This window comes from Rhodopseudomonas palustris, assembly GCF_003591005.1.
Classification (GTDB): domain Bacteria; phylum Pseudomonadota; class Alphaproteobacteria; order Rhizobiales; family Xanthobacteraceae; genus Rhodopseudomonas; species Rhodopseudomonas palustris_K.
Window position 1 is genome coordinate 1 of sequence record NZ_QYYD01000008.1, and the last position, 56,379, is coordinate 56,379.

Genomic DNA, 56,379 nt, shown 5'->3' on the forward strand with positions numbered 1-56,379 from the left:
GAGGGGTGGGGTGAGGGGCGCTCTCCGCGAGTCGCAGCCGCTCGGCTGTGCGGAGACGCCCCCTCACCCGCCCGGCTTCGCCGGTCGACCTCTCCCCGCACGCGGGGGGAGGTTAGGCCGTGCTCGGGGCTTACGCCTGCGCAGCCAACTACATATGTCCGACTTCGTCCGGCACATCGTAAAACGTCGGGTGCCGATAGATTTTGCTTTCCGCCGGCTCGAACAGCATGCCGGATTCGGCGGGGTCGCTCGCCGTGATGGCGCTCGACGGCACCACCCAGATCGACAGGCCTTCGCTGCGGCGGGTGTAGACGTCGCGGGCGGCCTGCACCGCCAGCGTGGCGTCGGACGCATGCAACGAGCCGACGTGCTTGTGCGCAAGGCCGTTGCGGCTGCGGATGAAGACTTCCCACAGCTGCGTGTTCGGCGTGGTCATAAGTCGCTCCCTCCTGATCTCCCTCTCCCCGCTTGCGGGGAGAGGGTCGGGGTGAGGGGGCGTCTCCGCGTGTATCAACCGCTCGGCCGCGCCGAGTAGCCCCCTCACCCGCCCGGCTTCGCCGGTCGACCTCTCCCCGCGCGCGGGGAGAGGTTACAAATTGAACGCGGCGCTAAGCCGCCATCTTGCTCTTGCGCTTGTCGGCATAGGCGGCCGCAGCTTCGCGCACCCACGCGCCCTCCTCGTGTGCCTTGAGGCGGGCGGCGAGGCGGTCGCGGTTGCACGGGCCGTTGCCGGCGAGCACCTGCTTGAATTCGTCCCAGTCGATCGTGCCGTAGTCCCAATGCCCGGTCGCTTCGTTATATTTCAACTCCGCGTCTGGCGGCGTCAGGCCGAGATAATGCGCTTGCGGCACGGTGGCATCGACGAATTTCTGGCGCAGCTCGTCGTTGGAGAAGCGCTTGATCTTCCACATCGTCGAGGTGTCGCTGTGCTGGCTGGCGCCGTCCGGCGGACCGAACATCATCAGGCACGGCCACCACCAGCGGTTCAGCGCGTCCTGCGCCATCGCCTTCTGCTCGGCCGAGCCCTTGGCCAGCGTCAGCATGATCTCGTAGCCCTGGCGCTGGTGGAACGACTCCTCCTTGCAGACCCGGATCATCGCCCGCGCATAGGGGCCGTAGGAGCAGCGGCACAGCGGGATCTGGTTCATGATCGCGGCGCCGTCGACCAGCCAGCCGATCGCGCCGATATCCGCCCAGGTCAGCGTCGGGTAGTTGAAGATCGACGAGTACTTGGCCTTGCCGCTGAGCAGCTGATCGACCAGCTCCTCGCGCGAACTGCCGAGCGTCTCGGCCGCGGCGTAGAGATACAGGCCATGGCCGCATTCGTCCTGCACCTTGGCGAGCAGCGCCGCCTTGCGGCGCAGCGTCGGCGCGCGGGTGATCCAGTTGCCTTCCGGCAGCATGCCGACGATCTCGGAATGGGCGTGCTGCGAGATCTGCCGGGTCAGCGTCTTGCGATACGCGGCCGGCATCCAGTCGTTGGGCTCAATGCGCTGCTCGGCGTCGATCCGCTGCTGGAACCGCGCGGCGCGGCCGGCATCCTCGAGGTTACGATCCTCGGCTTCGGTGGTGTTGAGCGCCTGCGTGTACATGGCGTTTCCTCGCTGGCGAGCCTGCAGCCCGGCCTTGGTGGAAATATAATTGACCAATTGGACGGTCAATGCAAGTGTCGGAACCGGATCATCCGCATCGCGTGCCGGCGCGCTGCGTCGACCGCAATTTTACCAAGGACATTGCCCGCATGGCTCGCACGCGAGCGACCGACTACGATCAGAAACGCCTCGGCATCCTGGCGCGTTCCGCGAAATTGTTCGCCGAGCACGGCTACACCGGCACCTCGATCACCATGATCGCGGATGCGTGCGGTGTCTCCAAGGCGCTGATGTATCACTACTACCGCTCCAAGGACGCGGTGCTGTTCGACCTGCTCGCCGATCATCTGCAGCATCTGGTCGGCGTGGTTGAAGAAGCGACACGGCAAGCCGAGCCAAGCGAGCGCTTATTTGCGATCGCGGCGGCATTGCTCGAGGCCTATCGCGGCGCCGACGCCGAACATCAGGTGCAGATCTCCAGCCTGAAACTATTGCCGGCCGAGCAGCAGGACGAGCTCAAGGCGCTGGAGCGCCGCCTCGTCGTGCTGATGTCGGATGCGATCGCCGCCGCGATCCCGGCGGCGGCCGCCAAGCCGCAGCTGCTGAAACCGCTGACGATGTCGCTGTTCGGCATGCTGAACTGGCACTATCTGTGGTTCCGCGACGGCAAGGGCCTGTCGCGCGAAGCCTACGCACAGATGGCAACCACGCTGATGATCGCCGGCGCCGAACAGGCGATCGCGGCGGTGGATACGTCTGATGCAAAACCGGCTCGAACGCCGCGGAAGAAGACCGAAGCGCGCATCGCGCTGGCGCGGCGGGCGTGAGGCGCAGCAGCGCAATGTGCCGATTGCGCGCGGCGATCGTAGATTAGACGCCAAGTACAAACTCAGCGTTCGTCATTCCGGGGCGCTCGCTCTTGCGAGCGAACCCGGAATCCCGACGTTATATGGCGCCGAGGTTCCGGGTTCGCTGACTTCGTCAGCGCCGCGGAACGACTCGCGGAGGGGTGGGTCTCTCACGGAGGGGCCGAGCGAGAACAACAGCCTGAGAAGGCGGTCCTCCCAAAAAAATAGGCCCGCGTGAGCGGGCCTGAGGACGTGGCGACGTTCAGTTGCGGTCGGCTCAGGCCGACTTGCTGAAGGTCTTGCTCAGATTGTCCTGCGCGGACTTGGCGGAGTCGGCGGCGAGTCGGCTGAAATATTCGGTGGCCGACTTGGCGCGCGCGACCAGCACTTCGCCGTGCGAGCGAACCAGATCCGACTGGATCTGCACCGCTTCGTTGATCGACTTCGCCGACGCGAGCTTGTCGATGCCGGTGAAGAACGCCTGGGCGTCGTGGTGGATCGCCTGCTGGATGTTGCGGCTGATCCGCGCCGCTTCGCTGACCGAATTGGCAACCGCCTCTTCGAGCGTCGCAGTCAGCTTCTCGGAGCCGGCGTGCAAATCGGCAGCCTTTTCCTTCGCAGTGCCGGCGGCGCGCTTGACGAAGTCGCGGGTCGCTTCCGGAACTTCCAGGTTCTGGAAATTCTTGAACGCGTCAGAAACCGGCGCAAACGCCTGCTTGACCTGATCGAACGCAGCGTCGTTGGTCTGGTGAGTGTCAGTCATCGGGTGTCTCCATCCTCGTGTGAGCTATGGTCTTGCCCCGTCCGGCAACGGCCCGGGCCCCCCATTATATAACATCGCCCATGGTGCATTGCAACACGAATGCTGCAACGCACCATTCCTTTTGGAACCAATCATTGGCTGAAGAAAGGAGCGCCGTGTTGAGCCGAGCCCACCGACAGTCGCGGCTTACTTCGCCTTGGCCGGCTTGGCGCCCGGCGTCCCGCTTGCCTGCTCGATCGATGCCGTAAGCTGGTCGATCCTGGCCTCGGCCGCAGCCAAACGAGCCTCGAGAGCGTCCATTTGGGCGCGCGTCGGCAGGTTCAGGCCGGCGAGATACTGCTCGACCATTGTGCCGAACTGCTTCTGCGCTTCGGCGGTGGCGCCGCTCACCTGCCCGACCGCCTTGGCAATCTCGGGTTGGGCCATCGCCTGACTGGCCAGTGTGGTGAAACCCTTGCTCATCTCCCCGAGCATCGCCTGCCAGGCTGCCGCCGGGTCGTTGTCCTTGTCGGCCATCTACTTTCGCTCCTTCGGCAGCGTGCTGCCGAGGCCGGTCATACTGACAAACATTTCCTGGAAGCGCTCCGCAAGCTTCGGATCGAAGGTGAACCAGCTCTGCAGCAACGCTTCCGGCGATACCTTGTCGATATTCGACAGCATCTGCTGCTGCAGCTTGTCCATCACGGCGTTCTGCATCGGCTGCACATTGGGCAGGCCGAAGAAGGCCCGTGCTTCATCGGGGGTGCAATCGATCTCGACGTTGACTTTCATAGCCGCTCCAGACTTTTGGCAGGAAGGCGTATCGCCCTTGCGAATCGTTGTTCGCTGTAACGATGCCTCCGTAGGAGGTCCAAGTGACGCCCCCGCGGAGCATCCTGAACATGCGGCAGTATCGCCGCGTCGGCAGGTGCGATGCAAGCAATCCGGAGCGAAGCCGCCTCAACCAAATCGTTCGAGCGCAAACGGTTTGGGATCCGCGAACGGTTCTGCGCCGGTCATCATCTCGGCCAGCAGCCGCCCCGTTACCGGGCCGAGCGTCAGACCGTGATGCTGATGGCCGAAATCGAACCACAAGCCGACGTGGCGCGGCGCCTTGCCGATCACCGGCAGCATGTCGGGCAGGCACGGCCGCGCCCCCATCCACGGCTGCGGCTCGATCGCCTCGCCGAGCGGAAACAGATCGCGCGCCAGCGCACGCGCGCGCGTCACCTGCACCGGCGTCGGCGGCGCGTCGCGGCGCGCGAACTCGGCGCCGGTGGTGAGACGGATGCCGCGGTTCATCGGCGCCAGCAAATAACCGCGATCGGCGTCGAGCACCGGATGTTGCAACACCGCGTTGCCGCGCGATGTGAAGTGCTGGTGATAGCCACGCTTGAAGCCGAGCGGGATGCGATAGCCCAGCGGCCTGAACACCAGATCCGCCCACGGCCCGAGCGTCACCACGACTTCGCGAGCAGATACCACGCCGTCGTCGGTGGTGATGTGCCAGCCGCCGCTCTGCTGCCGCAGCGTCAGCGCATCGCCGCGCAGGAAGCGGCCATCCTTGCGGGCGAACAACGCCGCATAGGCCTTCACCAGCGCCCCGGGATCGGGGATGAAGCCGGGCTCGAGCCAGTGGATGGCGCCGGCAAAATTGCCCATCAGATTCGGCTCGCGTGCCGCAAGCGCCGCGTTGTCCAGCACATCGGCGGTGACGCCGAAGCGCTTGACGCCGTCGAGTTCGGCGACGTTTTTGCCGAACGATGCCTCGGTGCGGAACAGCTTGATCCAGCCGGTCTTGCGCAGCAGCTCCGGCACCCCGGCCTCATCGATCAGCGCCTCGTGCTCGGCGAGGCTCTGCCGGATCAGCGGCAGCGCCGCCTTGGCGATGCGCGCGGCGGACTCCGGCGATGACGCCATGAAATAGCGCAGCAGCCACGGCCCGAACTCCGGCAGGCCCGACAGATGATAATGCACGTCGGCCGAGCGGTTCAACGCATAGCGCAGCAGATGGCCGAGATCGCGCGGAAACAGATAGGGCTGCACCGAGGCGACCTCGATCAGCCCGGCATTGCCGTAGCTGGTCTCGTCGCCGGCGGCGGCATTGCGGTCGACCAGCACCACGTCGCGGCCGCGCTGCTGCAGATGCAACGCCGCGCTGACGCCGACAATGCCGGCGCCCAGCACCAGAACATCAGTCTCGTGTTTCATGCTGCACCAGCTAAGCAGATCGCGCAGGTTTCGCAAACCGCTGACGGCGCTGGAGCTCGCAGATTTGGAGGCGTGCGACGATCGACCCCGGCCTCTCCGTCATTGCGAGGAGCGCAGCGACGATGCAATCCAAGCCCCGGGTGTGACGCTGGATTGCTTCGCTTCGCTCGCAATGACGAAAGAGGCTGTGGATGCAGAAAAGGCGTGGATTGCCGGGACAAGCCCGGCCATGACGAGAAGATGTTGAGTGGCTCGCCTCAGGTCGCCTTCAGCGACGGTGAGGCGTGCTCGAGGTCGTACTCTTCGATCTGTTTGGCGCGGTCGGTTTCGGCGGCGGCGCGGTGGTCGGTGCCGATCGCGACGTAGACCGCCGGCAGCACGAACAGCGTGAACAGCGTTCCGATCATCATGCCGGAGACGACGACGAGGCCGATCGAGAACCGGCTGGCGGCGCCGGCGCCCGAGGCGGTGAGCAGCGGCAACAGGCCGGTGACCATCGCGGCCGTCGTCATCAGAATCGGCCGCAGCCGCACCCGCGCCGCCTGCTCGATCGCAGTGCGCTTGTCGAGCGCCTCCTTGATCTGCAGTTCGCGCGCGAACTCGACCATCAGGATGCCGTGCTTGCTGATCAGGCCGACCAGCGTCAGCAGACCGACCTGGGTGTAGATGTTGATCGTGGCCACGCCGAAGAACAGCGGGATCAGCGCGCCGCAGATCGCCATCGGCACCGTGATCATGATCACCAGCGGGTCGCGCAGCGACTCGAACTGTGCCGCCAGCACCAGGAAAATGATGATCAGCGCGAAGCCGAAGGTGATGGCGAGCTGGTTGCCCTCCTGCACATATTGCCGCGCGTCGGCCAGATAGTCGTGGCCGAAGCCGGTCGGCAAGTTCTTGGACTGCTTCTCCAGGAAGTCCACCGCCTGCCCCACGGTGACGCCCGGCATCGGCACCGCCTGGAAGGTGGCGGAGTTGAGCTGGTTGTAGTGCGACAGCGCGTTCGGGTCGGTGGCGGTCTCGATCGACACCAGCGTCGCCAATGGGATCTGCTGACCGGACGCACTCGCCACATAGTATCCTTCGATCGACTGTGGCGTCAGCCGGTCGGCCCGCGGCACTTGCGGGATGACCTGATAGGACCGGCCTTCGAGGTTGAAGCGGTTGACGTAGTTGCCGCCGAGCAGCGTCGCCAGCGTGGAACCGAGGCGCTGCATGTTGACGCCGAGGTCGCTCGCCTTGGTGCGGTCGATGGTGACGCGCACCACCGGCTGGTTGAAGTCGAGGTCGCTGTCGGCGACGATGAACAGGCCGCTCTTGCGCGCCGCATCCTTCAGCTTGACCATCTCCTCGTAGACCGCGCGGAAACCGGCGGTGGAGTTGATCACCATCTGGATCGGCAGGCCGCCCGGTCCGCCGGGCAACGGCGGCAGATTGAAGGCGAAGGCGTTGACGCCCTCGATCTTGCTGAGCTCGGCCTGCACCAGCGGCTTCAGCTGCATCGCGCTGCGCTTCCGCTCGTCCCACGGCTTCAGCAGCATGCCGGCGATGCCGTTGTTCGGGCCCGAGGTGCCGTTCAGGATGAAGCGCAGATCGGTCTCGGGAAAGCTGGCATAGGCCTTGTCGAGCTTCTCGCCGTAGTAGTTCGAGTAATCGATGTTGGCGTATTTCGGCCCCTTGGTCACGGCGAACACGATGCCCTGATCCTCTTCGGGCGCCAGCTCCTTCGACGTATTCATGTACATGAAGCCGACCAGGCCAAGGATCACCACAGCGAACAGGCCGGTGATCGGCCGGTAGTCGAGCGAGCGGTCGAGTTGCCGGCCGTACCAGCGCGTGGTCGCGCCGAACACCTGATCCACTTTGCGGGCGAACCAGCCCTGGCTCTCCTGGTGCTTGAGCAGCACCGAGCACATCATCGGCGACAGCGTCAGCGCGATGACGCCCGAGACGATCACCGCACCCGCGAGCGTGAAGGCGAACTCCCGGAACAGCGCGCCAGTGAGGCCGCCGAGGAAGCCGATCGGGGCGTACACCGCCGCCAGCGTGATCGTCATCGAGATGACAGGCCCCACGATCTCTCGGGCACCGATCAGCGAGGCCTGGACCGGACTCTTGCCCTCCTCCAGATGTCGATGGATGTTTTCCACCACCACGATGGCGTCGTCGACCACAAGGCCGATCGCCAGCACCATCGCCAGCAGCGTCAAGAGGTTGATGGAGAAGCCGAGCGCCAGCATCGCAGTGCAGACGCCGATCAGCGACAGCGGGATCGTCACCACCGGGATGATCACCGACCGGAACGAGGCGAGGAACAGGAAGATCACCACGATGACGATGCCGACCGCCTCGATCAGCGTCGCCTCCACCTCGTCGATCGAGGAGCGGATGAACTTGGTCGAATCGTAGGCGACCTTCATCTTCATCGACGGCGGCAGATTGCGCTCGATCTCGGGGAACAGCGCGCGGACGCCGGTGACGATGTTGAGCGGGTTGCCCTGCGGCGTCGCCTGTACGCCGATGAAGATCGCGCGCTCGCCGGAGAACGCGACACTGCTGTCCGTACTCTGCGCGGCCAGCTCGACCGTGGCGACATCCTCCAGCCGGACGAAGCCGCCGTCCTGCGCCTTGACGATCATGCGCTTGAACTGATCGACATTCTGCAGGTCGGTGTTCGTGGTGATGTTGGAGACCGTGAGATAGCCCTTGGTCTGGCCCGCCGCCGCCTGGAAGTTGTTGGCGGCGATCGCCGCCGAGATGTCGGACGGCGACACGTTGCGTCCGGCCATGCGTAACGGATCGAGCCAGATCCGCATCGCGAACGTCTGGCCACCGAGAATGTCCGCCGACGCCACGCCGTCGACGGTCGACAGCACCGGCTGCACCACACGCGTCAGATAGTCGGAGATCGCCGATCCGGACAATTCGTTGCTGGAGAAGCCGAGATACATCACGGCCGTGGTCTGGCCGGTGGATTTGACGATCACCGGGTCATTGGCTTCGCGCGGGATCAGGTATTTGACCGAATTGACCTTAGCCAAAACCTCGGTGAGCGCTTGATTGGGGTCGAAGTTGAGCTTGACGTAGACGGTGATCAGGCTCTGGCCCAGGGTCGAGGACGAGGTGATGTAGTCGACGCCTTCGGCCGAGGCGACCGCCTGCTCCAGCGGGGTGGTGATGAAGCCCTGCATCAGGTCCGGAGACGCGCCGGGATACGCCGTGGTGATCGTCACCACGGTGTTCGACAGCTTGGGATATTGCCGGATCGGCAGCGTCATCGCTGCGCGGAAGCCGATCAGCAGAATCAGCATGCTGACCACAACCGACAGCACCGGGCGTTTGATGAAGATATCGGTGATGACCATACGGACGCTCCGTGACGCATGCTCCGGGCGGCTGGCGCCGGGGCTGCGGTGCGATCAGTCGGCCCTGGGGCGCTCGTCGCCCACGGGCCTTGCGAAAGAACCGGGCGGCGCGGCGCGCCGACCCGGAGGCTCGATCAGTAGCGCGGCGGCGTCGCCGGCTGCGGCGGTGGCGGATCGGTCGAGATCGTGACCGCGGCGCCGGATTGCAGCTTGAGCTGGCCGACCGCGACGACGCGGTCACCCGGCTTGATGCCGCTCTGGATCACGGCACGTCCGTTGATCCGCTCGCCGGTGCGCACGAAGGTTCGCACCGCCTTGAGGTTGGTCTTGCCGTCCTCCGCCTTCTCCTCCTGGATCAGGTAGACGGAGTCGCCGTACAGCGTGTAGTCGACCGCGGTTTCCGGCACGGTGATCACCGCCGGCTTGTCCGGCAGCACCACGGTGGTGGTGGCGAACATGCCGGGCTTGAGCACGTGCCCGGGGTTGTCCAGTGTCGCCTGCACCCGGATGTTGCGGGTATCAGACGAGATCTGCGGCTCGATGGTGGTGATCTTGCCGTCGAAATTGCGGCCCGGGTAAGCATCGACGCGAATGCGCACCGCCTGCCCGACCGCCAGCGTGCCGGAGTCTTTTTCCGTCACGGTGAAGTTGGCAAACACCTGCGACAGGTTGGTCAGCGTCACGATCTGGGTGCCGGCGGTGAGGTACTGACCGACTTCGACACGGCGGACGCCGAGCACGCCGTCGAACGGCGCGCGTACCAGCTTCTGCGAGATCACCGCCTGGGTCCGGGCGATACCCGCATTGGCCTGATCGAACGCGGCCTGAGCCTGATCGACCGTCGCCTGCGGGCCGAATTGGCGCGCGGCGAGTTGCTTGGCGCGGTCGAGCGACAGCTCCGCGACCTTGGCCTGGGCGCGGTAGTTGGCGAGGTCCGCCTGCTCCGGCGCGTCGTAGAGCTGCAGCAGCTTGGCGCCGGATACCACCTCCGAACCTGCGGTGAACAGGATCTCAGTGATGCGGCCGGACACGTCGGAGGTGACGTTGACCTGATGCACGGCGGCGAGATCGCCGACCGCGGTGAGCAGATTCGGCACAACCTCGGACTTCGCCTCGGCGACCGTCACCGTGATCGGCGGCGGTTTGTTGTTGGCAAAGAACTGCGCGATCATGTGGTTGCGGAAGGCGTTGAAGCCGACCAGGCCGCCGACCAGCAGCGCCAGCAGCAGCCCGACGATGATGAACCATCGGATCATGCGCGCCGGCCGGGGGCGCGGCTTCTCGGGGGCCGACCGCGCCGCGGGCGGGGTTTCTGTGGCAACCGTCATCGTGTGTACTCTCTGTCGTTTTCCGCGCGCGTCGGACCGGGCGAAAGCTCGCGATCCAGATGCTCAGCAATTACGGCTTCGTGTAGTCCAATTCCACGTAAAATAAACTCGCAGGTCTGGCGCTCGAGATCGGGAGCGTTCCCGTAGCTCAGGCACGGCACCGCCGGCAATCGGGCCAACGCCATCATCAGCACGGTCTGATGCGCCAGCCAGAACAGGTTCATCGGGTCCCGCCCGACCCTCGAGGCATCCCCAACCGCCACCGCGCGATCGAGCGAAGCGGTAAATTGCGGCTCCATCAGGCCAGCGACCTTGTCGAACACCAGCCGGGCGAATTCGCCGTCGTCGAGCTGACTGGTGATCAGCAGCCGCAGCCGCTGCTCCTCCTCCTGATCCGGCTCGTCCGAAACATGCAGGAAATGTGCGACGAGATTTCGAATGAGAACGACGAGGGTCTCGGTCGAGGCCGGCAGATCCAGCAAATGCGCCAGCGCCGGGTCGGCCTCGCATTCGTCGGCGAGAATCTCAGCGTACAGCGCAGATTTGCTCGGAAAATGCTTGAACAGCAACCCTTCCGAGATCGACGCCGCAGTGGCGACGCTCTTGGTCGTGGTCCCGGCAAAGCCGTTTCGGGCAAAGCATCGCTTGGCGGCGCCAAGGATCAATTCCCGGCGCAGATCGCGCGTCATCCGCAATGAACTCATGTTGTGAGTAGGCACTCACCTGGCCGAATGTCAATCGGATATGCCGCGCCGCACTGGAACGTGAGCGATTGTCCGATCATCGTGGCAGACAAGTCATACCCCAGGAGCGCACCGTCCGGCGTAGGCTCGAGCGCGGTATCCACTTCGGGCGAGAAAAGCTCTAAGAAGGCACAAAAAAGAGAGCACGATGGAAACGACCTCGAGCGAGCTGGCCGCGGCGTTCGAACTCGAACGGCTGACGCCGGAGTTCTACGCCGACCCCTACCCCACCTATCAGGCGCTGCGTACGCATCAGCCGGTGAAACGGCTGGCGAACGGCGGCTATTTCCTGACGCGCTACGACGATCTGGTCGCGGTGTACAAGAACACCACGCTGTTCTCGTCGGACAAGCAGCGCGAATTCGCCCCGAAATATGGCCAGTCGCTGCTGTTCGAGCACCACACCACCAGCCTGGTGTTCAACGACCCGCCGTCGCACACGCGTGTCCGGCGGCTGATCATCGGCGCGCTGACGCCGCGCGCGATCGCCGGCATGGAGCCGGAGCTGATCGCGCTGGTCGACCGGCTGCTGGAGGCCATGGCGGCCAAAAGCGAGGTCGATTTGATCGAGGACTTCGCCGCCGCGATCCCGATCGAGGTGATCGGCAATCTGCTCGGTGTGCCGCATGACGAGCGCGGCCCGCTGCGCGACTGGTCGCTGGCGATCCTCGGCGCGCTGGAGCCGGTGGTCAGCCCCGAGGCCTTCACCCGCGGCAACGACGCGGTGCGCGACTTCCTGGCCTATCTCGAAACGCTGATCGCCCGGCGCCGGGCCTCCCCTGGCGATCCGGAGCGCGACGTGCTGACACGGCTGATCCAGGGCGACAGCAGCGGGGAGCAGCTGTCCCCCAAGGAGCTGCTGCACAATTGCATCTTCCTGCTCAACGCCGGACACGAAACCACCACCAACCTGATCGGCAACGGACTGGTGACGCTGGACGCCAACCCGATCGAAAAGCAGCGGCTGATCGCCGATCCGGGACTGACCCGCACCGCGGTCGAGGAAGTGCTGCGCTACGAAAGCTCCAATCAGCTCGGCAACCGCATCACCACGGCCGAGGCCACGATCGGCGGCGTCACCATGCCGGCCAACACATCGCTGACGCTATGTATCGGCGCCGCCAATCGCGACCCGGCGCAGTTTCCCGATCCCGACCGGTTCGACGCCGGGCGGACGCCGAACCGCCACCTCGCCTTCGCCACCGGCCCGCACCAATGCGCCGGCATGGCGCTCGCCCGGCTCGAGGGTGCGATCGCGCTGCGTCGCTTCCTGGCGCGCTTTCCGGGCTACACGATCAGTGGCACGCCGGCGCGCGGCGGCCGGGTACGGTTCCGCGGCTATCTGCGGGTGCCGTGCCGGCTGGCGTGAGCCGGCAGATCAACGCAGCATCTGCACCAGCAGGGTCGGGATGTGGCAGGAGCCGCTGCGCACGGTGGCGACCCGGGTGCCGGGCTTGCGGCCGGCGCGCGGCTCGGTGACCGTGACGCCTGCTTGGACCAGCCGGGCGCGGGCGGCGTCGAGGTCATCGACCCGCCAGCTGATCCCCCACAGCTTGTCGTGCTCGGCATCGGAGCCGGCCACTGGACGGTGTACGACCTCGAGGGTGTGATCGCCGCAGCGGAAGCACATCAGCCGGCCCCACTCGTGATGCAATCGGTCGAGCACCATGTCGAGCCCGAGTCGCGCGCCATACAGTGCCGCGGCTCTCTCCGGGTCGGCAGTCGAGATCACCAGATGATCCATCGCCTTGATGGGCGCCGCGGCAACCGCCCCAGAGCGCGGTCGTTCGGCAGCGAGCTCGAGAAAGAACAATCGCACGCCGCGGGTCAGGGCCGTGGCGGCGCGGGTACGCCGCCATTTCAACGCAGCGCCCGACTGCTTGTCATGCCGCTCCACCTCGGCGACCGGGTCGGGCTGGAGCCCCAGGCGATCGAGCCGGCGATACATCCGGGCGGCGTCGGAGACGCGAAAGCACAGGCTGGCGAACCCTTCGCCCTGTAGCTTGACGGCGTTGCGAATGCGCTCGGCAGTGTCGCCGCTGCCGGCCGGCGCCATCAGCTCGAGCGACATGTTGTCCAGCGTGAACAACACGCTCTCGGCGCCGTCGTCGCTGCCGTGCCATGCCGGCATCCGGCCGAGCAGCGTTTGGTAGGCCGTGACTGCCGCCGGCAGGTCGCTGACCAGCACCACCAGATGGTCGATCGCGGTGATCGCCGGGCCGAGCTCCGGCGACCGCTGATCTGTCACGTGCCGCCCGACGTCCATGCTCCTTCTCCCATTTGCCGGCCTCGACGCAACGCAGATGCCGAGCATCGGTCAAACGCAGTGGATTGCCCACCTCGTTCGATCCCCGGTCGACGTCCGTGTGAGGTTCTGCCTGTGCCGGCATCCTCCCTGCGGCAATCCGTCCGGAACCGGGGCGTGCGCCGTTTCGTTGGCATCGACCTTTCAGCAGAAGGCCTGTCTATCCGTTCGGTCGCACCAACAATTTTAGCCGATGCGCTGCAACATGCAGATGCTATGGTTTGCGGCCGGGTCAGGCCTCGCAGCATGGGACGCTCATGGACGCACTCTTCATCGGACAGACCTATATCGACGTCACCTTCATCACCGACCATCTGCCGACCGGCGACGAGAAACACGTAGCGTCCGACTACGCGGTTTCATTCGGCGGCAATGCCGTCACAGCGGCGTTCTGCTGCGCCAAGCTCGGCATCGTGCCCGATCTGATCTCGACCGTGGCCAATGACTGGCTCGGCCGGATGTTTCAGGACATGACGGCGAAGTACGGCATCTCGGTGCACCCGCGCAAGGTAGCGACCTCGTCGTTGTCCTTCATTATGCCGAAGGATGGCAAGCGCGCTATCGTCCGCTGCCGCGACGACGAGCACATCCATCCGTTCCCGGTGCTCAACCTCGGCAACTGCCGCGCACTGCACGTCGATGGCCACCAGCCCGACGCCGCGATCCACTACGCCAAGCTCTGCCGCGAGGCCGGCATCCTGACCTCGCTCGACGGCGGCGGGCTGCGCACCAACACCCACGAGCTGCTCGAATTCATCGACGTCGCCATCGTCGCCGAGCGACTGTGCGAGCAGATGGACATGACGCCGGACAAGATGCTCGATTACTTGAAGTCGCGCGGCTGCCGGATCGGCGGCGTGACGCAGGGCGAGCGCGGCCTGCTCTGGTATGACGAAGGCGGCGCCGTCCGCACCCTGCCGGCCTTTTCGCTCCCGCGCGAGCGCGTCATCGACACCAACGGTGCCGGCGACGTCTTCCACGGCGCCTACGTGTTCTCGTATCTGCACAGCCCGGACAAGCCCTGGCAGCACCATTTCGAATTCGCCCGCGCCGCCTCGACCTTCAAGATTCAGCGGCTCGGCAACGAAGCCGGGCTGCCGACGGTGCCCGATATCGAAGCTGTGCAGCGCGAATTCGCGGCGCTGGCGTGACCCGACCTGCGCCTGCTTGTTGGCAACGCATCAGCCACACACCGTCGTGCCCGGGTTCATCCCGGCCATGACGAACTAACTCTCCCCGTCATTGCGAGCGAAGCGAAGCAATCCAGAAGCGCAGTGCACGATGCTGGATTGCTTCGTCGCGGAGCCTGCACTCGGACGGCGCGAAGCGCCGATCCGGGTGCTCCTCGCAATGACGGAGACTCCTAGAGCTACCTACGCCGTCGCTTTCTTCAGATCGAAGCTGACATCCGCTGCCTGCTCGGGCGGGATCGATTTGCCGAGCGGCAGGATCTTGCGGCCGAGGACGTGGTCGGCGGCGCGGTTGACGGACTCGATGCCGATCAGCTGGCCGTCCTTGTAGCAGAACGCCGAGAACGACCGCTCGGCGACGCTGCCGCGGACCACGACCTGATCGAAGCCGGTGGTGAGGCCGGCGATCTGCAGCTTGTCGTCGGCCTGGTCCGACCAGAACCACGGATAGCCGTCGTAAGCCTTGGTCTCACCGGTCAGCCGCGCGGCGACGCAGCGCGCCTGGTCGGTGGCGTTCTGCACCGATTCCAGCCGCATCACCTCGCCGAACCGCACGCTGCTGAACAGCGAGCAGTCGCCGATCGCCGAGATGCTCGGATCTTCGGTGAGCAGGTTCTCGTCGACGATGATGCCTGAGGCGGTCGGCAGCCCCGCCGCCGCGGCGAGTTCGACATTCGGAATGACGCCGACGCCGACCACCACGAGATCAGCCGGCAGCGTGCTGCCGTCGCTGAGCGACACGCCGGTGACGCGGCCGTCCTCGCCGGTGATCTCGGTGGCGCGCACGCCGTAATGGATGCGGATGCCCGCCGCCGTGTGGCGGTCGTGGAAGTAGCTGGAGATTTCCGGCGTCACCGCCCGCGCCATCACCCGCGGCGCGAGTTCGACGACGTCGACCTCGAGTCCCTTGGCTCGCGCGGTGGCGGCGAATTCCAGGCCGATGAATCCGGCGCCGATCACCACCACCTGCTTCTTGTCCGGCATACGCTGGCGCACTTGCTCGCTCTCGTCGAGCGTGCGCAGATACAGCACGTCCGCCAGCGTGGCGTTGGGTACGTCGAGCTGGCGGTTGCGCGCGCCGGTGGCGAGCACCAGATGGCCGTATTCCAGCTTGTCGCCGGAGCCGAGCAGCAGCGTCTTCGCCTCGCGATCGATCGCCACCGCGCGGCCCGAAATCAGCTCGATAGTCTGATCCTGGAAGAACTTCTCCGGACGAAACATCAGCGAGTTGGGATCGCCGCCGCTCTTGAGATACGCCTTCGACAGCGGCGGCCGCTGATACGGCAGGTGCTTCTCGTCATTGATCAGCGCGATGCGACCGGTGTACTTGGCCTGCCGTAGCGAAACCGCGACCTGAAATCCGGCGTGCCCGGCTCCAACAATCAACACCGTATCGTTCATCGCATCTCTCGTATCGTTGGGGTTCGACGCGCAGGGCGTCGATGGATATGGAAACCCGATCAGGATCGCCGCAGCCTCTAGCACAAAGCCGTAGGGGCGGTCAGCTTTCCGCAAGGCAGGCTTAGACTAAAGAAACGGCAACGGCCGTCTCAATAGACCGGCGGCGTCGGGTCGAGCACGTCGCGCCTGGCGCCTTCGAGAATGTCGAGCTCCAGCGTATCGATCACCAGCGGCCCGCGCCGGCGCTGGACTTCGCCGACCTTCTCGATCCGCTCGAACGTCGCCTTCAACACCGGATGCGCCGCCGCGTTGGTCTCGCCGACCAGCAGCAATTTGCCGGCGAGTTGCTCCGGCGTCGGCGGCGGCTGTTGCAGCCAGCGGAAGCGCTCGTTGCGCTGCACCACGCAGGTGCCCTTGGGCAGATAGAACGCCAGCCAGGCCGTGTTGCCGTAGTCATTGGCCATCACGCAGGTCGCGCCCGTGCGCTCCCGCACCACCGCGATCTCGGCGGCGATCTCGCGGAAGCCGACGCCCACCGCGCGGACGCTGGCGTCGCGGCGGTGGCCGGTCAGCACGCCGGTGTTGGCCTGCACCACCACCAGCACAAACATCGTGACCCCGACTGGCACCGCCCAGCGCATGCAGAAGCGAACGACGCGCTGCGCCCGCGGCCCCCAGGTCGCCAGCGCGGCGGCGACGCCGCCGGCGACCGCGAACGCCGGATACAGCGCACCCAGCCAATTGCCCTCGACGCGGTCGTGGGTCGCCTGCCAGGCGAAATACAGCGCGATGGTCCAGACGATCGAACTGACCAGCACGCGCGCGCCCGACGCCCCCGCGCCGCGCGCCAGCGCATAAAGCCCCATCACGCCGAGGATGTAGGCGAGCGGCGTCGTCAGCACGAACTGCGTCGGCACCAGCTCGAGCAGATAGCTCGGGTTAAAGCCCTCGACCTGGGCGCGGCGGAATTGTTTGACGAAGGAGATCCACTGGTGATCGGCGTTCCAGATCACCACCGGCGAGAAGATAGCGAACGCGACCAGTCCGCCGAGATAGGGCCACGGCGTCAGCAGCCAGCGGCGCAGCTTCGGCACCCACAACAGCCAGATCAAAATCGCGGGGCCGAAGAACAACGCGGTGTACTTCGACAGCAACGCCACGCCGACCGCGACGCCGACGCCGAGCCACCACACGCCTTTGCCCGACGATAGCACCTGTGCCAGCGTGTAGAGCACGAAGCTCGACGCCACCAGCAACGGCGCATCCGGCGTGACGATCACGGTCCCGACCGCCACCATCAGGGTGGCGTTGAGCAGCAGCGTGGCATTCGCCGCCAGCCGCTGGCCGCCGAACAAGAGCTCGGCCGAACGCCAGGTGGCCCAGCTCATCGGCAGCGCCAGCAGCACCGAGATCAGCCGGACGCCGAGTTCGCTATCCCCGGCGATCAGCGTGCCGGCGCGGATCACCAGCGCGACCATCGGCGGATGATCGAAGTAGGACAGCGCCAGATGCTTCGACCAGGTCCAATAGTACGCCTCGTCGAAGGTCAGCGGCGTGACCGCGGCGGCGATCAGACGTAGCAGGACCAGCGCGGCCACGACCAGCGCCGTGGTATGGGCAAGACTGCGGCTCGAGCTCGGCAGCAGCGCCATGTCAGCGCTTGCGCCAGACGAACAGACCCGACATCGCGTAGTTCCACACCACGCCCATCAGCGCGCCCGCGGCGCCGGCGAGCCACCAGGTGATGTGCTCGCTGTACACCGCAAAGGCGACGCCGACATTGGCGAGCAGCCCGACGCCGCACACCAGATAGAACAGCAACAGCCCGCGCAGAATGGCGAAGCCTTTCAGCCGCTGGTCGCGATAGGTCAGGAAGTTGTTAAGAACGAAGTTGCTGGTCATCGCCACCAGCGCGGCGATGGCCTGCGCCTCGGCGAACGGCTGATCGAGCAGCTTCAGCATCACGAACAGCGTGAGGAAATGCACGAGCACGCCGGTCGAGCCGACCAGCGCGAACAGGATGAAGCGCAGCGACAGGATGTCGTTGGTGTATTTCGCCAGCACTAGGCCGAGGAAATCCAGCGCCACCATCGAGTCGAGCTTGCTCTCGCCGTGCACGCGCGAGCCGAATGTGTACGGCACCTCGATGGTGCGCAGGCTTCCGCGACCGGTAGCGACGACGTCGAGCAGAATCTTGAAGCCCTGAGTGGAGAGTTGCGGCGCCAGCGCTTCGAAGCGATCGCGGCGGATCATGAAGAAGCCGCTCATCGGATCGGCGATCTCGACCTTCAGCACCCGACGCGCCAGCGTGGTCGCCAGCGCGCTGAAGCCGGCGCGCTGCTTGTCAAAACTGTCGGCGCTGCCACCCTCGACATAGCGGCTGCCGACCACGAGGTCGGCCGCGCCGCTTTCGAGCAGCGCCAGCATCTGGCCGAGCCGGGTCTCGTCGTGCTGCAGGTCGGCGTCCATCACGGCGGCGAACGGCGCGCTGGCGGCAAGGATGCCCTCGATACACGCGCCAGCGAGCCCACGCCGGCCGATCCGACGGATGCAGCGCACCCGCGGCTCACGCGACGCCAGCTCGCGCACCACCTGCCAAGTGCCATCGGGAGAGTTGTCATCGACATAGATGACTTCCCAGGCGATGCCGCCGAGCGCCGCTTCCAGTTTACGGAACAGCGGCTCGATATTGTCACGCTCATTGAAGGTCGGAACGACGACGCTCAATTGAAGCGCAGCGGATGGCTGCGCGCTGCGTCCCGCGTCCGCTGGGCTGGCTCGGTTCATGGCGCCAGCGTATACCGAGGCGCAGGAACGCTGCCAAGGCGCGTTCCGTTACAAATCCAAGGGACAAGCGGGAAGCGGGTGGAAACGCAGCGATCAGTGGCCCAATGGACCCACCGAGGGACTGCAGCGGACAGCGTGATCTCGGGGTCCGCTCAAACGTTAACGACCACGAACAACAGGTGCGCGTACATCCGGCGCTCCCTACTATTCTGTGGTCGTTCGGCGGGTCGGCGCGCGACTTTCGTCAGCAGCGCCATCGCCGTTGAAATCAAGATAGGCACGCCCCTCAGGGTGCGCAAGAGGGAGACCGGAATGAAAAGCAACGGCCACATCCGCATCGGCATCGGCGGCTGGACCTATGAGCCGTGGCGCGGCGTGTTCTATCCCGACAAACTGCCGCAGCGGCAGGAACTCGAATACGCCGCCTCGAAGCTGACCTCGATCGAGATCAACGGCACCTTCTACGGCTCGCAGAAGCCGGAGAGTTTTCGCAAATGGGCGTCCGAAGTCCCGGACAACTTCGTGTTCTCCCTGAAGGGGCCGCGCTATGCGACGAACCGCAAGGTGCTGGCCGAGGCCGGCGACAGCATCAAGCGGTTCTACGATTCCGGCGTGCTCGAACTCGGCGACCGGCTCGGCCCGGTGCTGTGGCAGTTCGCCCCGACCAAGAAATTCGACGCAGCCGACTTCGGCGCATTCCTCGAACTGCTGCCGCGCACGATCGACGGCCGTACACTGCGCCACGTCGTCGAGGTCCGCCACGACAGTTTCTGCACGCCGGACTTCATCGCCCTGCTCCGCCAGCACGGCGTGCCGCCGGTGTATTCCGAGCATGCGACCTATCCGGAGATCGCCGATGTAGTCGGCGACTTCGTCTATGCGCGGCTGCAGAAGGGCAAGGACGACATCAAGACCGGCTATCCGCCGAAGGCGCTCGCCGCCTGGGCGAAGCGGCTGGAAACCTGGGCGGCCGGCGGCGAGCCGGACGACCTGCCCAAGGTCGGCGCCGGCACGGCGAAAAAGCAGAAGCGTGACGTGTTCGCCTATGTGATCCACGAAGGCAAAGTCCGCGCCCCCGCCGCCGCGATGGAACTGATCCGGCTGGTGAGCTAAGCTTTCTGCGACGAGGACACCTCATGGGCAAAGCCAAGACGCTGTTCACCATCGGCTACGAGCAGACGCCGGCCGCGGCGGTGCTCGACGAGCTCGCGCACGCCGGCGTCAAACTACTGGTCGACGTCCGTGCCGTCGCGGCGTCGCGCCGGCCGGGATTCTCGAAGTCGCAGCTCGCCGCCGGGCTCGACGCCCGCGGCATCGGCTATCTGCATCTGCGCGGCCTCGGCACCCCGAAGGAAGGCCGCGAAGCCGCGCGCGGCGGGCGGATGGACGCGCTGCACCGGATCTACGACGCTCATTTGAAGACGCCGCAGGCGCGCGAGCAGATGGACGAATTGTCGTCGCTGGTGATGAAGGCCGGGCCGGTCTGCATCCTGTGCTACGAGCGCGATCATCGCCATTGCCATCGGCAATGGATCGCCGAGATCATCGCCGACCGTGACGGTGTGGGCGTCGACAATCTGGTGGCGCCACAGGTCTGATCCCCCGCGCGGCCACCTGCCGTCGCTTGCGCCTCTCGCTTGCGCCGGATCAATCGCATCACCGTGCGCGGCTGCTAGGCTTCGCTGATCATCACAGTCGATCGGCGCAGAGGTAAAACGCAATGGACAAAATCGACTTCATGAACGGCCAGATCAAGGCGCTGCTGAATTTCGCCAACGCCGTGATCAAGGCGCACCCTGCGCCCGAACGGCTACGTCATCATTTCGAGACCATCGCGCGCGCCGACCCCAACTCGCCCGAGGGCCTGTCGTTGTCCGAGGCATACGTCGACGGCATGCACGACATCGACAAGAAGATCGCGGTGGCGCTCGAACACGCGATCGAGACGGTCGAGAGCTGAACGATCGACCGGACTGGAACGAGATACCAAGCAATCATGTATCAGGACACAACCGAGCACCGCATCAGCGGTGCTCGGTTAGTAGCGCCTCGCTGAACTGGACAAGCCGCAACATCCCTGCTCCAATGATCATATAGTATCATCTGGTCATTGCGTATAGGACGAGTAGCGGTGCGTTGCGTCGAGTGGGTTCGCGCGATCGGCGTGATCGCAATCGTGATACCGACACCGATCAGCGCGGTCGCAGAGACCGCTCGTCTCGAATCTGCGGCAGAGGCCGATCTGGTCAACGAAGATGACATCGACCCAGGCGACCTCGCGTCACATGATCTGCTCGAAAGCAGTCTCGAGGCCGAGCTTGGCAGCGGGCTTGGAGAAAGCCTCGGTGCGAGCCTGGAGAAGAGTCTCGCCAACAGCCTGCGGGCTCACCTCGCAGGCCCCGAACTCGATGGCGGCACGTTCGCCTCAGCGATGGCCTCGGCGCCTTCGGGCGCGGCAGTCACCTCGTCGGCACTACTCGCCCCCTTTCCCAGCGCGACGCTGGCCGGCTCGCAGGCCCATCATGTGCTGCTGTTCGGCGGCTACGACATCTGGCGCAACGGCCAGTCCGCATTTTCCGGCATTCACTGGGCTGCCAACGGGGTCGACAATGACGGATTCATTATCCGCCTGTCGCTAGCCAACGGTGTAGAGCGCTATCACACGCCGCGGCGGACCTATGTCACCGACATCTTCCGCGGCGCATTGATGGCAGGATGGCGGTTCAAAGTCGCCGAGTTCGAAGTGAAATTGCTGGCCGGCCCCGATTTCGAACACGACAATCTGACGCCCGACAACAGCAGATCGCCGCTGCGTGGCGGGCACCCCGGGCTGCGCATCGCAGGCGAGGCTTGGGCGCAACCGACGCGGGGGTCGATGCTGGCTGCGTCGTTCTACGCCACCACCGTGGCGAACGGCTTCGGCATCCGGACGGCCGCGGGCTGGCGGCTGATCGACGACTTCTGGGTGGGGCCTGAGCTTATTGGATCCCGCGATCAGTTCAGCCGACAGACCCGCTTGGGCGTTCACCTCACCGGGCTCAGATCCGGACCGGTCGAATGGTCGGTCGGCTGGGGCTATGTCAGCGACAGCTTCGGCCGCAGCGGCGGCTATGCCCGGCTCGCCGCGCAGCTGCGGCCATGAGTGCTCACCCCAATTTCCAGGCCGCAATCGGCTCGGCATAGCCGCGCATGGTGACACGGCCGGCCAGTTCGGCATCCGCCAACGCGCCCCCGACCGCGTCGCGGATTGCCGAAGAAATCAGCAACTGCGTGTGAAACTGCTTGTTGAGCGTTTCCAGCCGTGACGCGAAGTTCACGGTGTCGCCGATCACGGTATATTCCTTGCGTCGCGCAGAACCGACGGTGCCGACGACCGCATCACCGATGTGAATGCTGATGCCGACCCGGAGAGGCCAGGCGTGGCCGGTGTTGTTCTCCTCCATAGCCGACAGCATCTCGCGCCCCGCCGCGACCGCGCGCGTCGCCGCAGCAGGATCTTCGATCGGAGCACCGAACAGCGCCAAAAAACCGTCCCCGAGAAACTTGTTCACGATGCCGCCGTGCTGTTCGAGGACGTCGACCAGAACTTCGAAGGCCTCGTCGAGCCGCGCCACCACCTCGTCCGGCGTGCGCTCCCGTGCCGCCGCGGTGAAATTGCGGAAATCAGCGAACATCACCACCACTCGGCGGGTCTCGCCTCCCTCCTGCATGCCGGCGTTCAGCAATCGTTCGACGACCTGCGGCGAGACGTGTTGACCAAACAGGTTGGTGACCCGATCGCGCGCATCCGCGGCGTTGATTGACCTCTCGAACTGCCGGCGCAGCTGGGCGCCGACGCCGCCCGCGAGCAGGCCGCAGGTCAACACCATCAGGCTGCGCATCAGATGAAAGGCGAAATCCGGCGGGGGCTCGTGGGGAAAGCCCGGCGGGTGGTACAACATCGCAATGCCGAGCAGTTCGGCAGCCGCGACGAAACCGGTGAACAGCGACAATCGAAGATCGAGCCACAGCGTCGACAGGATGATGAAGATGAAATAACCGAGCGGAGCCGCGAAGGCGAGCGCCTGCGCCGAACCCATGCTGTCCATCTGCAGATAAATGCCCACGGTGGGCAGGCTGGTTTCGATCAGGACCCCGATGTAGCGGCCGATCTGCGGCCCATCGCGCCCGCTCGCCAGACGGCGACGAAGATAGACGATGGCCGAGAGCTCGAACACCAGCAGCGGCAGATAGGACGCCAGCAGCGGAGCGAGCGAGAAATGGCCGCGCCAGATATTCTCGATCGCGGCCGGGAATAACCAATAGGAAACCAGAAGCAAGCCGAGCAGCGCCGTGACAGTGGCCAGCAGCGCCTTGGCGCGCAGCAGTTCGGTGCGCAGGATCTCACGTGTCAATGTGCTGCGCACGTCTTCCGACAACGAACGCTGACGTGCTCTCGCCTTCGGTCTGCGCCACCGCATCTGCATCGCGCCGTGGCCCCGTCAGTCCAGCGTCCGGCGGAAGCGCGTTACCGCGATGGTCATCGCCACCAGCATCAGCGCCGCCAGCGCCAGCGTGTCGTAGCGCAGGTTCTCAAGCGTCGAGCCCTTGAGCATGATGGCGCGGACGATGCGCAAATAGTGCGTCAGCGGCAGACACTCGCCGAGCACCTGGGCCCAGCGCGGCATGCCGGCGAACGGGAACATGAAGCCGGACAACAGGATCGACGGCAGGAAGAACATCATCGAGGCCTGCATCGCCTGAAGCTGGTTCTGCACCAGCGTCGAGAAGGTGTAGCCGATCGCCAAATTGGTGGTGATGAACAGCGTCGACAGCAGCGCCAGCAGCGCGAGGTTGCCGCGCAGCGGCACGCCGAACAGCAACACGCCGATGCCGATGATCAGCGACGCCTGAATGAAACCGACCCCGACATAAGGCAGGATCTTGCCGAGCATCACCTCGACCGGGGTGATCGGCATCGACAGCAGGTTCTCCATCGTGCCGCGCTCGATTTCGCGGGTCACCGACAGCGCGGTAAAGATCAGCATCGTCATGGTCAGGATGGTGCCGACCAGCCCCGGCACGATGTTGAGCCGTGACGACGCCGCCGGGTTGTAGCGCGCATGGGCGCGGATCTCGAACGGCGGATTGCCGGGATCGCCGGCGACGCGGTCGTGCTCCAGCGCGCGTTGCACGATGGCTCCGAGCGCCGACAGCGCCGAGCCGGCCGCGACCGGATCGGTGGCATCGGCGGCGACCAGCAGCGCCGGCTTCTCGCCGCGCCGCACCGCGCGCTCGAAGCCGCGCGGGATTTCAACGCCGAACAGCACCTTGCCGGACAACAGCAGCGCGTCGAATTCGGCGACGCTCTGCACCTCGTGCACGAACTTGAAGTAGGCGGTGTTCTCCAGTGCCTTGAGGATCGAGCGGCCGAGATCGCTGTCCTCCTGCAGCAAGACCGCTGTCGGCAAATGTCGCGGCGTGGTGTTGATGGCGTAGCCGAACAGGCAGAGCTGCATCACCGGGATCACAATGATCATCGCGAAGGTCAGGCGGTCGCGGCGCAGCTGGATCAGCTCCTTGACCAGCATCGCATAGGTGCGGCGCAGGAAGCCGAAGCGCTGCCGCGGAATCGGCTGTATCCGCGGCGTATCGTCGTGCGCCGCGCTCATTGGAAATTGTCCTTGCTGCGGCTCATCAGCTCGATGAACACGTCCTCCAGCGACGGCGCGCCGTGCTGCCAGTGCTGATTGGCGTTGGCGCGATACGGTGCGAGCGTTTGTTCGAGCGCTGTGTGATCGCGGCCGGAGACGTGCAGGCTGCTGCCGAACGGCGCCACCATGTCGATGCCGGGCTTGCCGGCGAGCTCGTGCGCCAGCGCGCCGAGTGCGTCGCCGGTCACCACCCAGGTGGCGAGCTGCGAGGCGGCGATCACCTGCTCGACGGTGCCGTGCGCCAGCAGATAGCCATAGGCGATGTAGGCGATCTCGTGGCAGCGCTCGGCCTCGTCCATGTAGTGGGTCGAGACCAGCACGGTGAGCCCCTCGGCGGCGAGCGCGTGAATCTCGTTCCAGAAGTCGCGCCGCGCCTTCGGGTCGACGCCGGCAGTCGGCTCGTCGAGCAGCAGCAATTGCGGATTGGGCAGCGTGCAGGCGCCGAGCGCGAGCCGCTGCTTCCAACCGCCGGACAATTCGCCGGCGAGCTGCTCCTCGCGGCCGGACAGGCCGAGCCGCTGGATCATCTCGCGTGCCGCATTGCGCGCATCGGGCACGCCGTACAGCCGCGCGACGAATTCGAGATTCTCGCGCACCGAGAGGTCCTGATACAGGCTGAAGCGCTGCGTCATGTAGCCGACCTGGCGCTTGATCTTGGCGGCGTCGCGCTTGATGTCGTAGCCGAGGCAGGTCCCCTCGCCGCTATCAGGCGTCAGCAGACCGCACAGCATGCGGATGGTCGTGGTCTTGCCGGAGCCGTTCGGCCCGAGAAAGCCGTAGATCGAGCCGCGCTTCACCTGCATCGACAGATCGTGCACCACCTCGCGGCCGCCGAAGGACTTGGTCAGCCCTTTGACGTCGATCGCGATCTCGGCGGCGCCGCTCATGACTTGGCGCCAGCCGAAGCCGGCTGTTGCGCCGGAGCTTTCACGAGCGGAAAGATACTGACCGGCTGGCCGACGCGCAGCGCCGTCGGTCGATCGGGCCGCGCCTGGATCAGATAGACCAGCTTGTTGCGCTCATCGAGGCTGTAAATCACCGGCGGCGTATACTCCGCCTGCGTAGCGATGAAGTAGATTCTGGCCGTGAGATCCGGCGCGCAGCCATCGCAAGTCACCCGCACCGTGTCGCCGATCGTGAACTTCGGCAGGACCGTCTCCGCTACGTAGAAGCGCAGCTTCATGTTGCCTGGCGGCAGGATCGACAGCACCGGCCTCTGCGCCCCGACCATCTCGCCTTCGCGGAAGTAGATCTGCTGCACGTTTCCAGTGACCGGCGCATAGACCTGACGCCGGGCCAGCCGCGTCTTCGAGGTTTCGACCCGCGCTTCGGCGACGCGCAGCGCCGACACAGCGGCGTCGAGATTAGCCTGGGTCCCGGAACCCGTCTTGCTCAGCGATTGGGCGCGGTCGAAACTCTGCTTGGCGTTGGCGAGCGTGGCGTTGTTCTGATTGAGATCTGCCTGCTGCAGATCGTCGTCGAGCGTGTAGATCAGTTCGCCCTTGCGCGCCTCGTCGCCTTCACGCACCGTCAGCTTGGTGATGCGGCCGGACTCGTCGGGGCTGACAAAAATCAGGTCTGCCTCGACCCAGCCCTGATAACCGCGATCTGCGTTGTTGCCGCAGCCGGCGAGCGCGAGCAGTGCGGCAGCCGCAAGCGCGACGGTGAGCGGGCGCGCGATCATGGCGCGTCTCCTTTGTCGAACATGATGTCGATGTGGGTGCGCAGCAGCGCGCGCGCGTCGAGCGGCGCGAAGCGGTTGAACAGGCCCTGCCACACCACGGTCAGCATTGCCGGCGCCATCAGCAGCTGCGGATAGTCGAGCAGCGCCTTGTTGCGGATCTCGCCGCGCTCGAGGCCGTAGGCGATCACCCGGCGCATCGCCGCGATGCCGTGGACGACGACCTCGCGGTAGTGAAACTCGGCCAGCGACGGAAACCGCTTTCCCTCGGAGATCAGCAGCCGCAACAGGTCGGCGCGCTTGGTCTCGGTCACCTCGCGCACGAACACCTCGACGAAGCTCTCGAGCATCGCCCGCGCCGAGATGCCGGGCCGCGGCGGAGCACCGAGTTCGCCGATCAGCGGCAGCAGCGAGAACCGAAGCAACTCCTGGAACAGTGTCTCCTTGTCGGCGAAGTAGAGATAAATCGTGCCCTTGGCGACGCCGGCACGCTTGGCGACGTCTTCCAACCGAGTCGCCGCGAATCCACGCGCCGTGAACTCGTCCAGTGCCGCCTCGACGATCGCGGCCCGGCGCTCGGCCGCACGCAGCGCGCGGACCGAGGACAAGTCGTCTTCCCGTTTTGGCGGAGCTGCCGCCTTGCCGCCGCTTGCGGGGCGCTCGGCCTTGGCTCGCTTCGAGCCCGCCGCTTGAACCGATGTGTGTGTCGACTTAGCCATCCATTGATTATGACTGACCGGTCAGTCATAATCAATGCTACGTTGGTATCTGCGCTGATTGGGCCACGCCGCGCCCTGGTTTGTCCTGGATGTGGGGTTCAGGCGAGAACGCGGTTTCGGCCGCTGCGCTTGGCGCGGTAAAGCGATTGATCGGCCCGCAGGATGGCGTCGGACAGGCCTTCGTCCGGCTGGGCGATCGCGGCACCGATGCTGACGGTGACGACCCGGCCCGGGCCGAGGGCGGGATGCGGGATGCCGAGGTCGCTGACGGCGCGGCACAGCCGCTCGGCCGCCTTCATCAGATTGGGCTCGTCCATACCGGGCAGCACCACTGCGAACTCCTCGCCGCCATAGCGCACAACGATGTCGCAGGACGGCCGCACGTTGAGCCGGATCGCCGCGACGATCTGCTGCAGGCAGACATCGCCGGCGGCGTGGCCGCCATGGTCGTTGAACAGTTTGAAATGATCGACGTCGATCATCAGCGCGCCCTGGCCGAGCAAGGGCACCAGCGAGGCTTCGTCCTGATCGATCAGTTCGTCGAGATAGCGCCGATTGAACGCGCCGGTCAGTGGATCGGTGTTGGACAGTTCGGCGAGCGCCTCGTTGGCCTGGCGCAGCGACTGCTTGAGCAGCGCGTCGTTGCGGCGAATCTCGGTGAGCTCGGCGATCTGCTGATCCTTGCGACGGCGGCCGCGCAACGCCATCCACCCCGCAACCACGCTGCAGACGACGAGGTCGAGATTCCTCATGGCCGGCGGCCATGTCAGGCCGCTGATGGTGATTGCCACGTAGACCGCGGTAGCCGCCGTGGTCATGACCACGGTGATCCGCCATGGTACTCCGGACAGCAGGGTCGCGCAGAAGATCAGGAACAGCGCCACCATCAGGTAACGGCTGGCATAGGGCTCATTCGCCCATTGGCCGATCGTCACCACCGCGGCGACGAACGCAAAGATCATGGCGGCATGGACCGCGGAGGCCAGCATCCTCTTATTCGACCACAGGAGGAGGCTGAGTCCGAGCAGCCCGAGCGGCATGACGACGCCGAGCCGCAACGCCAACGCATTTGCGAAATGGACCGCGTCGAGGGCGATCAGGTCGATGCTGATCGCCAGCAGATTCAGCATCAGATTGGCGATCAGCGAGCGCTGCTGGGTGCCACGGTTTCTGTTTTCGTCGCTCACGACAACGTTCGGCGCACCGCGTCGATCGCGGGCTCTGGAAGGTCGATCGGTGACGATGTCGATCATGCCGTCGCGCGCCTCATCAAACCACTACAGATGAAGCCAGCTCGCTTAAAGACCCCTTACACGCGGCCTCCGCGCGGCTGCGGCTCGCGGGCGCATGCCTAACGCGAGTTGAACCGCCGCACCCGCCGGAACCACCCGGCGGGAACGACCTCCATCGGCTGGGATTGTCGTCGGACAAACCACAGGGAGCACGCCATGATATCGACCGAATGGCTCTGGGGCATCGGAATCCTCATTCTCGCGGCGGCGTTGATCTACGCTGTCATGCGCAATCGCCAACGCACCGCGGCCGAAAAGCAGCTGACCGAGGCCGCCACCAAGGCGAACTATCGCGCGGAAGAACGCAAGGACAGCGGACGCCCGGTTCCCGGCGCCGGCGAACGCGCCCAAACCATGCCGGACTAAGCAGCTTCGCGCCCGCGGCCGGCGCCGGCTCAGGTGTGGAACTTGAGGCCGTCGAGGATCTTGTCGACGACTTTGCGTTCGGCCCGGACCGCAATGCCGACCAGATCGAGATCGGCGCGTTGCACGGCTCTGACCGCTTCGCGGTTGGCAGCGTCATGCGTGGTTTTGAACATTTCGGCGGTGTAGATCGCCGGCGTCACGCTGCGCGCCAGCGACCGCTCGAGGGCGCGAGCCAGAGCAGGCCGATCGGCGCCGTAAATCAGGATCGGCTGCCCGATCAGTGCATGATACGGCGTAGCACTGCCGTCCTGATACGGCTCGCCGATACTATCCGGAAACGCCGCGGCAATTCCCGACGACAGGAACGCGGCGACGTTCAGCTTCTGCCAGGCTTCGAGATCGGTGCGGATCACCAAGGCGATTTTGGTATCGAACTGCATGGCGATCTCGTAGCCGGAAATCGTCGGCCTGTCAGCCCACCCTCACCCCTTGGCGTCGCAGGCCCAGGCGCGGATCACGCATTGCTTGCCGCCGAACTCGTAGCACTTCCGCGTGGCCTCGTTCAGCGACGAGGAAATCTTGGCCTCGACCGCGTAGCCATGCGCGCCGCAAGGGTTGAGCATATCGATTGCCAGCGCCGCGCAGGCGCGGCGCATGGTGATGGTCGTGCAGTCGCCGCTGCATTTCTTGCGGGCTGCGTCGATCGCGGCGGCCTCGGCCGCGTAGTCGAACGCCTGGCCGTAGGCGCCGCATTTGCCGACCGCCATGGCGCCGGCGGCGTGGGCCGGGACGATCGCAGTTGCCAGCACCCATACGGCAGCACAAAGCGCGCGACGGCGCGCGGCAATCAACAAAGCCAAATTATCCTCCCCCGAGGTGATGCCCAGGGAACTTTACGGGAGGAGGGCTTTCGACTTGGTGAATAATCCGTGGCTGCCGAGAGGCTAAGTACTGCGCGCCCGCGCCAGCGCGTCCGGCGTGTCGATGTCGAGGAAGGCGCCTGCGCCTTCGACCGGCAGCTCGGTGACGGCCTCGGCGTGCTTGGCGATCAGGTGACGCGCGCCGACGTCGCCGCCGAGCGTCATCAGCTCGGCGAAGAACCGCCGCGACCACAGCACCGGGTTGCCGCGGCGGCCATCCGCGACCGGGACTACGATCAGCGCGCCACGATCCGGGTCGAACGCGTCGATCAGCCGGTCGAGTAGCTCCGTGCCGACCAGCGGCATGTCGCCGAGGCAGACGATGGCGCCATCGGCGTCGTCGCCGACCGCCGCGATGCCAGCCTTCACCGAGGAGGCCAAGCCTTCCGCGTAGTCCGGATTGGGCACGAAGCTGACATCGAGCCCGGCCAGCGCCGCTTCGACCTGATCGGCCTGATGGCCGGTGACGACGATCGGGCGCGCCGGGCCAGAGCCCGCTTTGCAGGCGAGCACCTGCTCGGCGACGATGCGGACCAGCGGCTTGCCGTTCAGTTCCGCCAGCAGCTTGTTGGGCCCTCCCATCCGGGTCGAACGGCCGGCGGCGAGAATAACCGCCGCGACGTTACGGCCGCCTTCGGCAACCGGCACGCGCGGCTGCGGCCGCGTTACGATCTCCATCAGCAGCCCGCCGACGCCGAGGCCGGTGATATCGGCACGCGTGACCTCGAGGCCCGCCAGCAGCCGCATCAGCACCCAGTCGAAGCCGTTCTCGACCGGCGACCGCGCGCAGCCCGGCGCGCCGAGCACCGGCACGCCGGAGGCGCTGCCGATCAGCAACAGATTGCCGGGATCGACCGGCATGCCGAAATGCTCGACACGGCCGCCGACCGCTTCGATCGCCGCCGGGATCACGTCGCGACGATCGGCGATCGCCGAGGCGCCGAATACGATCACCAGCTCGGCGCCGAGGCCGAGTAGCTCCTTCAGCGCGCCGGCAAGCTCCGCCTGATCATGCGCGATGCGCCGCTCGGCGATGATCTCGGCGCCGGCCGGCGCGAGGCGCTCGGCGGTGACGCGCAGCGTCTTGTCGATTACCTTGGCGGCGAGGCCCGGCAATTGCGTCGAGACGATGCCGACGCGCTTCACCACATAGGGCGCGACCCGTAGCGCGGCGCCCTGCGCCGCTGCGACGGCGGCATCGCGCAGCCGTGCCTCGACGCCGAACGGGATCAGCTTCACGGTGCCGATCATCTCGCCTTCGACCACCGGCTTGAATGCCGGCAGCGTCGCGAAGGTGATGGCTTCGTCCACCGCGTTGACGCGGTCCACCGCGGCGCGGTCGATCACCAGCACGCCGGCGCGGCTTGCGAACAGATTGGCGCGGCCGGTGAACGCGCGCTCGACCTGCGCGCCGTCGCCGGCGACAGCTTGCGCGACATCACCAGCGGCAACGTCTTCGGAGACGTCGCCGGGCTCGAGCTGCACAACCACGATCTCGGCGACGCCGGCCTTGTCCAGCGCGGCAACTTCAGCCTCGCCGATCAGCGTGCCCTTCTTCAGCAGCAGGCCGTTCTGGCGCAGCGAATGCACCGCGACGCCGCCGATCGCATCCGCCGGCCGCCGCGGACCGAACTTCATGCCGCGGCCACTTTCGACGCCGCCGGCAGCCGCAGCATCGCGGTGATCTCGGCCATGATCGAGACCGCAATCTCGGCCGGCGACACCGCACCAATGGCGAGGCCGATCGGCGCGTGGATGCGGCCGACATCCGCCTCGCTGGCGCCCTGCTCCTTCAGCCGCTCGACGCGGCGGCCATGCGTCTTCTTCGAGCCGAGCGCGCCGATATAGAAGCAGTCGCGTTCGAACGCGTGCAGCAGTGCCGGGTCGTCGATCTTCGGATCATGCGTCAGCGCCACGAAGGCAGTGTAGCGGTCGACGTTGAGCGGCGGCAGCGCGACGTCGGGCCATTCGGCGATCAGCGGCACGTCCGGAAAGCGCTCGGGGCTGGCGAAAGCGGTGCGCGGATCGACCACGGTGACGTCATAGCCGAGCGAGCGCGCCAGCGGCGCCAGCGCCTGACTGATATGCACGGCGCCGACGATCACCAGCTTGGCGGTCGGCGCGTAGACGTTGAGAAACAGCTTCCGGCCGTCCGCTTCGATGGTCGCGCTCTTGCCCATGCGCAGCTGCTTGGACAATTCGGCGGCGAGCGGATCGGCCGCGATATCGGCGGCCTTCACCAGCCGCTGCTCGCCGGTCGCGGTGTCGGTGACGACGATCGCCGGCCGCCGCGCGGCGCGCTCGGCGTTGAGCTGTTGCAGTGTCTCAAGTTTCACGTCAGCGCCCCACTTCTCTCGTCGCTACTCAGACTCAAACTCCGTCATTGCGAGCGAAGCGAAGCAATCCAGCGTGGTGCACTGAGCTTCTGGATTGCTTCGCTTCGCTCGCAATGACGGGGGAATTCCTCGTTGTCGGCCACTCTCGACCCAGCAGCCTAACTGACTTTCTCGACGAACACCCGAATGGTGCCGCCGCAACTCAGCCCGACCTTCCAGGCGGTCTCGTCGGCGACACCGAATTCCAAAAGCTTCGGCGCGCCGCTCTCGATCACGTCGAGCGCCTCGGTCACCACCGCGCCTTCGACGCAGCCGCCGGACACCGAGCCGAGGAAGCTGCCGTCGTCGTTAATCACCAGATTGGAGCCGGCGGGGCGCGGCGCCGAGCCCCAGGTCTCGACCACGGTCGCGAGCGCCACGCCGCGGCCGGCGCTCTTCCACGCTTCAGCGGCTTTGAGAATATCTTCGTTGCTGTCGAGCATGGGACGTCTCCTCGGCGTCACGCGGCGGAGCGGATCGCGCTAAAATGGTGTGGCGGCGGCGCCGACGACAGCGCCTCGATCAAGGTCTGCATCGACGTCAAGTTATGTACCGGACGGAATTCGTCAACGTAGGGTAGCATCATTTTGATGCCCTGGGCGCGCGGCTCGAACCCCTGATAGCGCAGCAGCGGGTTGAGCCAGATCAGCCGCCGGCAGGAGCGGTGCAGCCGGTCCATCTCGAACGCCAGCTTGCTGTCGGCCTCGCGCTCCAGCCCATCGGAGATCAGCAGCACGATCGCGCCCTGCCCGAGCACGCGCCGCGCCCACAGCTTGTTGAAGACGTGCAGCGAGGTGGCGATCCGGGTGCCGCCGGCCCAGTCCTCGACCGAGGACGTGCAGCTCGCCAGCGCCTCGTCGGGATCGCGCTGGCGCAACGCCCGGGTGACGTTGGTCAGCCGGGTGCCGAACAGGAAGGTCGAGACGCGCTTGCGGTCGTCGGTGATGGCGTGGAGGAAATGCAGGAACAGCCGCGTATACTCGCTCATCGAACCGGAGATATCCAAGAGCGCGACGATCGGCGCCGGCTTGTCGATCAGCCCGAGCCGGCGGATGTCGACGATCTCGCCGCCGCTGCGCAGCGAGGCGCGCAGCGTGCGGCGCAGATCGAGCTTGAGGCCGCGCTTGTCGGGCCGCACGCGGCGGGTGCGTAGCTCGGCCTGCGGCAGCTTCATGCGGTCGATGGCGCGGGTGACCTCGGCGATCTCCGCTGCGCTCATCTGCGCAAAGTCCTTCTTCTGCAGGATCTCCTTGTCGGACACCGCGAGCCGCAGCTCCTGCTCCTCGGCGGACGGCAGATCGCGCGTCGCCGACGGCGACATCGCCTCCTGCACGCGGCGCGACGCCGGCGGCGGCTTCTTCTTGGCGGCGTCCGGCAGCGGAATCGAATCGAGCATGTTCTGCCAGTCCTCCGCGGCGCGGAAGAACAGCGCGAAGGCCTGCTCGAAGATGAGGAGATGCTCGCGACGCTTGACGAAGATCGCCTGCAGCGTGGCGTAGAGATCGCCGCGCTGGCCGATATCGATCAGCTGCAGCGCGTCCAGCGCATCGATCACCGCGCCCGGCCCGACCGGCAACCCGGCCGCACGCAGCGCGCGGGCGAAGCCGACGACGTTGTCGGCCATCCGGCCGGTCTCCGGATTGAGATGATCCATCGCGGCAGTAGGGTTACGCTGCATGGTTGGATCACCTGTCGGAATGACAAACTCTTAGTCAGTGCACAATCTCGCCGCTTGCACGGCCGGCTCCCTCTCCCGCTTGCGGGAGAGGGCTGGGGTGAGGGCGACGCGAGCGCAGTGCCTGGGGCTGCCCCTCACCCCACCCCTCTCCCCGCAAGAGCGGGGCGAGGGAGCGCGCTGCCGATGCGGCGAAAGCCACGCAATGAACTAATAAGGCTATTACTTATCTTCGGTCGCGTCCTTCACCAGCTTCGCCAGCGCGTCGCCCTGCATTCGTGTGATGTCGTCCTGATACTTCAGCAGTGCGCCCAGGGTGTCGCCGACGACGGCGGCGGTGAGCGCGCGGGCGTCGAGTTCGGTCAGGGCCGTGGCCCAGTCGATGGTTTCGGCGACGCCGGGGGATTTGTAGAAGTCCTGTTCGCGCAGCGCCTGCACGAACCTGACGACCTGCGCCGACAGCTTTTCCGAAATCCCCGGCACCCGCGACTTGACGATCGCCAGTTCGCGCGCCGCGTCCGGATAGTCGACCCAGTGATACAAACAGCGCCGCTTCAGCGCGTCGTGGATTTCGCGGGTGCGATTCGAGGTGACGATGACGATCGGCGGCGCCGGCGCCTTGATGGTGCCGAACTCCGGGATCGTCACCTGGAAGTCGCTGAGCACTTCGAGCAAATAGGCTTCGAACGCTTCGTCGGCTCGATCGAGTTCATCGATCAGCAGCACCGGCGCGCCGGCGACGTCCGGCTCCAGCGCCTGCAGCAGCGGGCGCTTGATCAGATAGTGCTCGGAGAAGATGTCGCTGGCGAGCTGGCCGCGATCGGTGTCGCCGGCGGCCTCCGCCAGCCGGATCGCGATCATCTGCGCCGACGAATTCCATTCATACACCGCCGAGGCGACGTCGAGGCCCTCGTAGCATTGCAGCCGGATCAGCTTGCGGCCGAGCGCGGCCGACAGCACCTTGGCGATCTCGGTCTTGCCGACGCCGGCTTCACCTTCGAGGAACAGCGGCCGGCCCATGCGGAGGGCCAAAAACACGACCGTCGCGAGCGAGCGCTCGGCCAGATAGCCGCGCGACGTCAGCAGGTCGAGCGTGGCATCGACCGAGGCAGGCGCAGATGCCGTCGCCATGGCTGCTAACCGGCCGACGGAGCGGCCGGCGGCTCGTCGGGCAGCGTCTTCTCCGGCTTGACGTTGGCGGCGTCGACCGCGCGCTTCGCCAGCACACCGATCAGATGTGCGCGATACTCGGCGCTGCCGTGTAGATCGCTGTTGAGATTGTCGTGCGGCACATGAATGCCGTCGAGCACTTTCGAACTGAAGCGCGCCTTCAGCGCTTCCTCGAACGCCGGCACCCGGAATACGCCTTCAGACCCCGCGCCCGTCACCGCCACGGCGACATCCGACGGACGCCGCGCCACGAACACGCCGACCAGCGCGTAGCGCGAGGCCTGGTTGCGGAATTTGACGTAAGCCGCCTTCTTCGGCAGCGGAAACTGCACCTTGACGATGATCTCGTCCGGCTCAAGCGCGGTGGTGAACAGGCCCTGGAAGAACTCCTCCGGCTTCAGCTTGCGCTTGTTGGTGACGATGGTGGCGCCGAGCGCCATCACGGCCGCCGGATAGTCCGCGGTCGGATCGTTGTTGGCGAGCGAGCCGCCGATCGTGCCCTTGTGGCGCACCGCCGGGTCGCCGATCAGCGACGCCAACTCGGCCAGCGCCGGGATCGCCTCACCGACGATCGGCGAATTGGCGACTTCGGCGTGCTTGGCGGTGGCGCCGATCACCAGCGAGCGGCCTTTCATCTCGATGCCGCCCAGGCCTTCGACATGCGACAGGTCGACCAGATGCGGCGGCGCCGCGAGGCGCTGCTTCATCACCGGCAACAGCGTGTGACCGCCGGCGATCAGCTTGGCGTCCTCGTTCTTGATCAGCAGGTTCGCGGCCTGACGAACGGTCCCGGGACGGTGATATTTGAATTCGTACATCGAGCTTTCCTAGCTTCCTCGACCCTGGCCAGAAGCAGTAACTATGTGGGCGCGATCAGGCGCGATCGGAATTGGCCATCGCCTTGGCGCCGGCGGCGATCGACACCACGATGTTCTGATAGCCGGTGCAGCGGCACAGATTGCCCTCGAGCTCTTCGCGAATCGTGGCGTCGGACAGATCGTGTCCCTTGCGATGCACCAGATCGACCGCTGTCATGATCATGCCGGGCGTGCAGAAGCCGCATTGCAGGCCGTGATGTTCGCGAAACGCTTCCTGCATCGGATGCAGCGGTGCGCCGTCGGCGGCGAGCCCCTCGATCGTCGTCACTTCGTGGCCGTCCGCCATCACCGCCAGGGTGGTGCAGGACTTCACCGCCTTGCCGTCGAGATGCACCACGCAGGCGCCGCACTGCGAGGTATCGCAACCGACATGGGTGCCGGTGAGCCGCAGGTTCTCGCGCAGAAACTGCACCAGCAGCGTGCGCGGGTCGACGTTGGCGGTCACCGGGTTGCCGTTCACGATCAGGGAAATCTTGGCCATCGGCCCTCTCGTTGCTTGCGCACCACCGCATTGCACGGCAGCCACTACGCGCTTTAGTTGTGTTTCTTGAAGATATCTTAGGGGGACCGGCCCGGATCGGCAACCTCGGATCGGAATGCCGGCTGCCGATCCGGCGTGCACAACAGCAGCATGATAACGACCACGTGATCAGTTCGGCAGTCGCCTGGCGCGCTCAGGCCGCCGCGTTGCCGTTCTGCACCGCCTTGGAAAAGTTGGCGAAGAATTCGTCGGCGAGCTTCTTGGCTGAGCCGTTGATCAGCCGCTGGCCCAGCTGCGCCAGCTTGCCGCCGATATGCGCCTCGACATCGTAGGACAGCAGCGTGCCGCCGTCCTTCTCGCTGAGCGCAACCGTCGCACCCCCCTTGGCAAAGCCGGCGACGCCGCCCTCGCCTTCGCCGGTGATCTTGTAGCCGTTCGGCGGATCGAGATCGCTCAGCGTGACGCGGCCCTTGAAGCGCGCCGACACCGGCCCGACCTTCAACTTGGCGACGGCGCGAAAACCCTCCTGGTCCTCGGTTTTCTCCAGCTCTTCACAGCCGGGGATGCACTGCTTCAGGACTTCAGGATCGTTGAGTTTGGTCCACACCAGATCTTTCGGCGCGTCCAGCTGGACTTCGCCGTTCATCGTCATGGCCATGGATCGTCCCTCCCGGATCAGTGAATTTGCCTGGCGGCGGCATTGCCTTACAACTAAAGCACGCTCGCCGGCAAAGCAAAAGGCAGCGCAGCCCTCCGAGTCCTGTCGGGTCGCGCATAGAAGCTTTGCGCATTGCGATATAGATCGCCGGTGCGCGAGCTGACGATGTCAGGCAGCGCGGGAGTAATTCGTGATCGGCGCGGACTCCGCCGACTGGGCAGCCGGAACGGCCACGACCGCCGGCTTCTCCATCAGCATCACGATGCCGGTGCCGAGCAGCAGCAGCAGCTCGGTGGCGTGCAGACGCATCGCCTCCATCTCGCCGGCCTGCGAGGCCATCAGCATGCTGGCGAAGCTGATGACGCTGCCGAGGGACAGCGCGATCGCCAGCGCCTCGTCGCAGCCGCCGGATTTGCGAATCGCCGGGCGAGTCAGCAGCGCCAGGAAGACGACGAAGAATGCCGCCACCGTCACCTTGGCAAGCGCCAGCAGCCACGCCGCTCGCACGGCGCCGATCGCAGCCAGATGAAAATAATCACTGAGGAAGATGGCCACCGAGATGTTCGGCCGCTCGTAGAAGGCGTGAATCGGCGACACCATGATCCGATAGGCGATAAGCAGCCAGGTCGGGATGAAATAGGCGGCGATCAACACGCCGTTCGCCGAGCTCATCCGCCAATTCGCCATCGCCGTGCTTCCCGCCAAAGCCGCTTCCGTTCTGGATGCGGACCCGAAGAGTTAATCGCGGTTAACGATAGGCCACAATGGAAAGACTTTGTTAACCTTAACGGCGATTAACCTTGGGGATGGGTGCAACGATTGGCGAGTTGACCGGCTTAGGCACGAAAGTTGCGTTGAGCCGACCGGCAAAAGAAAATCCCGCCTTCCGGCGGGATCCTCTCGACTCCTGGAGAAGTCTGTCAGGTGAGGCTATCGATCGCGCTGGCCGTGCTGGCCCTGCTGCGGATTACCCTGTCGGCCCGGATCCTGTTGCTGCTGACCCGGTTTCGCCCCGCCGCCCTGCTGCTGCTGACCGGGCTTCTGGCTGGGGGTCGGATTGGCTTGGTTCTGATTCGACATTTGCTGTCTCCTTCGGCTGTTTGGATCAGCCGCTGGAATAACGCCGTGCCTTGACGACGGGTTGCGGGAACAAGCTTGCCGCGCCGTGATCATTGAGGGGCAATTGCGCGGCAAGTCGGTGATGCCGGAACCAGGCGCCCCCGGATCGTCCACAGGGCAAAAGGTCGAAAGGGTTCGGCTGTTGCCGTAAACGCTTCGCACTGTTACAAAATCTGAAAGCGACGCGACGTTCTGGCTGCCGGAGCCTCGCCGCATCGCGCCCGGCGCGGCGGATGATCCTGGCTGCCGGGTCGTGTTGCAGGACTCGATCTCTTGGAATTAGGCCACGGCAGCGCATGGACTACTTCGCCCAGCAGCTCATCAACGGCCTCGTGCTCGGCTCCATCTATGGTCTGATCGCGATCGGCTACACGATGGTCTACGGCATCGTCGGCATGATCAATTTCGCCCATGGCGACATCTTCATGATCGGCGGTTTCATCGCACTGATCAGCTTCCTGATCCTGGTGTCGTTCGGGCTCACCTTCGTGCCGCTGATCCTGCTGGTGGTGCTGCTGGTGTCGATGGCCATCACCGCGCTGTACGGCTGGACGGTCGAGCGCATCGCCTACCGGCCGCTGCGTCACTCGTTCCGCCTCGCCCCGATGCTGTCGGCGATCGGCATGTCGTTCGTGCTGATGAACTTCGCCCAGGTGTCGCAGGGCGCCCGCGTCAAGCCGGTGCCGCCGATCATCACCGGCGGTTACACGCTGCACGAGAGCGCCGACGGCTTCGTCGTGCGGCTGTCCAACGTGCAGATCGTCGTGGTGATCACCACCATCGTACTGCTGGCGATCTTCACCTGGCTGGTGTCGCGGACCCGGCTCGGCCGCGACATGCGCGCCTGCGAGCAGGACCAGACCATGGCGTCGCTCCTCGGCGTCGACGTCGACCGCACCATCTCGATGACCTTCGTGATCGGTGCCGCGCTCGCCGCCGTCGCCGGCATGATGTATCTGCTGTATTACGGCCTGGTCGACTTCTTCATGGGCTTCGTCGCGGGCATCAAGGCGTTCACCGCCGCCGTGCTCGGCGGCATCGGCTCGCTCCCCGGCGCGATGCTCGGCGGCCTCCTGATCGGCCTGATCGAAACGATGTGGTCGGCGTATTTCTCGGTCGAGTACAAGGACGTCGCGGCGTTCTCGATCCTGATCGTCGTGCTGATCTTCATGCCGACCGGCCTGCTCGGCCGCCCCGAAGTCGAAAAAGTCTGAGCGGCATCGACGTGGCCAAACTCGCGCACGCCGTAGCCGCCCCTGCCGCCGCCAAAACGGGCGCGGGATTCATCCTGAAGAAAGCCCTGATCAGCGCCCTTGTGGCGCTGGTTTTGTTTTCGCTGATGATCGGCGTGCGGACCGAAGCCGGTCCCGAAGGCGGGCTGATCTACTGGACGCGGTTCGGCGACCTCGCCGGCATGGTCGCGGCGGTATTCGTCGGCTCGATCGTGGTCGAATTGCTGCGGCGTTGGTGGGGACCTGTCGACACGCCGAGGCTGCCGGACAGCGCTCGCAAGACGCTCGGTCTCGCCGGCCGCGTCGTCGCCCCCGCGCTGCTGATCTTCACGGTGCTGGTGCCGGTGATCTTCTACGATCAGCGCTACATTCTCGACCTCGGCATCCTCGTGCTCACTTACGTGATGCTCGGCTGGGGCCTCAACATCGTGGTCGGCCTCGCCGGCCTTTTGGACCTCGGCTACGTCGCGTTCTATGCGGTCGGCGCCTATTCCTACGCGCTGCTCGCGACCAATTTCGACCTTTCGTTCTGGGTCTGCCTGCCGCTTGCCGGCATCCTGGCGGCGTTCTGGGGCGTGCTGCTCGGCTTTCCGGTGCTGCGGCTGCGCGGCGACTATCTCGCCATCGTCACGCTGGCCTTCGGCGAGATCATCCGCCTGGTCATCATCAACTGGCAAAGCCTCACCGGCGGCCCGAACGGCATCAGCGGCATTCCGCGGCCAACTGTTTTCGGTATTCCGCTGACGCCGGGCGAAAACGGCCTCGCGGCGGTGCTGGGAATTCCGTTCTCGCCGTCGCAGCGTCTGGTGTTCCTGTTCTATCTGATCCTGGCACTGGCGCTGATCACCAACTGGGCCACGATCCGGCTGCGCCGGCTGCCGATCGGTCGCGCCTGGGAAGCGCTGCGCGAGGACGAGGTCGCCTGCCGGGCGCTCGGCATCAACACCACCACCACCAAGCTCACCGCCTTCGCCACCGGCGCAATGTTCGGCGGCTTCGCCGGTGCGTTCTTCGCCACGCGGCAGGGCTTCATCTCGCCGGAATCCTTCACCTTCCAGGAATCGGCGCTGGTGCTGGCGATCGTCGTGCTCGGCGGTATGGGCTCGCAGCTCGGCGTCGCGCTGGCGGCGCTGACGCTGATCGGCGGGTTTGAATTGTTCCGCGGCCTCGATCAGTTCCGCATGCTGGTGTTCGGCCTGTCGATGGTGTTCCTGATGGTATGGCGGCCGCGCGGCCTGATCGGCCATCGCGCCCCGACCGTGTATCTCGAGCGCAAGCAGGCAATCTCGTCCGACCTCGTCAAGGAGGGCCACGGATGAGCGCGGACCGAGACATTCTCCGCGTCGAGGGCCTGACCATGCGGTTCGGCGGCATCATCGCCGTCAACGAGCTGTCGTTCGCCGCCGAGCGCGGCCAGATCACCGCGCTGATCGGCCCGAACGGCGCCGGCAAGACGACCGTGTTCAACTGCATCACCGGCTTCTACAAGCCGAGCGCCGGCGCGATCAGTTTGACGCATCAAGACCGCGCCACGCACCGGCTCGACAAGCTCAACGACTTCCGCATCACCAAGATCGCCAAGGTGGCGCGGACCTTCCAGAATATCCGGCTGTTCCCCGGCATGACCGCGCTGGAAAACCTGATGGTGGCGCAGCACAACGCGCTGCTGCGCGCCTCCGGCTTCACGCTGCTCGGCCTATTCGGCACACCGTCGTGGCGCGCCGCGGAGCAACAGGCGATCGATCGCGCGACGTACTGGCTCGACCAGATCGGTCTGCGCGAGCGCGCCGATGATGCGGCCGGCAATCTGCCTTATGGCGATCAGCGCCGGCTGGAAATCGCGCGGGCGATGTGCACCGAGCCGGTGCTGCTGTGCCTGGACGAACCGGCCGCCGGCCTCAATGCGCGCGAGAGCGCCGAACTCAGCGACCTGCTGCGGAAGATCCGCGGCGACGGCACATCGATCCTGCTGATCGAGCACGACATGAGCGTCGTGATGGAAATCTCCGACGCCGTCGTCGTGCTCGACTACGGCGTCAAGATCGCGGGCGGCACCCCCGCCGAGATCCGCGACGACCAGCGCGTCATCGCCGCTTATCTCGGCGTCGAGGATGAGGAAGTCGAAGCCGTCGAGCAGGAGCTCGGGCTGTGAGGCGGCTGCTACACATTACGCCGTCATGCCCGGCCTTGTGCCGGGCATCCACGCCTTCGCTGCGCCGCGCCGAGAAAGGCGTGGATGGCCGGGACAAGCCCGGCCATGACGGAAGTAAGCGTGGAGAGGTTCGGCAATGACCTCGACCGCTTCCGCTCCCCTCCTCCGCATCGAAAATCTTCGCGCCGGCTACGGCAAGATCGAGGCGCTGAAAGGCGTCGATCTCGATATCAAGCCGGGCGAGATCGTGGCGCTGATCGGCGCCAATGGCGCCGGCAAATCGACGCTGATGATGACGATCTTCGGCAAGCCGCGCGCCAAGACCGGACGCATCACCTTCGACGGCGTCGACATCACGCAGCTGCCGACGCATCACATTGCGCGGATGAGCATCGCGCAGTCGCCGGAAGGCCGCCGCATCTTCCCGCGGATGAGCGTCGCCGAGAATCTGCAGATGGGCGCCGACGCCGGCGACAGCACCGACGAACAGCGCGCCGAGATGCTGGAGCGGGTGCTGACGCTGTTCCCGCGGCTGCGGGAGCGCACCAGCCAGCGCGGCGGCACGCTGTCGGGTGGCGAGCAGCAGATGCTGGCGATCGGCCGCGCGCTGATGAGCCGGCCACGGCTGCTGCTGCTCGACGAGCCGTCGCTCGGGCTCGCTCCGCTGATCACCCGGCAAATCTTCGAGGCGATCCGCACCCTCAACCGGCAGGACGGCCTGACGGTGCTGATCGTCGAGCAGAATGCCAACCACGCGCTGAAGCTGGCGCATCGCGGTTACGTGTTGGTCAACGGCCTGATCACCATGAGCGGCAGCGGGGCCGAATTGCTGGCACGCCCCGAGGTCCGCGCCGCCTACCTCGAAGGCGGCCGCCACGCTTGATGCAAAGCGTTACCGCCTGCGGCAGAATGTGCCAGCGCAGCGCGGCCGTTGCGGCATTTTGTCGATGACTTGCCATCAAAATCTGCCAACAATGTCGTGAACGCCGCGCTGCGACCTGGTCGGGCGCGACCGATCAATTGCAGGCTCATCGCAGGGATCACTCCATGAAACTCAAGCTTCTCGGTTTGGCATTCGGCGCCTCGCTGGCGTTGTCGACGACGGCGTTGGCGCAGGACATTCCGGTCGCGGTCGCCGGTCCGATGACCGGCGGCGAGTCGGCGTTCGGCCGCCAGCTGAAGAATGGCGCCGATCAGGCGGTCGCCGATCTCAACGCCGCCGGCGGCGTGCTCGGCAAGCAGCTCAAGCTGCAGATCGGTGACGACGGCTGCGATCCCAAGCAGGCGCGATCGATCGCCGAGAAGATCGCCGGCGACGGCATCCCGTTCGTCGCCGGGCATTTCTGCTCGTCATCGTCGATCCCGGCCTCCGAGGCCTATGCGGACGGCAACACGCTGCAGATCACACCGGCCTCGACCAACCCGCTGTTCACCGAGCGCAAGCTGTGGAACGTGCTGCGCGTCTGCGGCCGCGACGATCAGCAGGGCCTGGTCGCCGCCGACTACATCGCCAAGAACTACAAGGGCAAGAACGTCGCGATCCTCAACGACAAGACCACCTACGGCAAGGGCCTCGCCGACGAGACCAAGAAGGCGCTGAACAAGGCCGGCTTCACCGAGAAGATGTTCGAGTCCTACAACAAGGGCGACAAGGACTTTAACTCGATCGTATCACGGCTGAAGCGCGACAATATCGATCTGGTCTACATCGGCGGCTATCATCAGGAAGCCGGCCTGATCCTGCGCCAGATGCGCGAACAGGGCCTCAAGACCGTGATGATGGCCGGCGACGCGATGAACGACAAGGAATTCGCCTCGATCACCGGCCCGCTCGCCGAAGGCACGCTGTTCACCTTCGGCCCCGACCCGCGCAACAAGCCGACCGCCAAGGCGATCGTCGAGAAGTTCAAGGGCAAGGGCATCGATCCCGAAGGCTACACGCTTTACACCTACGCGGCGTTCCAGGTGTGGTCGCAGGCCGTCGAGAAGGCCAAGTCGACCGACCCCAAGAAGGTCATCGCCGCCATCAAGGCCGGCGAATGGGACACCGTTCTCGGCAAGCTGTCGTTCGACGCCAAGGGCGACATCAAGGCGATCGACTACGTCGTCTACAAATGGGACGCCAAGGGCAACTACGCGGAAATCGGCAAGGGGACGTAAGCACCTTCCTCTCGATCCGTCATGCCCGGCCTTGTGCCGGGCATCCACGCCTTGCTGACGAAAATGCAGGAAAGGCGTGGATGGCCGGGACAAGCCCGGCCACGACGAGACGAACTACGATCTGACAGCCTCATCGGCAGATTGGCCGAACCCTACAGCTCAAAGCTTGATCTCGCCCTGATCCTCGCCGTCCCAGTAATGGATGCGCGTCGCGTGGACCTTGATCAGGACGATGCCGGGCGTGTTGATGCCCTGCTCGAACCAGATATCCAGATCCTTGGTCCAGTGCTTTTCGAACGCCGCTTTGTCGCGGATCAGTTCGGCCTTGCCTTCGACAGCGATGAAGTTCGGCGGCTTGCCGAGCCAGCCCTTGGCGCCGGCAAAGGACAGCCCGACCTGCGGATCGCGTTTGATGTCGTCGATCGTGTGAGTGTTTTCGTAGCTGAAGAAGTACGAGTCGCCGTCATAGGCGACCTCGCGGTTGTTGCTCATCGGCCTGGCGGCGATCTGGCCGCCTTCCGCGCGGGTCGACAGCATCGCGAAATCGATATCGCGCATCTTTTCGGACAGCTCCGACAGGGTCATCTGGCTCATGCGTGGCTCCTTGCTGCAAGCTCACGCATTGACTCCTGATCACAGCATCTGTTCCGGCCCGCCGAACTATCCAATATTCCCGAGCGCCGGGAACGTATTCAGCAGCCAGATACTCACGTCGCTGACGGCGCCGGTCAGAAAGCCGATGCCGGTCAGGATCATCAGCACGCCCATGGCGCGTTCGACCGTGGCGAGGTGCTTCTTCATCCGCGCGAACAGGCTGGAGAATTGTTCGATCATCAGCGCGGCGAGCAGGAACGGCACGCCGAGGCCGAGCGAATAGATCGCCAACAGGCCCGCGCCCTTGGCCACCGTGGCCTCGGCGGCGGCGACCGACAGGATCGCCGCGAGGATCGGGCCGATGCACGGCGTCCAGCCGAACGCGAAGGCCAGCCCCATAACATAGGCGCCCCACAGCCCGACCGGCTTGGGGATCGGCAGCCGGCCCTCGCGCATCAGGATGTTGATCCGGGTCAGGCCGAGGAAATGCAGGCCCATCAGGATGATGACGATGCCGGCGACGATCGCGAGCTCGCCCGACCAGGCGCGGATCAGCCCGCCGACCAGACTGGCGCTGGCGCCGAGCGCGACGAACACGGTGGAAAATCCCAGCACGAACATCAGCGCCGAGATCATCACCGCGCGCTTGGAGGTGCGCTCGGATTCATCGGCTGCGACGTGCTCGATGGTCGCGCCGGTCAGATAGATCAGATAGGGCGGCACCAGCGGCAGCACGCAGGGGGAGAGGAAGCTGACCAGACCGGCGAGCAGCGCCGCGGGGATCGAGACGTCGTGGATCATGCGGCTACATGCACCGCCGCGGACGCGCCGCGCAAGGCGATGCGGCAACGTTCCGCGCCTTGTGATCGCCGCGTGAGCCTTGCTTCGACCAAGTGTTTAGGCCGACAATACCGCCCTCACCTGTCAGATCCACGAGCCCGCCTTGAAGAACCTCATCACCGATGTCGCCGGCGTTCGCGTCGGCCATGCCGACGACGCCGCGCTCGCTTCCGGCGTCACCGCTATTTTGTTCGACCAGCCCGCGGTCGCCTCGATCGACGTGCGCGGCGGCGGACCAGGGATTCGCGACGGCGTGCTGCTCGAGCCGGTCAACACCGTCGAGCAGGTCGATGGCTTCACGCTGGCGGGCGGCTCGGCGTTCGGGCTCGATGCCGGCGGCGGCGTGCAGGCCTGGCTCGCCGAGCAGGGCCGCGGCTTTGCGATCGGCACCGCCACGATCCCGATCGTGCCCGGCGGCGTGATCTTCGACATGCTCAATGGCGGCGACAAGGCGTGGGGCCGTTTCTCGCCCTATCGCGACCTCGGCTATGCGGCCGCAGCCGCGGCGAGTGGGGATTTTGCGCTCGGCAGCGTCGGCGCAGGACTTGGTGCCACCACCGCGACCTACAAAGGCGGGCTCGGCTCGGCTTCGGCGATGACGCCCGGCGGCATCACGGTCGGCGCGATCGCCGCGGTGAACGCGATCGGCAGCGTCACCATCGGCGACGGACCGTGGTTCTGGTCGGCGCCGTTCGAACAGGGCGATGAATTCGGCGGCCACGGCATGCCGAACCCGTTCGGACCGGAGCATTTGAAAATCCAGCTCAAGGGCGCCGCCGCGGCGACTGCGGAAAACACCACACTGGTCGCGGTCGTCACCGACGCGGTGCTGACCAAGACCCAGGTGAAGCGGCTGGCGATGCTGGCGCAGACCGGCTTCGCCCGCGCGATCTATCCGGTGCACGCGCCGCTCGACGGCGACGTGGTGTTCGCCGCCGCGACCGGCAAGCTGCCGGTCGATCCGCTCGCCGGCCTCACCGAACTCGGCGCCCTCGCCGCCAACACGGTCGCCCGCGCTATTGCCCGCGGCGTCTATGAGGCGACGCGGCTGCCGTTCGAAGGCGCGCAGCCGGCATGGCGCGATCGGTTTAAGCCTTGACCGACACTGACGACGTCGCCGCCGATTGCAGCTGATTGGCCTGGCGCTGGATCAGTTGCTCGACGAAGTTGTAGGAAGAACTCGCGGTTGAGCTGCTGGCGCCGGCCGCCGAGGTCATCGACACTTTCGAGCCGTCCGCATAGGTCACCGAGGTCGTCACCGTGCCGTCCGAATTCGTCACGCTGCTCGACGAGGAGCCCGATAGCGCCTGCAATAGCGGATCGCTCGAGCCGCCGGCCTGCTGCGCTCCATGATGCGGCTTCTTCTTGCCCTGCAGCGCCGCGGCCAGTTCCTTGGCGCTGACCGAGCCGTCGCCGTCGCTGTCGAGTTTGGCGAACACCTTGTCGGCGTTCGCCGTGTTGGTGCCGCCGGCGCCGAGCGCGCTTTCGAACTCGCCCTTGCTGATCGCGCCGTCACCATTGCCGTCGATCTGCGCGAGCAGATCCTTGAGCGCGGCGTCGCGGCTCTTGTCCTTGGTGGTGGTCGGATCGGCCGACTGCCCCTGTTGTGCGGCGAGCAGCGCCTGCATCAGTTCGGGCGACAGCGCGCCCGAGCTGGACGACGTGCCGCTGGTCGGCGCACTGGACGAGCTGCTGTCGCTCGCCTTGGCGCTGGATGGCTGGAACGGATCGCTGGCGCCGGTCGCCTTGGCCGAGGAGCTCGACGATTTGAGCGCGCTCAGCAATCCGGACAGGGCACCAATCGCGCCAAGGGCAGGAATCATCACGAGTCTCCGTTCGGCGCCGCACCGCGGCAGCTACTACGCACACGCATCTTACCGAGCTTCGAGCAACCCTCATGCCACGGCGTGACGCCTGGAAACGCTGGGTTTTTCGCGGCCTCGCCGACCGCGCGCGGGGGAAATTTCTGCCGCAGCGGCAGAACCTGCCGAGCACAATGCCAGCCGCGCGCCATGCGACTCCGCATTGCGAGGTGCGATTTCGCGTGTTAGCGGAATCGACCCTCGTGGCGCTCGGGCTCTGTCCGGACGCGCCGCGAACGCTCAGGAACGTCCAGGAAAACCCATGCCCAGCTTCGCGCCCCGCCCGCTCGCCATTGCGCCGTCGATCCTCGCCTCGGACTTTTCGAAGCTCGGCGAAGAGGTCCGCGCGGTCGATCAGGCCGGCGCCGACTGGATCCATCTCGACGTCATGGACGGCCATTTCGTGCCGAACATTTCCTACGGCCCCGACGTCATCAAGGCGATGCGGCCGCACACCAAGAAGATCTTCGACGCGCATTTGATGATCGCGCCGTGTGACCCGTATCTCGAAGCCTTCGCCAAGGCCGGCTGCGACCACATCACCGTCCACGCCGAAGCCGGCCCGCATCTGCACCGCTCGCTGCAGGCGATCCGCGCGCTCGGCAAGAAGGCCGGCGTCTCACTCAACCCCGGCACGCATCCGAGCGTGCTGGAATACGTCCTCGATGATCTCGACCTCGTGCTGGTGATGTCGGTCAATCCCGGCTTCGGCGGCCAGGCCTTCATCCCGAGCGCCATCGAGAAGATCAAGGCGATCCGCGCGATGATCGCGGGGCGGCCGATCGACATCGAGGTCGATGGCGGGGTGAGCGACAAGGTCGCCGGTGAGTTGGCCGCTGCTGGTGCCAATGCGCTGGTCGCGGGGAGCGCCGTGTTCAAGGGCGGGACGCTGGAAGCCTACAAGGCAAACATTGCGGCGATCAGGAACGCGGCACTGAGCGCGCGTGGGGAAGTGGTGTAGCTAGTAGCCCGGATGGAGCGAAGCGCAATCCGGGGCAGCGCAGGATCTTTGCATCAGGCCGCGAGCGTTGACACCCGGCTGCCCTCGATTTCGCTTCGCTTCATCGAGGCTACGGGCTCCGGCCGCGCGCAACAGGTAGCCCGCATGAGCGAAGCGTTATGCGGGGCTGACGCTGCCTCCCGGATGTCGCTGCGCTCATCCGGGCGACCTTCATGCTGATCACGATGTCAAACAGCCACGCCTGATCGTTCTCGCAGCTCCACCGAGCCCGAGGCTTGCACCCGTCGCTATCACAGCGAGGGGTGGGGGCGCGCCGGTTGGCGCGAGGGGTGGTACTTGTCGCGATGGCTTTGCGGACCATCGCGCGACGCCTTCCGGCGCGCCCACCGCGGCGAGTTTTGAGCCGAAGGACCGTGCTTCCGGGACCGAGCGAGCTTGCGGGCTTTCCCCGGCCTCCTCTCGACCCGTCCAGCCTCTGAAGCGGCGGCCGCTCGTAGTAGCGGCGGACGGTGGCCCTCGACTTCCCGGACGAGGTGCGTGCGAAGCACCTCGCGCAGGACGCCGCATCCGGCCGGGCGACGCCGCATCGCGACTTCGCCGACCGTCACCGGCCAGCCTCCCGGCCGGTGATCCGTCCCGCTTCCAAGCGCCCTCGAGAAGCGCCCCTCACGGACAGGACGAGCGGATTATAGTCCGTATAGGAAAATTGTCAAGCCGTAGCCCGGATGGAGCGTAGCGTAATCCGGGACGCGCCGGGCGAAGGCGCCGGCCGCATTGTGCGCGGCCCTCGATTTCGCTTCGCTGCATCGAGGCTACGAGGAGACGCGGCGGCGAAGCCGGATGTCGGACGCATCGTGCGCGGCCCCTCGATTTCGCTTCGCTGCATCGAGGCTACGGGAGGAGACGCAGTCTTGCGGCGAACAGCTACGCCGACTTCCGCATTGCGTTGTCGACCAGGGTCTTGCCGAGCGACCAGATCGCGCCGGGGACCTTGTGGCTGTCGGCGATGACCTGGTCGAACGAGCGTTCGATCCAGGCGCAGTCGTCCTCGGTGATGGTCAGCGGCGGCAGCAGCTTGACGGTGTGCAGGCCATGGCCGGCGACCTGCGTCAGGATCTTGTGATCCTTGAACAGCGGCACGGTGATCAGCTGGACGAACAGGCCCTTGTTGGCGCTCTCCAGCATGGTCCACGACGCCTTCAGCCGCAGCGATTTCGGCGGGCCGAATTCGACGCCGATCATCAGCCCCTTGCCGCGCACTTCCTTGAGCAGCTCGTAGCCCGGAACCATGCGGGTCAGCGCCAGCCGCAGCTCGGCGCCGCGCTTGGCGGCGGCCTCGACCAGCTTCTCGGCCTTGAGCACGTCCAGCGTGGCGATGCCGGCGGCCATCGCCAGATCGTTCTTGGCGAAGGTCGAGCCGTGCACCACGGCGCGATCCATGCGGTTGAAGATCTTGTCGAAGATCGCCTTGCGGGTCAGCACCGCGCCGACCGGCACGTGACCGCCCGACAGCGCCTTGGACAGCAGCACCATGTCGGGTTCGACATTCCAGTGCTCGACCGCCAGGAAGCGGCCGGTGCGGCCCATGCCGGTCTGGATCTCGTCGGCGACGAACAGCGTGCCGTAGCGTTTGCACAGCGCCGCCGCGGCCGGCAGGAACTCGTCGGTGGGCATGTTGACGCCCTTGCCCTGGATCGGCTCGACGATGAAGGCGGCGACCTCGCGGGTCGACAGCGCTTTTTCCAGCGCCGCCAGATCGTTGAACGGGATCGTCGTGACGCCCGGCAGCAGCGGCCCGAAGCCGCCCTGGAAATTCTGATCGTCGGTCAGCGACAACGCGCCGTAGGTCAGGCCGTGATAGCTGTGGTCGCAATTGACGATGCCGTTGCGGCCGGTGGCGCCGCGGGCGAACTTGATCGCGGCCTCGACGCATTCGGCGCCGGAATTGGCGAAGAACACCTTGTCGAGATACGGCACCTGCTCGAGCAGCCGCTCGGCCAGGATGCCGGCCAGCGTCGAAACGTCGAGCTGCACCAGATTCGGCAGGTCTGCGTCGAGCACGCTCTGCAGCGCCTTGCGCAGCACCGGATGATTGCGCCCGAGCGCGAACACGCCGAAGCCGCTGAGCAGATCGAGATAGCGCGCGCCGTCGCGATCGAACAGGTACTGGCCGGTGCCCTTCTGAAAACCAACGTCGTAGCCGATGGTCTTGAGGACGCGCACGAGCTGCTCGTTGAGATGCCGCGTGTGCATGTTGCTGCGCTGCGACTCGCGGTCCGCGAACATCTCGGCGAAGTCTAAAATCGGCTGCTGCATGGACTACTTACGTCGCTTGTTGGAGGCGCCGTCAACACAAAAGGCAGGCGCGCGCCGCTATCGGGCTTTCTTTCCGGAAGGGTGATGCGCGTGCGCCATGGCACTCTGCGGCGGACGCGGCGTCGGCGTAACAACGAAGCCCCGACGAACGTATAGTCCGATCGGACGGTCACGCGCCAGCCCCGTCAGCGTACCTGCGTCAATCGCGCCGTGTTCCGGCTTTGCAGAGCGGCTTCATGCTTCGCGGCTCTGCAGCGGGGGAATTTGCACCTCCCCCGCCGCGCGATCGGGCCGGTATGGCAGCCACGCGGCAGAGCGTTTTCGAGCGAAGTGGATCCCGGTTCGCGTGAAGAAAACGCGTCAAAAGAAAGACCTGCAGCTCCGGTTCTGATTCTCTCAGAACCGGAAAGCTCTCGTCACAAGTCGGTGTCGCCGCTCTCGTCGATCTGCCGCGGCTTGCCCATCAGGGCCGGCTGGAACAGCAGCACCGCGCCGAGGGTGGTGAGTAGCGACAGCGCCAGCAGCTTGCCCATGCTGGCGGTGCCGGGGTGGCTCGACAGCCACAGACTCCCGAACGCGGTCGCAGTCGTCAGGGCGCTGAAGAAGATCGCCCGCGTCAGCGCCGACTGCAGCAGATTGGTGCGGCCTGCGCGCCATGCGACCACATAGTAGATCTTGAACGCGACGCCGATGCCAAGCATCAGCGGCAGCGCGACGATGTTGGCGAAGTTCAGCGGCAGATCGATCAGCACGCAGATCTCCAGCGTCACCGCGCCGGCCACCAGCAGCGGAACCAGCGTCAGCAGCACGTCGGTGAAACGCTTCAGCGTGATCCACAGCAGCAGCGAGATCGACAGCAGCGCCCACAGCCCGGCCTGGATGAACGAACCGACGATGGTGTCGCCCGACTTCAGGATCGACACCGGGCCGCCGATCGCATGCGGCTCGACCTGCAGCACCGCGGCGGCGAATTTGCGCAGCGTGTCGTTGTCGTTCGGATCGCCGTTCGGCAGCACCTCGACGCGGATCTGGCCGTCCTTGGTCTTCCACGACGACACGATATCCGGCGGCAGGTTGTCGAGCGTTACCTGTTGCGCCTGCAGCATGCTGCGCAGTTGGTCGAACGCGATCTTCAGCGGCGTGACGAATACCGCCTGGGCGCGCTCGCGCGTCGCCTGGTCGGCGGTGGCCAGCGCGGCGAGCGCCTTGGCGAGCCGGCGCGCAGCATCCGGGCCGGCACCGGCGGCGTCGCCGGCGGTCTTGCGGAGGGCTTCGACCGAGCTGTTCAGCGAATCGACGTTTTCCTTGTCGGTCGGCGGCGGATCGACCTGCTCCGGCTTCAGCGCCGGCTCCAGCACCTTGGCGCCGGCCTGGATCAGCTTCAGCTTGGCCGGCTGGTCGGCCGGCACGAACGTGTCGAGCGACAGCGTGCGCGACACCTCCGGCAGTTTGGCCATCTTGGCCTCGATCTCGCGCGCGCCCTGCTCGTTTGGCGCCATCACGTTGACGGCGTTGGCGCCGGTGTTCGGATCGCGCCGCAGGTCGAGGAAGGTGGCGATCGACTCGACCTTCGGGTTGCGCAGGTTGATCGGATTGAAGTCGAACTGCATGTAGTACAGCAGCGGCAGGCCGGCGAGCGACACGCCGATGGTGCCGGCGATGATGGCGATGCGGTGCTTTTCGAGAAAGTGATCGAGCGGCGCCAGGAAGGCGTAGCCGAGCGGCTCCTTCTCGCCGCGCGGATTGAGCAGCTTGATCAGCGCCGGCAGCACCGTGATGCTGGTGAGAAATGCGATCGCCATGCCGGCGCCGGCGATCTCGCCGAGTTCCGAGATGCCCTTGTAGGAGGTCGGCAGGAACGACAGGAAGCCGGCGGTGGTCGACATCGCCGCCAGCGACAACGGCACGGCCGAATAGTCGGCCGCCTGCACCAGCGCCTTGTCGAGGTCGCCGGCCTTGTGCCGCTCCGATCTGTAGCGGACGCTGTACTGGATGCCGAAATCGACCCCGAGGCCGACGAACAGCACCGCGAAGGCGATCGACAGCAGGTTGAGCGAATCCACCAGCATCAGCCCGACCGCGGTCGTGATCGCGAGGCCGATGAACAGGTTGGCGGCGACTGCGAAGATGATCTTGCCGGAATGCAGCGCCAGCCACAGGATGAACAGCACCACCGCGACGGTGCCGATGCCGTTGACGACGGCGCCGTCCTTGACGGTGGCGAATTCCTCGTTGGCGATCGGTACCGGACCGGTCAGCCGCACCCGCGCGCCAAATTCCTGCTCGAGCTTGAGGTCGGCGGCGGCCTGGCGGATCGCGTCTGTGGCGTCCTTGCCGGGCTCCAGCGCCTGGAAGTCCAGAATCGGCTTGATCTCGATGAACTGCCGCTTGTCGCCCTCGGTCAGCGGCTCCGGGCTGCTCAAGCCGCGCCAGGAGAAGAACGCCGGGCGCTTGGCGAGCACATCCTCGACCGTCTGGCTGATGGTGTTGAACGGCGCCGCGGCACCGTCGAGGCTGACTTGGCCGCGTTTGACGCCGATCAGGCCGGTTTCCAGGGCCGCAGTCAGGCCTCGGATGCTGGGATCGCCGGCCAAAATCTCGATCAGCGGCACCGCCGACTGGAATTGACCGGTGACCTTGGCGACTTCCTCGGTGGGCAGGAACAACAGCCCGTTGCGGTCGAAAAACGGCCCGCCGCCGAGTCGTTTCACCGACTCGAAGTTCTTGGTATTGCTCGACAATCTTTCAAATAACGCGGCCGCGGCGGCGTTGGCGAATTCGGGCGTCGGGGCCTCGACCACGGTCAGGATCAATCTTTCCTGATCGAACGCCTTCTCGAACGCGATATCACGCTTGCGCCAGTCGAGATCAGCCGAAATCAAATGATTGATATCGGTGTTGATGCCGAAGTGTTTGAAAGTATAGAAGCCACTGGCGATCGCCAGAAGTACTCCAATCGCGACAGTAATAGATGCAAACCGGGTGCTGGCTTTGACAACGGAAACGACGGCACTTTTCAGCACATTTGCTCTTTCTATTGCTATCGGCTGGCCTAGAATGCGGCGGCCCTGCCGGGGATCGAAAGACGATCGAACGGTCTCTGTAGTTCCAGCGACCCAAACTCGAAAGACCCACGAAGCCTGCGGGCGTCGTGGCCGGAAGTAATCTCAACAGATTGGATTGCCAAGGGCGTTTTCACAGGGCGCCCGTGGGAACCCTGCGTCCCCCGCGATGTGGGTGTCACCGTACCGACTAGATATGGTATGGGATTTTCCGATAAAATCGCCGGAGACGGAACAAGCATGAGCGTGGTGCCCTTTGTCTGACGTTCGCCCTCTCGAAGTCTTCCTAGCCCAGCCCCGTGGTTTTTGTGCCGGTGTCGTTCGCGCGATCGAAATCGTCGAGCGCGCGCTGGAGAAATACGGCCCGCCGGTCTATGTGCGGCACGAAATCGTGCACAACAAATACGTGGTGGAGAGCCTGAAGGCCAAGGGCGCGATCTTCGTCGAGGACCTGTCCGAAGTGCCCGCGAAGGCCGTGACGGTGTTCAGCGCCCATGGCGTCGCCCGCAGCGTCGAGGAAGAAGCCGCGGCCCGGGACCTGCCGGTGCTCAATGCAACCTGCCCGCTCGTCACCAAGGTTCACAACCAGGGCAAGCGCTACACGTCAAAGGGTCGCACCCTGATCCTGATCGGCCATGCCGGCCACCCGGAGGTGGTGGGCACGATGGGCCAGGTTCCCGGACCGGTGCTGCTGGTGCAGAACCTTCAGGACGTGGCGTCGCTGACGCTGCCGTCCGACACGCCGGTGGCCTACATCACCCAAACAACCCTCAGCGTCGACGATACCAAGGACATCATCGCCGCACTTTCACAACGATTCTCGGATATCCAGGGCCCCGATACCCGCGATATCTGCTATGCCACGCAAAACCGGCAATCGGCGGTGCGCGACATGAGCAAGCTGGTCGACCTGATCCTGGTGGTCGGTGCCAACAACAGTTCCAACTCGAACCGGCTGCGGGAAATAGGGACCGAAGCCGGCATTGCGAGTTACCTGATTGCCGACGGCAGCGAGCTGAACCCGGAATGGCTCGCAGGCAAGAAGGCGGTGGGTATCACCGCCGGCGCGTCCGCTCCCGAAGTGTTGGTGGACGACGTCATCGAGGCGCTGCGCCGGATCGTGCCGGTGACGGTCTCGATGCTTCCGGGCCGCGAAGAAAACATCGAGTTCGTTCTGCCCGCGGAGCTGGCATCGGCCTGAACCGCACACCGACGATTTGAATGAAAGAGAAGTACACGTAATGGCAATACCGTTTCACAAGGAGATCGTGATCGGCAGCTACCTGCTCAAGCAGAAGCTGCTGGGGCGCAAGCGTTATCCGCTGGTGCTGATGCTCGAGCCGCTGTTCCGCTGCAACCTCGCCTGCGTCGGCTGCGGCAAGATCGATTACCCCGATGCGATCCTGAACCGCCGCATGACCGCGCAGGAGTGCTGGGACGCCGCCGAGGAATGCGGTGCGCCGATGGTCGCGATCCCGGGCGGCGAGCCGCTGATCCACAAGGAGATCGGCGAGATCGTGCGCGGCCTGGTGGCGCGCAAGAAATTCGTGTCGCTGTGCACCAACGCGCTGCTGCTCGAGAAGAAGCTCGATCTGTTCGAGCCCTCGCCCTATCTGTTCTTCTCGGTGCATCTCGACGGCCTCAAGGAGCACCACGACCAGGCGGTGTCGCAGAAGGGCGTGTTCGATCGCGCGGTGTCGGCGATCAAGGCCGCCAAGGCGCGCGGCTTCGCCGTCAACGTCAACGCCACGATCTTCGACAACCATCCGGCCGAGGAGATCGCCAAGTTCCTCGACTTCACCGCCGAGCTCGGCGTCGGCGTGTCGATGTCGCCCGGCTACGCCTATGAACGCGCGCCGGATCAGGAGCACTTCCTGAACCGCACCAAGACCAAGAACCTGTTCCGCGAGGTGTTCGCCCGCCGCAAGGGCAAGAAGTGGAACTTCATGCATTCCGGCCTCTTCCTCGACTTCCTGGCCGGCAACCAGGAGTTCGAGTGCACGCCGTGGGGCATGCCGGCCCGCAACATCTTCGGCTGGCAGAAGCCGTGCTACCTGCTCGGTGAAGGCTACACCAAGACCTTCAAGGAGCTGATGGAGACCACCGACTGGGAAACCTACGGCACCGGCAAGTACGAGAAGTGCGCGGACTGCATGGCGCATTGCGGCTACGAGCCGACCGCCGCGGCGGCCTCGCTCAACAACCCGCTGAAGGCGGCGTGGGTCGCGATCCGCGGCATCCGCACCTCCGGGCCGATGGCGCCGGAGATCGACCTGTCGAAGCAGCGCCCGGCGCAGTACATCTTCGCCGAGCAGGTGCAGAAGACGCTGACCGAACTGCGCCGCGACGAGGCGGCCGAAGCCGCCGCCAAGCGCCAGGCGCAGACGTCCACCGCGGCTTGATCGCAGCGATCGGATCACAAAAAAAGCGCGGCCGGCCGGCCGCGCTTTTTTATTTGGATAGGTGAGCCCGCTTCATCGATTGTTCGAGGCGAGGCGGCCTGATCGAGTGGTGAGCCACCATCCTGAGACTTGACTTGAAAGCCCGACCGAGCTCTCAGCCGCTCTCTGACCGCATGATGCGCTCGCAAACTCCGTCATGGCCGGGCTTGTCCCGGCCATCCACGCCTTTTCCGCCTTGCCGTCAGCAAGGCGTGGATGCCCGGCACAAGGCCGGGCATGACGCGTGGAGAGGAAAGCGCGAGAACGTGAAGGACGCGTTTTCGGCGATGACCGTGAGAGGTGCGGCGCTTAGGCCTCAGCGACCATACCGCCGCGGCCAAGCACCGCGTCGAGCATGAAGCTGCGGCAGCCGCGCAGGCTGCGCAGGGCGCGGTTGAAGTCGATGCCGGTGGAGACCAGCGAGCGGATCGAGGTCGGGTGACGCGCCAAGCCGCGCAACACCTTGGCCAGATCGACGTCGCCGTTCGGCTTGATCGCGGTGGAGACGACCTGCGGCAGGCTGCGGTTGGCGGGATCGCTGATCACCCGCAACGCCGCGAACGGTAGCTGGGCGGCGGCGGCGTAATCGGCTGCGATGTGGCTTTCCATGTCGACCGCGGCTGCGCCGGTCTCCGAACGCAGGATCGCCTTGGCGTCACGCGCCGCGACCACCTGCTCGGCCCCGACCAGACCACCGCGCACGACGCGCTGACGGCCGAGTCCGGCGCTTCGCAATAACTCGTCGCTCAAGGAAACTTCCGAAGCCCAGCGGCGTTCACCCGCCACAACTTCGGTGGCGATCACGACGTCGCCCGCACGCAGCGACGGGTCCAGCCCGCCGGCTACGCCAAAGCTGATGACACCTCGGATCGAGGTGGCGTCGAAGCTCGCCATCATCCGGCGCAGCTGCTTCGGATCGCTACTGCTGCAGATGACGGTGAGACCCGGTCCCTCTGCGATTCGTGCTTCCTGTATCAGCCCCGTGACGATCAGAACCGGCCGCGGATCCTCCGCAGCCGCTTCATTCCTAGCCCCCAGAATCACATTCCGACCCCTACGACCTTGCTGTTCGTGGATCTCAAATTTCGATACCGCGCCAGCGCCCAGAGCGGAAAGAATTTTGAGTAGCCATGATACCGCAGATAAAACACCCGCGGAAAGCCCGTACCGGTGTAGCGCGCCTCGTCCCACAGTCCTTTTTCGGTCTGTGTGCCTTTTAGGTA

At 65.6% G+C, this 56,379-nt stretch carries 55 protein-coding genes (1 of these 55 only partly in view); 18 read left to right on the forward strand and 37 right to left on the reverse strand.

Features of this window, described 5'->3' with window-relative positions:
• Window positions 1-148: 148 nt before the first annotated feature.
• Both paaB and paaA read right to left on the reverse strand, forming a co-directional pair.
• Window positions 149-436 carry a 1,2-phenylacetyl-CoA epoxidase subunit PaaB gene (gene paaB / locus D4Q52_RS09160; protein WP_119856251.1) on the reverse strand — a complete coding sequence of 96 codons (288 nt, stop codon included), beginning with the start codon at window positions 434-436 and terminating at the stop codon, window positions 149-151.
• 172 nt (window positions 437-608) lie between these two features.
• On the reverse strand, window positions 609-1,592 hold the full coding sequence (paaA, locus tag D4Q52_RS09165) for a 1,2-phenylacetyl-CoA epoxidase subunit PaaA (RefSeq protein ID WP_119856424.1): 984 nt from the start codon (window positions 1,590-1,592) through the stop codon (window positions 609-611).
• 149 nt (window positions 1,593-1,741) lie between these two features.
• Here paaA and D4Q52_RS09170 point away from each other — a divergent pair, with 149 nt between their 5' ends.
• Window positions 1,742-2,419, forward strand: coding sequence for a TetR/AcrR family transcriptional regulator (locus D4Q52_RS09170; protein ID WP_119856425.1), 678 nt, complete (start codon window positions 1,742-1,744; stop codon window positions 2,417-2,419).
• A 298-nt stretch (window positions 2,420-2,717) separates the two neighbouring features.
• On the opposite strand, the gene D4Q52_RS09175 is transcribed toward D4Q52_RS09170, so the two are convergent.
• The 7 genes from D4Q52_RS09175 to D4Q52_RS09205 all read right to left on the reverse strand — a co-directional run bounded on the left by D4Q52_RS09175 (window position 2,718) and on the right by D4Q52_RS09205 (window position 10,787).
• A complete protein-coding gene (locus tag D4Q52_RS09175; protein ID WP_119856252.1) occupies window positions 2,718-3,203 on the reverse strand; it encodes a phasin in 486 nt (161 codons plus the stop codon).
• Between the two features lie 186 nt (window positions 3,204-3,389).
• The gene (locus tag D4Q52_RS09180; protein WP_119856253.1) at window positions 3,390-3,719 is read right to left on the reverse strand and encodes a poly(R)-hydroxyalkanoic acid synthase subunit PhaE; all 330 of its coding nucleotides are present in this window, start codon (window positions 3,717-3,719) and stop codon (window positions 3,390-3,392) included.
• The gene (locus D4Q52_RS09185; protein ID WP_119856254.1) at window positions 3,720-3,974 is read right to left on the reverse strand and encodes a DUF6489 family protein; all 255 of its coding nucleotides are present in this window, start codon (window positions 3,972-3,974) and stop codon (window positions 3,720-3,722) included.
• A 168-nt stretch (window positions 3,975-4,142) separates the two neighbouring features.
• Window positions 4,143-5,393: an FAD-dependent oxidoreductase gene (locus tag D4Q52_RS09190; protein ID WP_119856255.1), complete on the reverse strand. Its 1,251-nt coding sequence runs from the start codon at window positions 5,391-5,393 to the stop codon at window positions 4,143-4,145.
• A 257-nt stretch (window positions 5,394-5,650) separates the two neighbouring features.
• Window positions 5,651-8,755, reverse strand: coding sequence for a multidrug efflux RND transporter permease subunit (locus D4Q52_RS09195; RefSeq protein ID WP_119856256.1), 3,105 nt, complete (start codon window positions 8,753-8,755; stop codon window positions 5,651-5,653).
• Between the two features lie 134 nt (window positions 8,756-8,889).
• Window positions 8,890-10,083, reverse strand: a complete 1,194-nt coding sequence (locus D4Q52_RS09200) for an efflux RND transporter periplasmic adaptor subunit (protein WP_119856257.1) — start codon at window positions 10,081-10,083, stop codon at window positions 8,890-8,892.
• Entirely contained in the window at window positions 10,080-10,787 is a 708-nt protein-coding gene (locus D4Q52_RS09205) for a TetR/AcrR family transcriptional regulator (protein WP_119856258.1), read from the reverse strand. The genes D4Q52_RS09200 and D4Q52_RS09205 overlap by 4 nt, the downstream gene beginning before the upstream one ends.
• A 187-nt stretch (window positions 10,788-10,974) precedes the next feature.
• Between D4Q52_RS09205 and D4Q52_RS09210 the strand changes: the two genes are divergently transcribed.
• Window positions 10,975-12,195, forward strand: coding sequence for a cytochrome P450 (locus D4Q52_RS09210; RefSeq protein WP_119856259.1), 1,221 nt, complete (start codon window positions 10,975-10,977; stop codon window positions 12,193-12,195).
• Between the two features lie 9 nt (window positions 12,196-12,204).
• Here D4Q52_RS09210 and D4Q52_RS09215 read toward each other — a convergent pair whose 3' ends face one another.
• Window positions 12,205-13,092, reverse strand: a complete 888-nt coding sequence (locus D4Q52_RS09215; protein ID WP_119856260.1) for a VOC family protein — start codon at window positions 13,090-13,092, stop codon at window positions 12,205-12,207.
• 296 nt (window positions 13,093-13,388) lie between these two features.
• On the opposite strand from D4Q52_RS09215, the gene D4Q52_RS09220 reads away from it, so the two are divergent.
• Complete coding sequence (locus tag D4Q52_RS09220; protein WP_119856261.1) at window positions 13,389-14,282, forward strand: sugar kinase; 894 nt, start codon at window positions 13,389-13,391, stop codon at window positions 14,280-14,282.
• Between the two features lie 222 nt (window positions 14,283-14,504).
• Here D4Q52_RS09220 and D4Q52_RS09225 read toward each other — a convergent pair whose 3' ends face one another.
• The 3 genes from D4Q52_RS09225 to D4Q52_RS09235 all read right to left on the reverse strand — a co-directional run bounded on the left by D4Q52_RS09225 (window position 14,505) and on the right by D4Q52_RS09235 (window position 18,509).
• Window positions 14,505-15,722 (reverse strand): NAD(P)/FAD-dependent oxidoreductase, encoded by a 1,218-nt coding sequence (locus D4Q52_RS09225; protein ID WP_119856262.1) that lies wholly within the window; start codon window positions 15,720-15,722, stop codon window positions 14,505-14,507.
• Between the two features lie 149 nt (window positions 15,723-15,871).
• Window positions 15,872-17,374, reverse strand: coding sequence for a glycosyltransferase family 39 protein (locus D4Q52_RS09230; protein WP_119856263.1), 1,503 nt, complete (start codon window positions 17,372-17,374; stop codon window positions 15,872-15,874).
• Window position 17,375: 1 nt separating this feature from the next.
• Window positions 17,376-18,509: a glycosyltransferase gene (locus tag D4Q52_RS09235; protein ID WP_119856264.1), complete on the reverse strand. Its 1,134-nt coding sequence runs from the start codon at window positions 18,507-18,509 to the stop codon at window positions 17,376-17,378.
• A gap of 312 nt (window positions 18,510-18,821) precedes the next feature.
• On the opposite strand from D4Q52_RS09235, the gene D4Q52_RS09240 reads away from it, so the two are divergent.
• The 4 genes from D4Q52_RS09240 (at window position 18,822) to bcsS (ending at window position 21,651) form a co-directional block, all read left to right on the forward strand.
• Window positions 18,822-19,622 (forward strand): DUF72 domain-containing protein, encoded by an 801-nt coding sequence (locus D4Q52_RS09240; protein WP_119856265.1) that lies wholly within the window; start codon window positions 18,822-18,824, stop codon window positions 19,620-19,622.
• A gap of 23 nt (window positions 19,623-19,645) precedes the next feature.
• A complete protein-coding gene (locus D4Q52_RS09245; RefSeq protein ID WP_119856266.1) occupies window positions 19,646-20,107 on the forward strand; it encodes a DUF488 family protein in 462 nt (153 codons plus the stop codon).
• A gap of 122 nt (window positions 20,108-20,229) precedes the next feature.
• Window positions 20,230-20,469 (forward strand): hypothetical protein, encoded by a 240-nt coding sequence (locus D4Q52_RS09250; protein WP_119856267.1) that lies wholly within the window; start codon window positions 20,230-20,232, stop codon window positions 20,467-20,469.
• A gap of 171 nt (window positions 20,470-20,640) precedes the next feature.
• Window positions 20,641-21,651 (forward strand): cellulose biosynthesis protein BcsS, encoded by a 1,011-nt coding sequence (gene bcsS, locus D4Q52_RS09255; protein WP_234831131.1) that lies wholly within the window; start codon window positions 20,641-20,643, stop codon window positions 21,649-21,651.
• A 4-nt stretch (window positions 21,652-21,655) separates the two neighbouring features.
• On the opposite strand, the gene D4Q52_RS09260 is transcribed toward bcsS, so the two are convergent.
• From D4Q52_RS09260 to D4Q52_RS09285, 6 genes are all read right to left on the reverse strand, one after another.
• A complete protein-coding gene (locus tag D4Q52_RS09260; RefSeq protein ID WP_119856268.1) occupies window positions 21,656-22,975 on the reverse strand; it encodes an adenylate/guanylate cyclase domain-containing protein in 1,320 nt (439 codons plus the stop codon).
• Between the two features lie 15 nt (window positions 22,976-22,990).
• Entirely contained in the window at window positions 22,991-24,160 is a 1,170-nt protein-coding gene (locus D4Q52_RS09265) for an ABC transporter permease (protein WP_119856269.1), read from the reverse strand.
• On the reverse strand, window positions 24,157-25,089 hold the full coding sequence (locus D4Q52_RS09270; RefSeq protein ID WP_119856270.1) for an ABC transporter ATP-binding protein: 933 nt from the start codon (window positions 25,087-25,089) through the stop codon (window positions 24,157-24,159). Before D4Q52_RS09270 ends, D4Q52_RS09265 begins: the two co-directional genes overlap by 4 nt.
• Window positions 25,086-25,886, reverse strand: coding sequence for an HlyD family secretion protein (locus D4Q52_RS09275; protein ID WP_119856271.1), 801 nt, complete (start codon window positions 25,884-25,886; stop codon window positions 25,086-25,088). The genes D4Q52_RS09270 and D4Q52_RS09275 overlap by 4 nt, the downstream gene beginning before the upstream one ends.
• Window positions 25,883-26,602, reverse strand: a complete 720-nt coding sequence (locus D4Q52_RS09280; protein WP_119856272.1) for a TetR/AcrR family transcriptional regulator — start codon at window positions 26,600-26,602, stop codon at window positions 25,883-25,885. Before D4Q52_RS09280 ends, D4Q52_RS09275 begins: the two co-directional genes overlap by 4 nt.
• A 98-nt stretch (window positions 26,603-26,700) precedes the next feature.
• The gene (locus D4Q52_RS09285) at window positions 26,701-27,789 is read right to left on the reverse strand and encodes a GGDEF domain-containing protein (RefSeq protein WP_234831133.1); all 1,089 of its coding nucleotides are present in this window, start codon (window positions 27,787-27,789) and stop codon (window positions 26,701-26,703) included.
• Window positions 27,790-28,050: 261 nt separating this feature from the next.
• On the opposite strand from D4Q52_RS09285, the gene D4Q52_RS09290 reads away from it, so the two are divergent.
• On the forward strand, window positions 28,051-28,260 hold the full coding sequence (locus D4Q52_RS09290) for a hypothetical protein (protein WP_234831134.1): 210 nt from the start codon (window positions 28,051-28,053) through the stop codon (window positions 28,258-28,260).
• A 29-nt stretch (window positions 28,261-28,289) separates the two neighbouring features.
• Here D4Q52_RS09290 and D4Q52_RS09295 read toward each other — a convergent pair whose 3' ends face one another.
• The 11 genes from D4Q52_RS09295 to D4Q52_RS09345 all read right to left on the reverse strand — a co-directional run bounded on the left by D4Q52_RS09295 (window position 28,290) and on the right by D4Q52_RS09345 (window position 37,104).
• Entirely contained in the window at window positions 28,290-28,700 is a 411-nt protein-coding gene (locus D4Q52_RS09295; protein WP_119856274.1) for a DUF2000 family protein, read from the reverse strand.
• A 42-nt stretch (window positions 28,701-28,742) separates the two neighbouring features.
• Window positions 28,743-29,120, reverse strand: coding sequence for a DUF4189 domain-containing protein (locus tag D4Q52_RS09300; protein ID WP_425328467.1), 378 nt, complete (start codon window positions 29,118-29,120; stop codon window positions 28,743-28,745).
• A gap of 84 nt (window positions 29,121-29,204) precedes the next feature.
• A complete protein-coding gene (locus D4Q52_RS09305; protein ID WP_119856275.1) occupies window positions 29,205-30,818 on the reverse strand; it encodes an NTP transferase domain-containing protein in 1,614 nt (537 codons plus the stop codon).
• Window positions 30,815-31,516, reverse strand: a complete 702-nt coding sequence (locus tag D4Q52_RS09310) for an XdhC family protein (RefSeq protein WP_119856276.1) — start codon at window positions 31,514-31,516, stop codon at window positions 30,815-30,817. The genes D4Q52_RS09305 and D4Q52_RS09310 overlap by 4 nt, the downstream gene beginning before the upstream one ends.
• Window positions 31,517-31,674: 158 nt before the next feature.
• A complete protein-coding gene (locus D4Q52_RS09315) occupies window positions 31,675-31,998 on the reverse strand; it encodes an XdhC family protein (RefSeq protein ID WP_119856277.1) in 324 nt (107 codons plus the stop codon).
• A 17-nt stretch (window positions 31,999-32,015) separates the two neighbouring features.
• The gene (locus D4Q52_RS09320; RefSeq protein ID WP_119856278.1) at window positions 32,016-33,233 is read right to left on the reverse strand and encodes a vWA domain-containing protein; all 1,218 of its coding nucleotides are present in this window, start codon (window positions 33,231-33,233) and stop codon (window positions 32,016-32,018) included.
• 219 nt (window positions 33,234-33,452) lie between these two features.
• Window positions 33,453-34,361 carry an AAA family ATPase gene (locus tag D4Q52_RS09325; protein WP_119856279.1) on the reverse strand — a complete coding sequence of 303 codons (909 nt, stop codon included), beginning with the start codon at window positions 34,359-34,361 and terminating at the stop codon, window positions 33,453-33,455.
• Between the two features lie 5 nt (window positions 34,362-34,366).
• Window positions 34,367-35,218, reverse strand: a complete 852-nt coding sequence (locus tag D4Q52_RS09330) for an FAD binding domain-containing protein (protein WP_119856280.1) — start codon at window positions 35,216-35,218, stop codon at window positions 34,367-34,369.
• 55 nt (window positions 35,219-35,273) lie between these two features.
• On the reverse strand, window positions 35,274-35,759 hold the full coding sequence (locus D4Q52_RS09335; protein ID WP_119856281.1) for a (2Fe-2S)-binding protein: 486 nt from the start codon (window positions 35,757-35,759) through the stop codon (window positions 35,274-35,276).
• Between the two features lie 193 nt (window positions 35,760-35,952).
• The gene (locus tag D4Q52_RS09340) at window positions 35,953-36,417 is read right to left on the reverse strand and encodes a CoxG family protein (protein WP_119856282.1); all 465 of its coding nucleotides are present in this window, start codon (window positions 36,415-36,417) and stop codon (window positions 35,953-35,955) included.
• Window positions 36,418-36,585: 168 nt separating this feature from the next.
• Entirely contained in the window at window positions 36,586-37,104 is a 519-nt protein-coding gene (locus D4Q52_RS09345) for a hypothetical protein (RefSeq protein WP_119856283.1), read from the reverse strand.
• Between the two features lie 237 nt (window positions 37,105-37,341).
• On the opposite strand from D4Q52_RS09345, the gene D4Q52_RS26460 reads away from it, so the two are divergent.
• From D4Q52_RS26460 to D4Q52_RS09370, 6 genes are all read left to right on the forward strand, one after another.
• Window positions 37,342-37,551 carry a hypothetical protein gene (locus D4Q52_RS26460; protein WP_182915276.1) on the forward strand — a complete coding sequence of 70 codons (210 nt, stop codon included), beginning with the start codon at window positions 37,342-37,344 and terminating at the stop codon, window positions 37,549-37,551.
• A 281-nt stretch (window positions 37,552-37,832) separates the two neighbouring features.
• Complete coding sequence (locus D4Q52_RS09350) at window positions 37,833-38,750, forward strand: ABC transporter permease subunit (RefSeq protein WP_119856284.1); 918 nt, start codon at window positions 37,833-37,835, stop codon at window positions 38,748-38,750.
• 11 nt (window positions 38,751-38,761) lie between these two features.
• The gene (livM, locus tag D4Q52_RS09355) at window positions 38,762-40,087 is read left to right on the forward strand and encodes a high-affinity branched-chain amino acid ABC transporter permease LivM (protein WP_119856285.1); all 1,326 of its coding nucleotides are present in this window, start codon (window positions 38,762-38,764) and stop codon (window positions 40,085-40,087) included.
• Complete coding sequence (locus D4Q52_RS09360) at window positions 40,084-40,920, forward strand: ABC transporter ATP-binding protein (RefSeq protein WP_119856286.1); 837 nt, start codon at window positions 40,084-40,086, stop codon at window positions 40,918-40,920. Before livM ends, D4Q52_RS09360 begins: the two co-directional genes overlap by 4 nt.
• Before the next feature lie 136 nt (window positions 40,921-41,056).
• A complete protein-coding gene (locus D4Q52_RS09365) occupies window positions 41,057-41,803 on the forward strand; it encodes an ABC transporter ATP-binding protein (RefSeq protein WP_119856287.1) in 747 nt (248 codons plus the stop codon).
• Window positions 41,804-41,967: 164 nt separating this feature from the next.
• The gene (locus D4Q52_RS09370; protein WP_119856288.1) at window positions 41,968-43,080 is read left to right on the forward strand and encodes a branched-chain amino acid ABC transporter substrate-binding protein; all 1,113 of its coding nucleotides are present in this window, start codon (window positions 41,968-41,970) and stop codon (window positions 43,078-43,080) included.
• Between the two features lie 159 nt (window positions 43,081-43,239).
• Here the strand turns inward: D4Q52_RS09370 and D4Q52_RS09375 are convergent, their stop codons facing one another.
• Entirely contained in the window at window positions 43,240-43,674 is a 435-nt protein-coding gene (locus D4Q52_RS09375; protein WP_119856289.1) for a pyridoxamine 5'-phosphate oxidase family protein, read from the reverse strand.
• 66 nt (window positions 43,675-43,740) lie between these two features.
• Window positions 43,741-44,475 (reverse strand): cytochrome c biogenesis CcdA family protein, encoded by a 735-nt coding sequence (locus D4Q52_RS09380; protein ID WP_119856290.1) that lies wholly within the window; start codon window positions 44,473-44,475, stop codon window positions 43,741-43,743.
• 142 nt (window positions 44,476-44,617) lie between these two features.
• On the opposite strand from D4Q52_RS09380, the gene D4Q52_RS09385 reads away from it, so the two are divergent.
• Entirely contained in the window at window positions 44,618-45,613 is a 996-nt protein-coding gene (locus D4Q52_RS09385; protein WP_119856291.1) for a P1 family peptidase, read from the forward strand.
• Here D4Q52_RS09385 and D4Q52_RS09390 read toward each other — a convergent pair.
• On the reverse strand, window positions 45,603-46,337 hold the full coding sequence (locus D4Q52_RS09390; RefSeq protein WP_119856292.1) for an EF-hand domain-containing protein: 735 nt from the start codon (window positions 46,335-46,337) through the stop codon (window positions 45,603-45,605). The genes D4Q52_RS09385 and D4Q52_RS09390 overlap by 11 nt on opposite strands.
• A gap of 301 nt (window positions 46,338-46,638) precedes the next feature.
• On the opposite strand from D4Q52_RS09390, the gene rpe reads away from it, so the two are divergent.
• Window positions 46,639-47,337 (forward strand): ribulose-phosphate 3-epimerase, encoded by a 699-nt coding sequence (gene rpe, locus D4Q52_RS09395; RefSeq protein ID WP_119856293.1) that lies wholly within the window; start codon window positions 46,639-46,641, stop codon window positions 47,335-47,337.
• A gap of 924 nt (window positions 47,338-48,261) precedes the next feature.
• Here rpe and hpnO read toward each other — a convergent pair.
• A complete protein-coding gene (gene hpnO / locus D4Q52_RS09400; RefSeq protein WP_119856294.1) occupies window positions 48,262-49,653 on the reverse strand; it encodes an aminobacteriohopanetriol synthase HpnO in 1,392 nt (463 codons plus the stop codon).
• A 416-nt stretch (window positions 49,654-50,069) separates the two neighbouring features.
• Window positions 50,070-52,676 (reverse strand): MMPL family transporter, encoded by a 2,607-nt coding sequence (locus tag D4Q52_RS09405; RefSeq protein WP_119856295.1) that lies wholly within the window; start codon window positions 52,674-52,676, stop codon window positions 50,070-50,072.
• A 295-nt stretch (window positions 52,677-52,971) separates the two neighbouring features.
• Between D4Q52_RS09405 and ispH the strand changes: the two genes are divergently transcribed.
• Both ispH and hpnH read left to right on the forward strand, forming a co-directional pair.
• Window positions 52,972-53,916 (forward strand): 4-hydroxy-3-methylbut-2-enyl diphosphate reductase, encoded by a 945-nt coding sequence (ispH, locus tag D4Q52_RS09410; RefSeq protein ID WP_119856296.1) that lies wholly within the window; start codon window positions 52,972-52,974, stop codon window positions 53,914-53,916.
• 40 nt (window positions 53,917-53,956) lie between these two features.
• A complete protein-coding gene (gene hpnH / locus D4Q52_RS09415) occupies window positions 53,957-55,117 on the forward strand; it encodes an adenosyl-hopene transferase HpnH (protein ID WP_119856297.1) in 1,161 nt (386 codons plus the stop codon).
• A gap of 348 nt (window positions 55,118-55,465) precedes the next feature.
• On the opposite strand, the gene D4Q52_RS09420 is transcribed toward hpnH, so the two are convergent.
• Both D4Q52_RS09420 and shc read right to left on the reverse strand, forming a co-directional pair.
• Window positions 55,466-56,200, reverse strand: a complete 735-nt coding sequence (locus D4Q52_RS09420; protein WP_119856298.1) for a phosphorylase — start codon at window positions 56,198-56,200, stop codon at window positions 55,466-55,468.
• Window positions 56,197-56,379: the 3' end of a squalene--hopene cyclase gene (gene shc / locus D4Q52_RS09425; RefSeq protein WP_119856299.1), read on the reverse strand. It continues 1,782 nt past the right edge of the window; the window shows 183 of its 1,965 coding nt (coding positions 1,783-1,965); the start codon falls outside the window, past its right edge; its stop codon occupies window positions 56,197-56,199. The genes D4Q52_RS09420 and shc overlap by 4 nt, the downstream gene beginning before the upstream one ends.

Bases quoted from the DNA above. Each gene is read 5' to 3' on its own strand.
- D4Q52_RS09195 (WP_119856256.1), bottom strand. From the start codon at position 8,755: ATGGTCATCACCGATATCTTCATCAAACGCCCGGTGCTGTCGGTTGTG.
- D4Q52_RS09210 (WP_119856259.1), top strand. From the start codon at position 10,975: ATGGAAACGACCTCGAGCGAGCTGGCCGCGGCGTTCGAACTCGAACGG.
- hpnH (WP_119856297.1), top strand. From the start codon at position 53,957: ATGGCAATACCGTTTCACAAGGAGATCGTGATCGGCAGCTACCTGCTC.
- D4Q52_RS09380 (WP_119856290.1), bottom strand. From the start codon at position 44,475: ATGATCCACGACGTCTCGATCCCCGCGGCGCTGCTCGCCGGTCTGGTC.
- D4Q52_RS09375 (WP_119856289.1), bottom strand. From the start codon at position 43,674: ATGAGCCAGATGACCCTGTCGGAGCTGTCCGAAAAGATGCGCGATATC.
- D4Q52_RS09180 (WP_119856253.1), bottom strand. From the start codon at position 3,719: ATGGCCGACAAGGACAACGACCCGGCGGCAGCCTGGCAGGCGATGCTC.
- D4Q52_RS09220 (WP_119856261.1), top strand. From the start codon at position 13,389: ATGGACGCACTCTTCATCGGACAGACCTATATCGACGTCACCTTCATC.
- D4Q52_RS09290 (WP_234831134.1), top strand. From the start codon at position 28,051: ATGATATCGACCGAATGGCTCTGGGGCATCGGAATCCTCATTCTCGCG.
- D4Q52_RS09350 (WP_119856284.1), top strand. From the start codon at position 37,833: ATGGACTACTTCGCCCAGCAGCTCATCAACGGCCTCGTGCTCGGCTCC.
- D4Q52_RS09360 (WP_119856286.1), top strand. From the start codon at position 40,084: ATGAGCGCGGACCGAGACATTCTCCGCGTCGAGGGCCTGACCATGCGG.
- D4Q52_RS09250 (WP_119856267.1), top strand. From the start codon at position 20,230: ATGGACAAAATCGACTTCATGAACGGCCAGATCAAGGCGCTGCTGAAT.
- D4Q52_RS09270 (WP_119856270.1), bottom strand. From the start codon at position 25,089: ATGAGCGGCGCCGCCGAGATCGCGATCGACGTCAAAGGGCTGACCAAG.
- D4Q52_RS09320 (WP_119856278.1), bottom strand. From the start codon at position 33,233: ATGCAGCGTAACCCTACTGCCGCGATGGATCATCTCAATCCGGAGACC.
- D4Q52_RS09305 (WP_119856275.1), bottom strand. From the start codon at position 30,818: ATGAAGTTCGGTCCGCGGCGGCCGGCGGATGCGATCGGCGGCGTCGCG.
- D4Q52_RS09230 (WP_119856263.1), bottom strand. From the start codon at position 17,374: ATGGCGCTGCTGCCGAGCTCGAGCCGCAGTCTTGCCCATACCACGGCG.
- rpe (WP_119856293.1), top strand. From the start codon at position 46,639: ATGCCCAGCTTCGCGCCCCGCCCGCTCGCCATTGCGCCGTCGATCCTC.
- D4Q52_RS09335 (WP_119856281.1), bottom strand. From the start codon at position 35,759: ATGGCCAAGATTTCCCTGATCGTGAACGGCAACCCGGTGACCGCCAAC.
- paaA (WP_119856424.1), bottom strand. From the start codon at position 1,592: ATGTACACGCAGGCGCTCAACACCACCGAAGCCGAGGATCGTAACCTC.
- D4Q52_RS09240 (WP_119856265.1), top strand. From the start codon at position 18,822: ATGAAAAGCAACGGCCACATCCGCATCGGCATCGGCGGCTGGACCTAT.
- D4Q52_RS09295 (WP_119856274.1), bottom strand. From the start codon at position 28,700: ATGCAGTTCGATACCAAAATCGCCTTGGTGATCCGCACCGATCTCGAA.
- hpnO (WP_119856294.1), bottom strand. From the start codon at position 49,653: ATGCAGCAGCCGATTTTAGACTTCGCCGAGATGTTCGCGGACCGCGAG.
- D4Q52_RS09185 (WP_119856254.1), bottom strand. From the start codon at position 3,974: ATGAAAGTCAACGTCGAGATCGATTGCACCCCCGATGAAGCACGGGCC.
- D4Q52_RS09280 (WP_119856272.1), bottom strand. From the start codon at position 26,602: ATGGCTAAGTCGACACACACATCGGTTCAAGCGGCGGGCTCGAAGCGA.
- D4Q52_RS09245 (WP_119856266.1), top strand. From the start codon at position 19,646: ATGGGCAAAGCCAAGACGCTGTTCACCATCGGCTACGAGCAGACGCCG.
- D4Q52_RS09265 (WP_119856269.1), bottom strand. From the start codon at position 24,160: ATGAGCGCGGCGCACGACGATACGCCGCGGATACAGCCGATTCCGCGG.
- D4Q52_RS09205 (WP_119856258.1), bottom strand. From the start codon at position 10,787: ATGAGTTCATTGCGGATGACGCGCGATCTGCGCCGGGAATTGATCCTT.
- D4Q52_RS09225 (WP_119856262.1), bottom strand. From the start codon at position 15,722: ATGAACGATACGGTGTTGATTGTTGGAGCCGGGCACGCCGGATTTCAG.
- D4Q52_RS09170 (WP_119856425.1), top strand. From the start codon at position 1,742: ATGGCTCGCACGCGAGCGACCGACTACGATCAGAAACGCCTCGGCATC.
- D4Q52_RS09235 (WP_119856264.1), bottom strand. From the start codon at position 18,509: ATGAACCGAGCCAGCCCAGCGGACGCGGGACGCAGCGCGCAGCCATCC.
- D4Q52_RS09275 (WP_119856271.1), bottom strand. From the start codon at position 25,886: ATGATCGCGCGCCCGCTCACCGTCGCGCTTGCGGCTGCCGCACTGCTC.
- D4Q52_RS09390 (WP_119856292.1), bottom strand. From the start codon at position 46,337: ATGATTCCTGCCCTTGGCGCGATTGGTGCCCTGTCCGGATTGCTGAGC.
- D4Q52_RS09260 (WP_119856268.1), bottom strand. From the start codon at position 22,975: ATGCAGATGCGGTGGCGCAGACCGAAGGCGAGAGCACGTCAGCGTTCG.
- D4Q52_RS09190 (WP_119856255.1), bottom strand. From the start codon at position 5,393: ATGAAACACGAGACTGATGTTCTGGTGCTGGGCGCCGGCATTGTCGGC.
- D4Q52_RS09345 (WP_119856283.1), bottom strand. From the start codon at position 37,104: ATGGCGAATTGGCGGATGAGCTCGGCGAACGGCGTGTTGATCGCCGCC.
- D4Q52_RS09365 (WP_119856287.1), top strand. From the start codon at position 41,057: ATGACCTCGACCGCTTCCGCTCCCCTCCTCCGCATCGAAAATCTTCGC.
- D4Q52_RS09330 (WP_119856280.1), bottom strand. From the start codon at position 35,218: ATGTACGAATTCAAATATCACCGTCCCGGGACCGTTCGTCAGGCCGCG.
- D4Q52_RS09215 (WP_119856260.1), bottom strand. From the start codon at position 13,092: ATGGACGTCGGGCGGCACGTGACAGATCAGCGGTCGCCGGAGCTCGGC.
- D4Q52_RS09315 (WP_119856277.1), bottom strand. From the start codon at position 31,998: ATGCTCGACAGCAACGAAGATATTCTCAAAGCCGCTGAAGCGTGGAAG.
- D4Q52_RS09325 (WP_119856279.1), bottom strand. From the start codon at position 34,361: ATGGCGACGGCATCTGCGCCTGCCTCGGTCGATGCCACGCTCGACCTG.
- D4Q52_RS09340 (WP_119856282.1), bottom strand. From the start codon at position 36,417: ATGGCCATGACGATGAACGGCGAAGTCCAGCTGGACGCGCCGAAAGAT.
- D4Q52_RS09200 (WP_119856257.1), bottom strand. From the start codon at position 10,083: ATGACGGTTGCCACAGAAACCCCGCCCGCGGCGCGGTCGGCCCCCGAG.
- D4Q52_RS09370 (WP_119856288.1), top strand. From the start codon at position 41,968: ATGAAACTCAAGCTTCTCGGTTTGGCATTCGGCGCCTCGCTGGCGTTG.
- paaB (WP_119856251.1), bottom strand. From the start codon at position 436: ATGACCACGCCGAACACGCAGCTGTGGGAAGTCTTCATCCGCAGCCGC.
- D4Q52_RS09175 (WP_119856252.1), bottom strand. From the start codon at position 3,203: ATGACTGACACTCACCAGACCAACGACGCTGCGTTCGATCAGGTCAAG.